General features: G+C 73.1%; 50 protein-coding genes and 1 pseudogene (1 of these 51 only partly in view). 11 read left to right on the plus strand and 40 right to left on the minus strand.

What is annotated here, in order from left to right; all coding sequences use genetic code 11:
- The 12 genes and pseudogenes from ACFSJS_RS25810 to ACFSJS_RS25865 form a co-directional block, all read right to left on the minus strand.
- A partial coding sequence (locus ACFSJS_RS25810; RefSeq protein ID WP_380904527.1) for an ATP-binding cassette domain-containing protein occupies positions 1 to 223 on the minus strand: 223 nt, incomplete at its 3' end.
- Positions 224 to 237: 14 nt separating this feature from the next.
- Positions 238 to 1,215, minus strand: a complete 978-nt coding sequence (locus ACFSJS_RS25815) for an ABC transporter permease (protein WP_380904529.1) — start codon at positions 1,213 to 1,215, stop codon at positions 238 to 240.
- On the minus strand, positions 1,208 to 2,137 hold the full coding sequence (locus ACFSJS_RS25820; RefSeq protein WP_380904531.1) for an ABC transporter permease: 930 nt from the start codon (positions 2,135 to 2,137) through the stop codon (positions 1,208 to 1,210). Before ACFSJS_RS25820 ends, ACFSJS_RS25815 begins: the two co-directional genes overlap by 8 nt.
- A 135-nt stretch (positions 2,138 to 2,272) precedes the next feature.
- On the minus strand, positions 2,273 to 3,880 hold the full coding sequence (locus ACFSJS_RS25825; RefSeq protein ID WP_380904533.1) for a peptide ABC transporter substrate-binding protein: 1,608 nt from the start codon (positions 3,878 to 3,880) through the stop codon (positions 2,273 to 2,275).
- A 516-nt stretch (positions 3,881 to 4,396) separates the two neighbouring features.
- Complete coding sequence (gene typA / locus ACFSJS_RS25830) at positions 4,397 to 6,298, minus strand: translational GTPase TypA (RefSeq protein WP_380904535.1); 1,902 nt, start codon at positions 6,296 to 6,298, stop codon at positions 4,397 to 4,399.
- A 358-nt stretch (positions 6,299 to 6,656) separates the two neighbouring features.
- A pseudogene (locus ACFSJS_RS25835) lies at positions 6,657 to 8,405 on the minus strand (ATP-binding SpoIIE family protein phosphatase); the annotation flags it as partial.
- Positions 8,406 to 8,853: 448 nt separating this feature from the next.
- Positions 8,854 to 11,346: a SpoIIE family protein phosphatase gene (locus ACFSJS_RS25840; protein WP_380904537.1), complete on the minus strand. Its 2,493-nt coding sequence runs from the start codon at positions 11,344 to 11,346 to the stop codon at positions 8,854 to 8,856.
- Between the two features lie 90 nt (positions 11,347 to 11,436).
- On the minus strand, positions 11,437 to 11,667 hold the full coding sequence (locus tag ACFSJS_RS25845; protein ID WP_380904539.1) for an SPOR domain-containing protein: 231 nt from the start codon (positions 11,665 to 11,667) through the stop codon (positions 11,437 to 11,439).
- Between the two features lie 177 nt (positions 11,668 to 11,844).
- Positions 11,845 to 12,597 (minus strand): GntR family transcriptional regulator, encoded by a 753-nt coding sequence (locus tag ACFSJS_RS25850; protein WP_380904541.1) that lies wholly within the window; start codon positions 12,595 to 12,597, stop codon positions 11,845 to 11,847.
- Between the two features lie 272 nt (positions 12,598 to 12,869).
- Positions 12,870 to 14,456, minus strand: coding sequence for a S8 family peptidase (locus ACFSJS_RS25855; protein WP_380904543.1), 1,587 nt, complete (start codon positions 14,454 to 14,456; stop codon positions 12,870 to 12,872).
- Positions 14,457 to 14,943: 487 nt separating this feature from the next.
- Positions 14,944 to 16,335, minus strand: coding sequence for an amidohydrolase family protein (locus tag ACFSJS_RS25860; RefSeq protein WP_380904545.1), 1,392 nt, complete (start codon positions 16,333 to 16,335; stop codon positions 14,944 to 14,946).
- 155 nt (positions 16,336 to 16,490) lie between these two features.
- The gene (locus ACFSJS_RS25865) at positions 16,491 to 17,252 is read right to left on the minus strand and encodes an Atu4866 domain-containing protein (RefSeq protein ID WP_380904547.1); all 762 of its coding nucleotides are present in this window, start codon (positions 17,250 to 17,252) and stop codon (positions 16,491 to 16,493) included.
- 312 nt (positions 17,253 to 17,564) lie between these two features.
- Between ACFSJS_RS25865 and ACFSJS_RS25870 the strand changes: the two genes are divergently transcribed.
- Positions 17,565 to 17,864 (plus strand): Atu4866 domain-containing protein, encoded by a 300-nt coding sequence (locus ACFSJS_RS25870; protein WP_380904549.1) that lies wholly within the window; start codon positions 17,565 to 17,567, stop codon positions 17,862 to 17,864.
- 399 nt (positions 17,865 to 18,263) lie between these two features.
- Here the strand turns inward: ACFSJS_RS25870 and ychF are convergent, their stop codons facing one another.
- On the minus strand, positions 18,264 to 19,352 hold the full coding sequence (ychF, locus tag ACFSJS_RS25875) for a redox-regulated ATPase YchF (RefSeq protein WP_380904551.1): 1,089 nt from the start codon (positions 19,350 to 19,352) through the stop codon (positions 18,264 to 18,266).
- Positions 19,353 to 19,677: 325 nt separating this feature from the next.
- On the opposite strand from ychF, the gene ACFSJS_RS25880 reads away from it, so the two are divergent.
- A complete protein-coding gene (locus ACFSJS_RS25880) occupies positions 19,678 to 20,199 on the plus strand; it encodes a DUF6542 domain-containing protein (RefSeq protein ID WP_380904553.1) in 522 nt (173 codons plus the stop codon).
- A gap of 40 nt (positions 20,200 to 20,239) precedes the next feature.
- Here ACFSJS_RS25880 and ACFSJS_RS25885 read toward each other — a convergent pair whose 3' ends face one another.
- Entirely contained in the window at positions 20,240 to 21,223 is a 984-nt protein-coding gene (locus ACFSJS_RS25885; RefSeq protein WP_380904555.1) for a 4-hydroxy-3-methylbut-2-enyl diphosphate reductase, read from the minus strand.
- A 114-nt stretch (positions 21,224 to 21,337) separates the two neighbouring features.
- Between ACFSJS_RS25885 and xseA the strand changes: the two genes are divergently transcribed.
- The 3 genes from xseA (at position 21,338) to ACFSJS_RS25900 (ending at position 23,554) form a co-directional block, all read left to right on the plus strand.
- On the plus strand, positions 21,338 to 22,558 hold the full coding sequence (gene xseA / locus ACFSJS_RS25890; protein WP_380904557.1) for an exodeoxyribonuclease VII large subunit: 1,221 nt from the start codon (positions 21,338 to 21,340) through the stop codon (positions 22,556 to 22,558).
- A gap of 38 nt (positions 22,559 to 22,596) precedes the next feature.
- Positions 22,597 to 22,860, plus strand: coding sequence for an exodeoxyribonuclease VII small subunit (locus ACFSJS_RS25895; protein WP_380904559.1), 264 nt, complete (start codon positions 22,597 to 22,599; stop codon positions 22,858 to 22,860).
- Between the two features lie 100 nt (positions 22,861 to 22,960).
- Complete coding sequence (locus ACFSJS_RS25900) at positions 22,961 to 23,554, plus strand: malonic semialdehyde reductase (RefSeq protein ID WP_380904561.1); 594 nt, start codon at positions 22,961 to 22,963, stop codon at positions 23,552 to 23,554.
- Between the two features lie 28 nt (positions 23,555 to 23,582).
- Here ACFSJS_RS25900 and ACFSJS_RS25905 read toward each other — a convergent pair whose 3' ends face one another.
- A complete protein-coding gene (locus ACFSJS_RS25905; protein WP_380904563.1) occupies positions 23,583 to 24,149 on the minus strand; it encodes a DUF4245 domain-containing protein in 567 nt (188 codons plus the stop codon).
- Between the two features lie 148 nt (positions 24,150 to 24,297).
- On the opposite strand from ACFSJS_RS25905, the gene glpX reads away from it, so the two are divergent.
- Complete coding sequence (gene glpX / locus ACFSJS_RS25910) at positions 24,298 to 25,332, plus strand: class II fructose-bisphosphatase (protein ID WP_380904565.1); 1,035 nt, start codon at positions 24,298 to 24,300, stop codon at positions 25,330 to 25,332.
- A 120-nt stretch (positions 25,333 to 25,452) separates the two neighbouring features.
- Here glpX and ACFSJS_RS25915 read toward each other — a convergent pair whose 3' ends face one another.
- Together ACFSJS_RS25915 and ACFSJS_RS25920 are read right to left on the minus strand one after the other, a co-directional pair.
- Positions 25,453 to 25,812, minus strand: a complete 360-nt coding sequence (locus tag ACFSJS_RS25915) for a WhiB family transcriptional regulator (protein WP_380904567.1) — start codon at positions 25,810 to 25,812, stop codon at positions 25,453 to 25,455.
- A gap of 230 nt (positions 25,813 to 26,042) precedes the next feature.
- Complete coding sequence (locus ACFSJS_RS25920) at positions 26,043 to 26,996, minus strand: hydrogen peroxide-inducible genes activator (RefSeq protein WP_380904632.1); 954 nt, start codon at positions 26,994 to 26,996, stop codon at positions 26,043 to 26,045.
- A 198-nt stretch (positions 26,997 to 27,194) separates the two neighbouring features.
- Between ACFSJS_RS25920 and ACFSJS_RS25925 the strand changes: the two genes are divergently transcribed.
- Positions 27,195 to 27,749 (plus strand): peroxiredoxin, encoded by a 555-nt coding sequence (locus tag ACFSJS_RS25925; RefSeq protein WP_380904569.1) that lies wholly within the window; start codon positions 27,195 to 27,197, stop codon positions 27,747 to 27,749.
- A 13-nt stretch (positions 27,750 to 27,762) separates the two neighbouring features.
- Entirely contained in the window at positions 27,763 to 28,314 is a 552-nt protein-coding gene (locus tag ACFSJS_RS25930) for an alkyl hydroperoxide reductase (protein WP_380904571.1), read from the plus strand.
- Positions 28,315 to 28,425: 111 nt separating this feature from the next.
- Here ACFSJS_RS25930 and ACFSJS_RS25935 read toward each other — a convergent pair whose 3' ends face one another.
- The 5 genes from ACFSJS_RS25935 to ACFSJS_RS25955 form a co-directional block, all read right to left on the minus strand.
- Positions 28,426 to 30,492 (minus strand): SpoIIE family protein phosphatase, encoded by a 2,067-nt coding sequence (locus tag ACFSJS_RS25935; RefSeq protein ID WP_380904573.1) that lies wholly within the window; start codon positions 30,490 to 30,492, stop codon positions 28,426 to 28,428.
- Positions 30,493 to 30,620: 128 nt separating this feature from the next.
- Positions 30,621 to 31,301 (minus strand): class I SAM-dependent methyltransferase, encoded by a 681-nt coding sequence (locus ACFSJS_RS25940; protein ID WP_380904575.1) that lies wholly within the window; start codon positions 31,299 to 31,301, stop codon positions 30,621 to 30,623.
- 267 nt (positions 31,302 to 31,568) lie between these two features.
- A complete protein-coding gene (gene fomD, locus ACFSJS_RS25945; protein WP_380904577.1) occupies positions 31,569 to 32,264 on the minus strand; it encodes a cytidylyl-2-hydroxypropylphosphonate hydrolase in 696 nt (231 codons plus the stop codon).
- 85 nt (positions 32,265 to 32,349) lie between these two features.
- Positions 32,350 to 33,756 (minus strand): class II fumarate hydratase, encoded by a 1,407-nt coding sequence (locus ACFSJS_RS25950; RefSeq protein WP_380904579.1) that lies wholly within the window; start codon positions 33,754 to 33,756, stop codon positions 32,350 to 32,352.
- Positions 33,757 to 33,783: 27 nt separating this feature from the next.
- A complete protein-coding gene (locus ACFSJS_RS25955) occupies positions 33,784 to 35,466 on the minus strand; it encodes a fumarate hydratase (protein ID WP_380904581.1) in 1,683 nt (560 codons plus the stop codon).
- Between the two features lie 147 nt (positions 35,467 to 35,613).
- Between ACFSJS_RS25955 and ACFSJS_RS25960 the strand changes: the two genes are divergently transcribed.
- Positions 35,614 to 36,303 (plus strand): DUF1707 SHOCT-like domain-containing protein, encoded by a 690-nt coding sequence (locus tag ACFSJS_RS25960; RefSeq protein WP_380904583.1) that lies wholly within the window; start codon positions 35,614 to 35,616, stop codon positions 36,301 to 36,303.
- Between the two features lie 134 nt (positions 36,304 to 36,437).
- On the opposite strand, the gene ACFSJS_RS25965 is transcribed toward ACFSJS_RS25960, so the two are convergent.
- The 9 genes from ACFSJS_RS25965 to ACFSJS_RS26005 all read right to left on the minus strand — a co-directional run bounded on the left by ACFSJS_RS25965 (position 36,438) and on the right by ACFSJS_RS26005 (position 46,770).
- Positions 36,438 to 38,864, minus strand: coding sequence for an FtsX-like permease family protein (locus ACFSJS_RS25965; RefSeq protein WP_380904585.1), 2,427 nt, complete (start codon positions 38,862 to 38,864; stop codon positions 36,438 to 36,440).
- A complete protein-coding gene (locus ACFSJS_RS25970) occupies positions 38,861 to 39,547 on the minus strand; it encodes an ABC transporter ATP-binding protein (RefSeq protein ID WP_380904587.1) in 687 nt (228 codons plus the stop codon). Before ACFSJS_RS25970 ends, ACFSJS_RS25965 begins: the two co-directional genes overlap by 4 nt.
- On the minus strand, positions 39,544 to 40,068 hold the full coding sequence (locus tag ACFSJS_RS25975; RefSeq protein ID WP_380904589.1) for a PadR family transcriptional regulator: 525 nt from the start codon (positions 40,066 to 40,068) through the stop codon (positions 39,544 to 39,546). Before ACFSJS_RS25975 ends, ACFSJS_RS25970 begins: the two co-directional genes overlap by 4 nt.
- Before the next feature lie 151 nt (positions 40,069 to 40,219).
- Entirely contained in the window at positions 40,220 to 40,519 is a 300-nt protein-coding gene (locus ACFSJS_RS25980; RefSeq protein WP_380904591.1) for a type II toxin-antitoxin system antitoxin, read from the minus strand.
- Positions 40,516 to 41,460 (minus strand): SPFH domain-containing protein, encoded by a 945-nt coding sequence (locus ACFSJS_RS25985; RefSeq protein WP_380904593.1) that lies wholly within the window; start codon positions 41,458 to 41,460, stop codon positions 40,516 to 40,518. The genes ACFSJS_RS25980 and ACFSJS_RS25985 overlap by 4 nt, the downstream gene beginning before the upstream one ends.
- 169 nt (positions 41,461 to 41,629) lie before the next feature.
- Complete coding sequence (locus tag ACFSJS_RS25990) at positions 41,630 to 43,021, minus strand: AI-2E family transporter (RefSeq protein ID WP_380904595.1); 1,392 nt, start codon at positions 43,019 to 43,021, stop codon at positions 41,630 to 41,632.
- A 189-nt stretch (positions 43,022 to 43,210) separates the two neighbouring features.
- Positions 43,211 to 43,903 carry an aggregation-promoting factor C-terminal-like domain-containing protein gene (locus tag ACFSJS_RS25995; RefSeq protein ID WP_380904597.1) on the minus strand — a complete coding sequence of 231 codons (693 nt, stop codon included), beginning with the start codon at positions 43,901 to 43,903 and terminating at the stop codon, positions 43,211 to 43,213.
- Positions 43,904 to 44,288: 385 nt separating this feature from the next.
- Entirely contained in the window at positions 44,289 to 45,623 is a 1,335-nt protein-coding gene (locus tag ACFSJS_RS26000) for a PhoH family protein (protein WP_380904599.1), read from the minus strand.
- A 349-nt stretch (positions 45,624 to 45,972) separates the two neighbouring features.
- Positions 45,973 to 46,770: an isoprenyl transferase gene (locus ACFSJS_RS26005; protein ID WP_380904601.1), complete on the minus strand. Its 798-nt coding sequence runs from the start codon at positions 46,768 to 46,770 to the stop codon at positions 45,973 to 45,975.
- A 307-nt stretch (positions 46,771 to 47,077) separates the two neighbouring features.
- On the opposite strand from ACFSJS_RS26005, the gene mgrA reads away from it, so the two are divergent.
- Entirely contained in the window at positions 47,078 to 48,124 is a 1,047-nt protein-coding gene (gene mgrA / locus ACFSJS_RS26010; RefSeq protein ID WP_380904603.1) for an L-glyceraldehyde 3-phosphate reductase, read from the plus strand.
- Between the two features lie 143 nt (positions 48,125 to 48,267).
- Here the strand turns inward: mgrA and ACFSJS_RS26015 are convergent, their stop codons facing one another.
- Positions 48,268 to 49,098, minus strand: coding sequence for a prepilin peptidase (locus tag ACFSJS_RS26015; RefSeq protein WP_380904605.1), 831 nt, complete (start codon positions 49,096 to 49,098; stop codon positions 48,268 to 48,270).
- A 170-nt stretch (positions 49,099 to 49,268) separates the two neighbouring features.
- Here ACFSJS_RS26015 and ACFSJS_RS26020 point away from each other — a divergent pair, with 170 nt between their 5' ends.
- Positions 49,269 to 49,622 carry a DUF192 domain-containing protein gene (locus ACFSJS_RS26020; protein WP_380904607.1) on the plus strand — a complete coding sequence of 118 codons (354 nt, stop codon included), beginning with the start codon at positions 49,269 to 49,271 and terminating at the stop codon, positions 49,620 to 49,622.
- 20 nt (positions 49,623 to 49,642) lie between these two features.
- On the opposite strand, the gene ACFSJS_RS26025 is transcribed toward ACFSJS_RS26020, so the two are convergent.
- The 8 genes from ACFSJS_RS26025 to ACFSJS_RS26060 all read right to left on the minus strand — a co-directional run.
- Positions 49,643 to 50,287 carry an OmpA family protein gene (locus ACFSJS_RS26025; RefSeq protein WP_380904608.1) on the minus strand — a complete coding sequence of 215 codons (645 nt, stop codon included), beginning with the start codon at positions 50,285 to 50,287 and terminating at the stop codon, positions 49,643 to 49,645.
- Between the two features lie 13 nt (positions 50,288 to 50,300).
- A complete protein-coding gene (locus tag ACFSJS_RS26030) occupies positions 50,301 to 50,897 on the minus strand; it encodes a hypothetical protein (RefSeq protein WP_380904610.1) in 597 nt (198 codons plus the stop codon).
- A gap of 29 nt (positions 50,898 to 50,926) precedes the next feature.
- On the minus strand, positions 50,927 to 51,598 hold the full coding sequence (locus tag ACFSJS_RS26035; protein WP_380904612.1) for a pilus assembly protein TadG-related protein: 672 nt from the start codon (positions 51,596 to 51,598) through the stop codon (positions 50,927 to 50,929).
- Positions 51,595 to 51,828 (minus strand): hypothetical protein, encoded by a 234-nt coding sequence (locus ACFSJS_RS26040; RefSeq protein WP_380904614.1) that lies wholly within the window; start codon positions 51,826 to 51,828, stop codon positions 51,595 to 51,597. Before ACFSJS_RS26040 ends, ACFSJS_RS26035 begins: the two co-directional genes overlap by 4 nt.
- A 783-nt stretch (positions 51,829 to 52,611) precedes the next feature.
- The gene (locus ACFSJS_RS26045; protein WP_380904616.1) at positions 52,612 to 53,499 is read right to left on the minus strand and encodes a DUF5936 domain-containing protein; all 888 of its coding nucleotides are present in this window, start codon (positions 53,497 to 53,499) and stop codon (positions 52,612 to 52,614) included.
- A 30-nt stretch (positions 53,500 to 53,529) separates the two neighbouring features.
- On the minus strand, positions 53,530 to 54,468 hold the full coding sequence (locus tag ACFSJS_RS26050) for a type II secretion system F family protein (protein WP_380904618.1): 939 nt from the start codon (positions 54,466 to 54,468) through the stop codon (positions 53,530 to 53,532).
- A gap of 13 nt (positions 54,469 to 54,481) precedes the next feature.
- A complete protein-coding gene (locus ACFSJS_RS26055; protein ID WP_380904620.1) occupies positions 54,482 to 55,819 on the minus strand; it encodes a CpaF family protein in 1,338 nt (445 codons plus the stop codon).
- Positions 55,820 to 55,868: 49 nt separating this feature from the next.
- A protein-coding gene (locus tag ACFSJS_RS26060; RefSeq protein WP_380904622.1) for a TadE/TadG family type IV pilus assembly protein crosses the window boundary here: on the minus strand, positions 55,869 to 56,163 show its 3' portion. It continues 83 nt past the right edge of the window; 295 of the gene's 378 nt are visible here — the last part of the coding sequence; its start codon lies off the right edge, out of view; the stop codon is at positions 55,869 to 55,871.

The raw sequence follows: 56,163 nt of genomic DNA on the forward strand, positions 1-56,163 counted from the left end.
GGATCCCCATGACCGCCTGCGCGGTCACGGACTTCCCCGACCCCGACTCCCCCAGCACCGCCAACGTCTCACCGGCGGAGACCGAGTAGTTGACGCCGTTGACCGCCTTGGCGACGCCGTCGCGGGTGTGGAACTCCACGTGGAGGTCGCGGACCTCCAGCAGCGGCGCGTCGCCGTCGGCGCCCCGGTCCGGGGTGGGCGCGGTCTTGTCGATGGTGATCATGTGGTACGCCTCCCTCAGCGCAGCTTGGGGTCGAGGGCGTTGCGCACCGCATCGCCGAGCATGATGAAGGCCAGCACGGTGATGGAGACCATCACGGCCGGCGAGAGCAGGACGAACGGCGCGTTCCTCAGCTGGTCCTTGCCCCGGGAGACGTCACCGCCCCAGGAGACCGTCGGCTCGGACAGGCCGATGCCGAGGAAGGACAGGGTCGCCTCGGCCGCGATGTAGCCGCCCAGCGCGATGGTGGCGACCACGATCACCGGGGCGACGGCGTTCGGCAGCACGTGGCGCATCAGGATGCGGCGGGTGCCGGCGCCCAGCGCCCGGGCGGCCTGGACGTAGTCGGCCCCCTTGACCGAGATCACCGAGCCGCGCGCGACACGGGCGATCTGGGTCCAGCCGAGGAAGGCCAGGGCCAGCGTGACGATCCAGATGCTGCGCACGTCGAAGACGTTGAGGACCACCATGGCGCCGACCAGGAAGGGGATGCCGGCGAAGGTGTCGATGATGCGCGACAGGACGCTGTCGAGGATGCCGCCGAAGTAGCCGGCCAGCATGCCGATCGTGCCGCCGAGGAGAGTGACCAGCAGCGTCACCGCGACGCCGACGATCACCGACGCGCGGGCGCCGTAGACCACCCGGGCGTAGATGCTGCGGCCCTGCGCGTCGTAGCCCAGCCACTCCGGCGAGAAGAACTTGGTGAGCTGGGGCTCCTGGAGGTAGTGGTTCGCCAGGTCGCCGTGGCGCGGCGAGGCGCTGGTGAACAGGCCCGGCCAGGCGACCATCACCAGCAGGAACGCGATGATGACGGCGGATATCACGAACAGCGGGTTGCGCCGCAGGTCGTGCCAGGCGTCGGACCACAGGCTCCGGGGCTTGCCGACCGTGCCGCCCAGACTGCCGACCCCCTTGTCGGGCTCCACCGCGAGCGAGGAGGGTGCGGGGACGCCGGGTCCCGTCACCGGTCCGGTCTTCTGTGTCACATCAGGCATAGCGAATCCTCGGGTCCAGGACCGCGTAGAGCAGGTCGACGATCAGGCTGGCGCAGAGGTAGATGATGATGATCAGGGTCGCGATGCCGACCACGGTCGAGCCCTCGCGGTGGATCAGCGCCTCGTAGACGGCGTCGCCGATGCCCTGGACGTTGAAGATCCCCTCGGTGACGACCGCGCCGCTCAGCAGCGCTCCGAGGTCGGTGCCCAGGAAGGTCACCACGGGGATGAGGGAGTTGCGCAGCAGGTGGACCCCGACCACCCGGCGCCGCGGCAGCCCCTTGGCGACGGCGGTGCGGATGTAGTCGGAGCGCATGTTCTCCACGATGGAGGTACGGGTGAGCCGCACCACGTAGGCCAGCGAGAGCGAGGCCAGCACGACGGCCGGCATCAGCAGCTCGCCGAGGTTCTCGGAATCGCGCACCGTCGGGGTGGCGATGCCCATCTTGAACGCGAGGAAGAACTGGGCGGCGTAGCCGAGCACGAACGACGGCACCGAGATCAGCAGCAGCGTGAAGATCAGCATGCCGCGGTCGAGCAGCGTGTCGGCCTTCAGACCGGCGATCACCCCGAGGGAGATGCCGATCAGCACGACGAAGGTGAACGCGAACAGGGCCAGCCGGATCGTCACGGGCAGGGCGTCGCTGATGACGTCGGCGACCGGTCTGCCGCTGGCGATCTGGGTGCCGAAGTCTCCCTGGAAGAGTCCTGTCAGGTAGTTCCAGTACTGCTGCCAGAGCGGCAGGTCCAGTCCCAGGTCCTTCTTGATCGCTGCGATCTGGGCTTCGTCGATCGCCTGCTCGCCGTACAGCGCGCGCACGGGGTCGCCGGGCAGGCTGTACATCATCAGGAAGATCAGCAGTGTCGATCCGATGAACACCGGGATCATCTGGAGCAGTCGCCGCGCGACGTAGCGCCCCATTTTTCCTCCATTGGTTACGACAGGCCCAGGGGCCGTCCCGCTGTGGCAGGAACGGCCCCCGGATGCCTTGCCCCGTCGCCCGCCCGGCAGGCGGACGACGGGGGATGGCCGGATGCGGACGGACCGCGGGCGGACTTACTTGACGGTGACCTCGTTCACGACCAGGTCGCCGTGCCAGTCCACCTTCACGTTGTCCACGCGCTCGCTGTAGCCGGCGTTCAGCTTGTAGTTGAACATCGGGATGGCGGGCATCTGCTCGACCAGCTTCTTCTCGGCCTCCTGGTAGAGCTTGATCGACTCTTCCAGGGAGGAGGCGCTGTCGCCCTTCTCGAAGAGGGCGTCGATCTCCTTGTTGGAGAAGCGGCCGCTGTTGGCCTCGGCCTTGCTGTGGTACAGCTCCCGCATGAAGTTGACGTTCAGCGGGTAGTCGGCCACCCAGCCGCCGCGGTACAGGCCCTTGACCTTGTTGGCGTCGCGCAGGTCCAGGTCGGTCTGGAAGTCCGGCTTGGAGTCCGGGATGCACTCCACACCGGTGTTCTGGCGGATGTTCTCGCAGACCGCGGTGATCCACTCGGCGTGGCCGCCGTCGGCGTTGAACTGGATCCAGATCTTGTTGCCCGGGACGCCACCGCCCTCCTCGACCAGCTGCTTCGCCTTCTTCGGGTTGAAGGTGAAGACGTCGGTGTCGAGGTCCTGGTTGCCCTTGACCTGCGGCGGGGTGAAGCTGGTGGCCGCCTCGCGGGTGCCGTTGAGGACGGTCTTGGCGATGGTCTCGCGGTCGATCGCCATCGACAGGCCCTGGATGACCTTGGGGTCGACGTCCTTGAAGGGCTTGCTGTAGAAGGCCGGGACGATGCTCTGGACCGCCGCGTAGGGCTGCTCGATCGCGCGCTCGCCCAGGTCCTCCTTGTACTTCGGCAGGTCCTTGGCACCGATGGTGCGGACCATGTCGACGTTGCCGGAGAGGAGGTCCTGGTAGGCGGCCTCGACGGTCGAGTAGTTCTTGAACTTGATGCCCTTGTTGTGGGCCTTGTCCTCGCCCTTGTACTTGTCGTAGGCGGCGACCTGGAAGAGCTTGTTGTGGTCCCACTTCTCGAACTTGTAGGGACCGTTGCCGATCGGCTTCTCGCCGAACGCCTTCGGGTCCTCGAAGGCGACGCTGGGCAGCGGGGCCCAGGTGGTGTAGCCGAGCTTGTACTGGAAGTACGGGACCGGCTTGCTCAGCTCGATGGTGAAGGTGAGGTCGTCGACGACCTTGAGACCGGACATGGTCTCGGCCTTCGGCTCGCCCTTCTCCGGGTGGACGTCCTCGTAACCCTTGATGTCGGAGAACCAGAGGCTGTTCTTCTGGTTGTTCTTGATGTTGGCGGCCCAGTTCCAGGTGTCCACGTAGGACTTGGCGGTGACCTTCTCGCCGTTGTGGAAGGTCCAGCCGTCCTTCAGCTTGACCGTCCAGACCTTGGCGTCGTCGCTCTCCACCGACTCGGCGTTGAGGTAGACGATCTCACCGTTGTTGTCGAACTCGAGCAGCTGGGTGAAGAGCGCCTTGACCAGGTAGGACCCGTTGTGTTCGTTGGTGTCCGAGGGGATCGGCGGGTTCTGCGGCTCACCGACCTCGATCGACACGTAGCCGTCGCCCGAGCCGGACTTCGACTCGCCGCTGTCGCCGCCACCGCAAGCGGTCGCAGCCAGGACCACGGCTATCGCGCTTGCGACCCACTTGGCGCTCTTGGCACCGCGCATGGGTTTGCCTCCTCAGGAGTCCACTGTCTGTACGGACGGTCCGCCGCTTCCCCTGCCAGCTGTGCGCCGACCTCAGCGGGTCCCGTTGTCACGAGTCAGCGCGGTCAGTGCGCACGCTCCTCGATCCGGATTCAATGACCCAACTATTGGGTAATCGGCGCGCGTAAACCACTGCTGAGGGATCTCGGTTTGGTCACATCACAGCCGGTCGCTTGCTCGAAATCCGGACAAAATAATCCGTTACAGACGCCCGCGAAACGGACTGTTAACGCTTCTTCCGGTGCACCTGGTCCGCATTGCGGACGGACTGCGCAACAAACTCGGTTGACGATTCCTCGCTCGGTACCACGGCCGGAACCGGAAGGCGCGCGACCGGGGCGGCCGCCGGCACGGCCCGGGCGCGGACCCCTGCGGAGCACACCGGAACGCCCGCCCCCGGACGGAGGGGGCGGGCGTCCTTGCCGCTTCCGCCCCGCGGGCGGCGGCCGTGGCCGCCGCCCGCGGGGCGGGACGGGGTCAGGCGTGCTTGGCCCGGGAGGCGGCCCGGGCGCGCTCCTTCTGGTCCAGCACGACCTTGCGGATGCGCACGGCCTCCGGGGTCACCTCCACGCACTCGTCGTCGCGGCAGAACTCCAGGGACTGCTCCAGCGACAGCTTGCGCGGCGGGACGATGGACTCGGCCACGTCGGCGGTCGAGGACCGCATGTTGGTGAGCTTCTTCTCCTTGGTGATGTTCACGTCCATGTCGTCGGAGCGCGAGTTCTCGCCGACGATCATGCCCTCGTACACCTCGGTGCCCGGCTCCACGAAGAGCACCCCGCGCTCCTGGAGGTTGGTCATCGCGAACGCCGTGACCGTCCCGGACCGGTCCGCGACGAGCGAGCCGTTGTTGCGGGTCTTCAGCTCGCCGAACCAGGGCTCGTGGCCCTCGTGGATGGAGTGGGCGATGCCGGTGCCGCGGGTCTGGGTCAGGAACTCCGTGCGGAAGCCGATCAGACCGCGGGAGGGCACCACGAACTCCAGGCGCACCCAGCCCGAGCCGTGGTTGGACATGTTGTCCATGCGGCCCTTGCGGGTGCCCATGAGCTGCGTGACGGCACCCATGTGCTCCTCGGGCACGTCGATGGTGAGGCGCTCGACCGGCTCGTGGACCTTGCCGTCGACCTCCTTGGTCACCACCTGCGGCTTGCCGACGGTCAGCTCGTAGCCCTCGCGGCGCATCGTCTCGACCAGGATGGCCAGCGCCAGCTCGCCGCGGCCCTGCACCTCCCAGGCGTCGGGGCGGTCGGTCTCCAGCACCCGCAGCGAGACGTTGCCGATCAGCTCGCGGTCCAGGCGGTCCTTGACCTGGCGGGCGGTGACCTTGCGGTCCTTCACGGCCGCCTTGGCGTCCGCGCCCTTGCCGGTGCCGCCCCGGCCGACCAGCGGCGAGGTGTTGGTGCCGATGGTCATGGAGATCGCCGGCTCGTCGACGGTGATCAGCGGCAGCGCGACCGGGTTCTCCGGGTCGGCCAGGGTCTCGCCGATGGTGATGTCGGGGATGCCGGCCACGGCGCAGATGTCGCCCGGGCCGGCCTTCTCGGCCGGCTTGCGGGTCAGCGCCTCGGTCATCAGCAGCTCGGTGATGCGCACGTTCTGGACGGAGCCGTCACGCTTCATCCAGGCCACCGTCTGGCCCTTGCGCAACTCGCCCTGGGCGACGCGCAGCAGCGCGATGCGGCCGAGGAAGTTGTCGGCGTCCAGGTTGGTGACGTGCGCCTGGAGCGGGGCGCCCTCCTCGTAGGAGGGGGCCGGGACGTACTCCAGGAGCGTGGAGAAGAACGGCTCCAGGTTGTCGCTGTCGGCCGGGACGGTGCCGTCCTCGGGCTTGGTCAGCGAGGCGACGCCGTCGCGGGCGCAGGCGTAGACGATGGGGAACTCGATCTGCTCCTCGTCCGCGTCCAGGTCCAGGAAGAGGTCGTAGGTCTCGTTGACGACCTCGTCGATGCGGGCGTCGGGCCGGTCGGTCTTGTTGATGCACAGGATGACCGGCAGCCGGGCCTGGAGCGCCTTGCGCAGGACGAAGCGGGTCTGCGGCAGCGGGCCCTCGGAGGCGTCCACCAGCAGCACGACCGCGTCGACCATCGACAGGCCGCGCTCGACCTCACCGCCGAAGTCGGCGTGGCCGGGGGTGTCGATGATGTTGATCGTGACGGGGTCGCCGCCGCCCTTGGGGTGGTACTTGACCGCGGTGTTCTTGGCGAGAATGGTGATGCCCTTCTCGCGTTCCAGGTCGTTGGAGTCCATCACCCGGTCGTCCACCTGCTGGTGGGCGGCGAAGGCGCCGGCCTGCTTGAGCATGGCGTCGACCAGGGTGGTCTTGCCGTGGTCGACGTGGGCGACGATGGCGACGTTACGGATGTCGTGGCGCGTGGGCATGCTGGGGGCGCTTCTCCCGGGGTCGTGGATGGCGGCGCGACCGGTGCGTCGCGCGCCCGCCGGGCTGATCATCGCCACGGCCTGTCGTCCTTCCATGGTACGGGCCCGGCGCCGGTGGGCGGGGAACGGCGGCTCGCTCCCGTGCGGCGCCGCGGCGGGGCGGCCGCCGCCGCCCGCCCCGCCGCGGCGCCGCACGGCCCCCCGGCCGGGGGTTTCGTCCTCTTGCGCCCGGGCGGACGCGGGCCCGTGCGGACGTCCCGGCCGCGCGGATGTGACGCACGGCACTCCTCGCGTCCGGCCGTGTCCCGGGGCGCCCGGGCGGATGCGGGCGCCCCGGGACACGGCCGGGCGCGGCGGATCAGAACAGGCTCAGCAGGGCCTGCGCGGTGTCCGGGGGCTTGGCCTCGCCGCCCCCGGGGAGGCCGAGCTCGAACCAGACCGTCTTGCCGCGGGGGGTGCGGCGGCTGCCCCAGCCGGCCGAGAGCAGGTCGACGAGCTGGAGGCCGCGCCCGCCCTCGTCGGTGTCGCGGGCCCGGCGGCGGCGCGGCTGGACCAGGTCCGAGTCCCAGACCTCGCAGACCAGGGTGCGGTCCAGCAGCAGGCGCAGCCGTATGTCCCCCTTGCCGTGGCGCAGCGCGTTGGTGACCAGCTCGCTGACGAGGAGCTCGGTGGTGTCGCTCAGCTCCTCCAGGTCCCAGGCGGCCAGCTGGCGGCAGGCCAGCTCGCGGGCGCGGGAGACCGAGCGGGGCTCGGCGGGCAGCCTCCAGTCGCCCACCGCGTCGGCCGGCAGTCCCTGGATGCGGGCCAGCAGCAGGGCGATGTCGTCCTCGCCGTGGTGGGTCTCCAGTGCGCCCAGCACCTCGTCGCAGACGTCCTCCAGCGGGCGATCCGGTCCGGCCAGCGTGGTGCGCAGGGCCTGGAGCCCCTCGTCCAGCGGCTGGTAGCGGGACTCGACCAGGCCGTCGGTGTAGAGGGCGAGCAGCGCGCCGTCCGGCAGTTCGACCTCCGTCTCCTCGAAGGGCTCGCCGCCCACGCCCAGCGGCACCCCCCGGGGGACCTCCAGCAGCAGCGCGGGCTGCTCGCCGCCGTCCTCGCGGGGCTCGACCAGCACGGGCGGCAGGTGCCCGGCGTTGGCGAAGGTGCAGCGGCGGGTGACGGGGTCGTAGACGGCGTAGACGCAGGTGGCCAGGTACACCTCGGACAGGTCGGCGCCCCGGCCCGAGTGCTCCCCGCGGCCGTCGCGGGAGGCGCCCAGACCGCGGGCGATCTCGTCCAGCGCGCCCAGCACCTCGGCGGGCTCCAGGTCCAGCAGGGCGAGCGTCCGCACGGCGGTGCGCAGTTCGCCCATGGCGACGGCGGCGCGCAGTCCGCGGCCCATCACGTCGCCGACCACCAGGGCGGTGCGGTGGCCGGGGAGCTCTATGACGTCGAACCAGTCGCCGCCCACCTCGGTCGCCGCGGTGCCGGGCAGGTAGCGGCAGGCGATGTCGAGTCCGGCGGCCTCGGGGTCGTCCGGGGGCAGCAGGCTGCGCTGGAGGATCAGGGCGCGCTCGTGCTCCCTGCGGTACAGGCGGGCGTTGTCGACGCAGACGGCGGCGCGGGCGGCCAGCTCGGCGCCGAGGGCCGCGTCGCGTTCCCCGAAGGGCTCGCTGCCCTTGGTGCGGGAGAACTGCACCAGCCCCAGCACCCGGCCGCGCGCCACCATGGGCACCGCGAGGGTGGACTGCACCAGGGTCCCGGCGGCGCGCTGGACGCGACCGGTGCGCAGGGCGTCGGCGTACGGGGAGCCCGCCGGATAGCTGTGGACGCTGCCGAGTTCGACCGGTTCGGGGTCGGGGTCGCCGCCGGCGCGGCGGCCGAGGGTGATGGGGCCGTCGGAGACGGCGCTGGCGAAGGCGACCCGGCGCAGCGGGCGGGTGCCGTCCAGGCCCTCGCCGGCCCGGGGGTCCTCACCGGAGAACACCTCGGGGTACAGGTCCACGGAGGCCAGGTCGCAGAACTGCGGCACGGCGACGTCGAGCAGTTCCCGGGCGGTGGTGTCCAGATCGAGGGAGTTGCCTATCCGGGCCCCCGCCGCGTTCAGCAGCGCCAGGGCCCGGCGTACGTCGTCCGGCTTTCCCGCCTCGGCTGGGATGTCGCTCAACGCCGCCCCTTCCTGTTCCGGCCCGGCATCCTCCCAGGCGCGTGCCGCCCGGAACACACCGGTCCCGACCACCGCACGGTCCCCGCCACGTCCGGCGGAGACCGAGCCAGTCCCGTTCCTCCTCTCTCCTAACCAGGCAGAGTCGGCCCGAACCACACACCGGGACGGTGCGGCCCGCGGACCGGTACCGGCGGCGGCGCCGCCGGAGGAGGGGGACACGTGGCGTGGCGTGGCGTAATTTTTCCGGTCTCATCGACACAGCGTCAAGGCGCGCGGGCCACCGCCCTGTTGACGGGGGCGATGGGATCGTTCCCCCGGCACAGCCCTGTGGCCTGGGGCGTTGCCGGAGCCCCGGCGCACTCCGGACGGCGCCGCGGGCGCCTCCCGCGCGCCGCGGGCCGCCGTGGCGGTGTCAGGGCAGGGGGAGTTCGAACCACACGGTCTTGCCGATCGGCCCGTGCCGCGTCCCCCAGCGGCGCGACCCGCGGGCGACGAGCTGGATGCCGCGCCCGCCCTCGTCGTCCACGGTGGCCACGTGCTCCCGGGGCGGGACGGGCAGCGGATCGGAGACCTCCACCAGCAGGGACGAGCCGCGCACCATCCGCACCCCGATGGGGCCGTGGGCGTGGCGCAGGGAGTTGGTGACCAGCTCGCTGACGAGCAGCACCGCGTCGTCGGCCAGGGCTCCCAGCCCCCACCCGCGCAGCGTCCGGCGGACGGTGTCGCGGGCCCGGCGCACCGCGTGGCGCTCGGCGGGGAAGGTCCAGGAGGCGGCGCTGCCCTCCGGGAGGCCGCCGAGCCGGGCCATCAGCAGCGCCACGTCGTCGGCGGAGTCGGCCGGTCCGGTGCCGCCGGGGGCCATGCCGTCGAGCACCCGGTCGCAGATGTCCTCCAGGAAGGGCTGCCGCGGCAGGCCGGCCAGCAGGGAGACCAGCCGGTCCAGCCCCTCGGTGATGTCCTCGCCGCGGTGCTCGATCAGCCCGTCGGTGTAGAGGGCGAGGACCGCTCCCTCCTCCACCTCCAGCTCCACCGACTCGAACTCCACCCCGTCGATGCCGAGGGGGACGCCCGAGGGGGCCTCGACGGACGCGACGGCCCAGCCCTCGTCCCGGCGGCCGGCGAGCAGCAGCGGGGGCAGGTGCCCGGCCGAGGCCAGGGTGCAGCGGCGGGTGGAGGGGTCGTAGACGGCGTAGACGCAGGTGGCCATCAGGGGTTCGTCCGGTCCCGGGGCCAGGTCGTCGGCCAGGTCGTTGACGCGGCGCAGCAGTTCGGCGGGCGGCAGGTCCAGTCCGGCCAGGGTGCGCACCGCCGTGCGCAGCCGCCCCATCGTGGCCGCGGCGCGCATCCCGTGGCCCATCACGTCGCCGACGACGAGGGCGACCCGCCCGCCCGCGAGGGAGATCACGTCGAACCAGTCGCCGCCCGCCTCCGCCCTGGCCTCGGCCCGGCTGCCGCTGGGGACGTAGCGGTAGGCGACCTGCACGCCGGGCGGCGAGGGCACGCGCTGGGGCAGCAGGCTGCGCTGGAGCATCAGGGCGCTCTCGCGCTCGCGGGCGTAGAGGCGGGCGTTGTCCAGGCTGATCCCGGCGCGTCCGGTCAGCTCCATGGTGAGCGCGAGGTCGTCGCGGTCGAAGGGGGCGCGGCCCCCGGAGCGGCTGAGCACCAGCAGCCCGAGGACGACGCCGCGGGCCCGCAGCGGGACGACCAGGACGGAGTCGGCGTCCGGGGGAGCGGCCGCGGCGAGCGCGGGGTCGGTGGAGCAGGTCGCGGAGTGCAACTCCTCCTCGGTCAGGGTCATGTGGGGGGCGGCCGAGGAGAGCACCTCGCCGAACACCGACTCCGGCGGGAAGGTGACCTCCCGCCCCACCCGCAGCAGCGCTTCGACGGCCGGGCCGCTGGTCTTGGCGGCGGCGCCCAGCTGGAGCAGCGGGGAGTCGGGCAGGCGGTCGGGGCGGGGCAGTTCGCCGCCGTGCGCCACGGCGGCGTACAGCATCACGCCGGCGTGGTCGGCGAAGCGCGGGACGAGGCAGTCGGCGAGGGCCCGGGCGATCCGGGGGACGTCGAGCAGGTCGCCGAGGGCCACTCCGACGTCGTCGAGGAGCTTGAGCCGCTGGCGGGCCCGCTCGATCTTCTCCATCGCGTCGCGCCGCTCGGTGACGTCCATGATCGTGGAACTCACCCCGAGGACGCGGCCGTCGGGCGAGGTGAGCCTGCCGTAGGACACCGAGCGCCAGCCGTGTCCGTCGGGCGCCGCGATGACCGTGTCCACCACGGGCCGGCCCGTCTGCAGCACCAGGGACTGGATCTGGACGAGGCTGTCGGCCAGGTGCGGGGGCAGGACGTCCCGGATGCTCCTGCCCAGGATCTCGGAGACGGGTACGCCGTTGAGGCGGGCGAGCGCGTCGTTGACCCGGACGTAGCGGTGCTCGGTGTCGAGGAAGGCGATGCCCAGCGGGGAGGTGGCGAAGAGGGCGTCGAGCGCGGCGAGGTCGTGCTCGACCGCGCGCAGCCGGGAGGTCTCGACGAGGTTGGCCAGAATGAACGGTCTGCCCCCCGCGGGGGTGATCAGCGAGGCGCGTCCCTCGACCTCGACGGCGCGGCCGTCGGGGCGGCGCACGCGCAGGATGCCGCGCCAGTACTTCTCGTGCTGGAGGGTCGCGTAGATCTCCCCGGCCCGGGCGGGGGCGCCGGAGGGCGAGGCCACGGGAGGGCCGGTGAGGTAGTCGGCGTAGTAACGCCCGACGACCTCCTCGGCGGGCCAGCCCAGGATCTCCTCGGTGGCCGGGCTCCACAGCCGGACGTACCCCTCCGCGTCGAACATGACGATGCCGATGCGCAGCGTCTCGAGCAGCGACGTGCTCAACCGCTCGCCCGCGCTGTGGAAGGTCTTGGGGGGATCGCTCACGCCGTCCTCGTCCACGCTCGGGTTCCCGTCCGGACACCACCATCCCATAGGAATCGGACTAAATGCCCATATACCCGATTGTGCCCGGAGTCAGGCGTGATCACCGTTTCCGCGGCGCAGCCGCTCGACCAGGTAGCGCCGCTCCTCCGCGCTCCTCCCGGCGCCGTCCGCGCCGGCGGCGCCCCCCGCAACGCCTCCGCTCAGCCGCTCGGCCATGCTCTGCGCCTCGGCTCGGGTGGCGTAGCGGCCGACACGGTAGCGGTTGCCGTTCGCGTCCTGCCGTATGACCAACCAGGGGAGCGCGATGCCGCTTTCGCTCATCGCGCACTCCCCCGGACCCGTGCCCCCTGACGCACTCCGCCCCCTGACGCTCCGCCGGTCTGCATATGCCCGAGCCTACGCCCCGGCTTCACTCAGTGCATTCGAGTTGGCACGATGAGACATGCTTTCGGCCAGGTGTGCGAGTGGCGGTGCCCCTCCAGGGGCGCACGGGAGCCTTCAGCGCACCGGGAGGTGGTACACCATGCGGTGCCGGTCCGCCGGCACGACCACGTCCGCCGTCTCCACCGGACGTCCGCCGGCGCGGTACGTGCGCTCGATGACCAGGACGGTGTGCCCCGGGACCCCGCCCAGCGCGAGCATCTCCTCCGCCAGCCCGGGGCGGGCGCCGACCTCCTCCACCACGTTGTCCACGACCAGGTCGATGGCCGCCATCCGCTCGGCCACCCCGCGCCCGCCCAGCGGGCCCTCCTCCGGCAGCATCACGGGGGTGCGCCCGGTGAGCGACAGCGGCTCCCAGGAGGTCGAGAGCATCGACGGCTCCCCGTCCACGCGGAACAGGTAGTGGGTGCGCATCACCCGCTCCCCCTCCTTGATCCGCAGGCGCTCGGCGATCCTCGCGTCCGCCTCCTCCTGCTCGCTGCGCGACTCCCAGGTGCCGTCCACCCGCTCGTCGGCCTGCTCCTGCCGGAACGGGCTGGAGCCTCCGGCCGACCGGTACCCCGTCCGGATCACCCTGCGCGGCACCGGCCGCTCGCGCACGTACGTCCCCGAGCCCGAGCGGCCCTCGACCAGGCCCTCGGCCATCAGCACCTTGCGCGCCTCCAGGGCGACGGTGTCCGACACGCCGTACTCCGCGCGGATGCGGGCCTGCGATGGAAGCCGGGTGCGCGGCGGAAGCGTTCCGTCGGCGATCTTCCGGCGGAGATCTCCGGCCACACGCAGATATGCGGGCTGCTCACCGAAAGGCACGTGCCCCTCCCAACGGCTCGACGGTGCGCAACAGCTTGACAACGGACTGTTGCACCCCGCAACAAACGGCCAGAGTTTCACCCGATGTGATGAAGCACTGTTCAGAGCCCTGTTCGGAACGGCTCCGGCCCCCACGGCAGGGCCGTGGGGGCCGGATCACTGCGGTGGGCGGGACCGCTCACCGGTCCGCCGGGGCCGCCCGGATCCCTCGGGGGCTCCCGGCGGTCCCCCGCGGACCGGGCCGCCGCGGGCCCGGGTCCGCGGGCCGGGCGTCAGAACTGCAGCGCCCAGGAGTTGATCGTGCCGGTGTCCCACCGGGCGTTGTCGCCGACCCGCAGCCTCCAGGTGCCGTTCGCGGTCTCGGAGGAGGCGTCGACGGTGTAGGTGCCGACCACGTCGTCGGCGCTGCCGCCCGTCCCGTAGTTCTTCAGGCGGTAGGCGGTGCCGTCGGGCGCGACCAGGTCGACCTGGAGGTCACCGCTGTAGGTGTGCCGGATGTCGACCTCGACCCGCAGGTTCGAGGGGGCGTTGCCGCTGATGCCCGAGACGGTGATCGGGGATTCCACCGTGGCGTTGTCGCGGATCGGGTAGTCGGCGGTGTTCTCGAAGCGGTCGCCGGTCGGCGGCTCCTCGCCCGGGTCGCCCTCGCCCACGTTCAGCAGCTTGTTCGGGGATCCGGTGCCGGGGCCGGAGACGACGCCGGTGACGGCGGCCGAGTCCAGGCCGGCCGCGACCTGGGTCGGGGTGGCGTTCGGGTTCTCCCCCAGGTACAGCGCGGCGGCGCCGGCGACGTGCGGCGAGGCCATCGAGGTGCCGGAGATGGTGTTGGTGGCGCTGTCGGAGGTGTGCCAGGTGGAGGTGATGGAGGAGCCCGGCGCGAAGATGTCCAGGATGCTGCCGTAGTTGGAGAAGGAGGAGCGGGCGTCGGTGCTGGTGGTGGAGCCGACGGTGATGGCCTCGGCGACGCGGGCCGGCGACGAGCCCGAGGCGTTGCTGCTCTCGTTGCCCGCGGCCACGGCGTAGGTGACGCCGGAGGCGATGGAGTTGCGCACGGCGGTGTCGAGGGTGGAGTTGGCGCCGCCGCCCAGGCTCATGTTGGCCACGGCGGGCTTGACGGCGTTCCGCGTCACCCAGTCGACGCCCGCGACCACGCCGGAGATGGTGCCGGAGCCGTTGTTGTCCAGCACGCGCACGGCCACGACGTCGGCCTTCTTGGCCACGCCGTGGGCGGTGCCCGCGACCGTGCCGGCCACGTGGGTGCCGTGGCCGTTGCCGTCGCCGGCGCTGGTGTCCCCGTCGATGGCGTCGTAGCCGTAGCGGGCGCGTCCGCCGAAGTCGGCGTGGCTGATCCGCACACCGGTGTCGATGATGTAGGCGGTCACGCCGTCACCGGCGGAGTCGGGGTAGGTGTAGCGGCTGTCGAGCGGCAGGGACCTCTGGTCGATGCGGTCCAGGCCCCACGAGGGCGGGTTGGTCTGGGTCGCGGTGACGGACACCCGCTGGTCCTGGGCGACCGCGGCCACGGCCGGGTCGGCCGCGAGCCGCTTGGCCTCGGCCTCCGTCAACTGGACGGCGTAGCCGTTGAGGGCTTCGTGGTAGGTGCGCTCGATCGTGGCCCCGTACCGCTCCACCAGGGACCGCCCCTTGGAGGTGCCGGAGTCGACGGCGCCCTCGTCGAGGGTCACGATGTAGCTTCCCTTGATCGCTCCCGGTGCCCCGGCGTTCTGGATCACGCCTTCGGCCGGCGGGGCGGGGGCCGCCACGGCGGTCAGCCCGGGGGCGAGGCCGACGGCCAGGGCCGCGGCGGTCACCGCGGCCGTCCGGATGCGTCTGCGCCGGGTGGGACGCGTCGCTGCCATGAGGGTTCCTCCTCCTGTGGGGGTGCGCTGGTGAGGGCATTCATGCGCATGACAAATCGAGGCACCAGGTCCGCGCGATGCGCAAACGATCCGCCGCACGAAAGGTTCACCCATCCATAGGAAAGGCACAAGGGTGCGTGCACCGAAGACACGTACATGTCACATGCGGTCAACACGTTCCGGCCCCGCCCCTCGGACGAGCCCACCGGCGCCTGCGCTCCTGCCGGTGCCTTCCGGGGCGCACTCCGGCGCCCGGTGCCCTTCGGGGTCCCCTGCCCCGGACAGGCCCCCTTGGGGCCCGCACCGCCGAGCGTCCGCGGTCCGGGTGGAGCGCTGCGGGCCGGTCGGCCCGGTGCCGGTGCGGTACGGGCGTGCCCGCACACCACCGCGTGTCCGGGACCGCCGTCGCCCCGGCCTCCCCCGCCGTACCGGCGGTGAGGGCGGTCACCGCCGCGACGCCGGGGCCGGCCGGGGGAGCCGGGGATGCTCAGGCTGCCGGGGTGTTCAGCACGTACTCGCGCGAGGCGTGGACCTCGCGGCGCAGGGCGGGCAGGTCGACGTCGAGGACGTGGCCGTTCCACTTGCGGGGCTCGCCGCCCACAAAAACGGCGGTGATGTTGCGGGCGTCGGACCCCAGCACGATCGTGCCGATCGGGTCGTTGAGCGGCATGTTGTTGAGGTCCTCGGCCCGGGTGACCAGCAGGTCGGCCTTCTTGCCCGGGGTGAGCGAGCCGGTGACGGCCTCCAGGCCGTTGGTACGGGCGCCCTGGAGGGTCGCGAAGTCCAGGACGTCGTGGGTGGTGATGCGGCGGGGCTGCCGGTCGGTGCCGTGGGCGGCGTTGACGGCCCGCATCCGCTGGATGGCGTGCAGGGTGCGCATCTGGGTGAACATGTCGCTGACCAGGGCGACTTCGACGTCGATGCTCAGTCCGGGACGGATGCCGGCGGACAGGGCCTCGTCGACGGCGGGGATCGCGGTTTCCAGACCGATCTGCGCGTCGGAGGTGGGGGCGAGGGCCACGGTGGTGCCGGTCTCCCCCATCGCCTTCCACGCTTCGGGGGTCAGTCCGGTGGCGTGGATGAGGGTGACGTCGGGGCTGAGGATGCCTTCCTCCGCCCAGCGCAGGATCGCCTCGGAGGAGGGCGCGCCGAAGACCGCGTCCACGCTCACCCCGATGCTCAGGTCCCTGGCGACGCGGGCGAGTTCGGGGCCGTAGGCGAGTGCCGGGCCGGCGATCTCGTCGGTGGCGAGCGTGGCCAGGCGCAGGGTCAGCAGCTGGTCGTCGCTGCTGAAGTACTGCTCCCTGATGCGGCTCAGGTCGCCGGGCCACTGCTTGTCCCAGTCGCCGAAGTGCGGGCCCATGGAAGCGTGCACGCCGCGGATTCCGGTGTCGCGGAGGGCCTCGATCGCGGCGTCGGAGTGTTCGGGGGTGCGGGCGTTGTGGGAGAAGTCGAGCATGGTCGTGATGCCGCTGTCGATCGCGGTGAGGGCGGCCAGCCTGGTGCCGGTGTACATGTCCTCGGGCCGGTAGACCGTGGCGTAGCCGGCCAGGGTGGACACGACGTAGGCGCCGAGGTCGTCGACGTCCGGCATGATGCGGCGCAGCTGGGTCTCCCAGGCGTGCCGGTGGGTGTCGACGAAGCCGGGGCTGAGGACGGAGCCGGTGGCGTCGACGACCACGGCATCGCCGGCGTCGAGGTCCGGGCCGACGGCGACGACGGTGTCGCCCTCGACGAGCAGGTCGGCGTCGTGCAGGACACCGAGGGCGGGGTCCATGGTGACGATGGCCGCACCGGTGAACAGGATGCGCCGCTCGTCCGCGGGGCGGCGCCGGAGCCGGTCGAGGACGGCGGCACTGGTGGTGTCGTTGACGTTCATGGGGGTCTGCTTCCCGTGGCTTTCGGGGAGGGGATGGTGGGCTGCCGACGCATCGGCGCTGCTCGGTCTCCGGTCCTGCCGGTCCGGCCGGGGCAACCAGGGCGCCGTTCCCCCGGGTGTCACGCACCCGGGACCAGGACGCGGACAGGTGCGGCCTACGGCCGGCTGCGCTTCATGACGTAACCCGCGTGGTGCAGTTCGTCGCCCTCGAACTTCCCGTAGGCCCAGAAGCCGAGGTCGTCCAGGTAGTCGATGCGGTCGCCGTCGATCCAGAACCGGCCCTGGTAGGCGTGGGGGCGGCCGCCCCGCGTCTCGTCGTAGCGGCCGTCGGCGGTGAGTTCCTGGTGCAGGAAGTCCTCCCGGTCGATCCAGACGCCGAGCCGCGGGCTGCCGGTCAGGTCCGAAGCGGCGGGGATGCCCGTCTCGGGGACGGTGGGCCTGCCGGGGGCGTCGGCACCCGCCCACAGGACGGGCCGGCCGGCTGCGACCAGCGCGCGGACCTGCTCCGGGCGGGACACGAGGGCGGCCACCGCGCCGGGCACGTCGGCGGCGAGTTCGTCGGGCACCACCAGGAAGTCGGCGGTGTTGCCCGGGGTCAGCGTCGCGACGTACTCCGAGCGTCGGCCGCGTCCGCCGACCAGTGCGGCGGTGTCCACGACGGCGGGGACGACGGTCGTGCCCGTGCAGTCGACGACGATGGCGTTGTCGTCCTGTGCCGCGGTGACGATGGCGGGGCCGACGCCCGCGATCAGGGGACCGACGAACAGGATGTCGGCACCGGTCATGGTCCCGATCAGCGGGTCCATCGTCACGATCCGGGCGTTGGTGAACAGGACCGGACGGCCACCGTCGTTCGCGACGATCTCGTCGAGTGCCTTCCGGTTCCAGTCCACGGTGTCGGTGCTGGTGATGGTCATGGTGTTCCTCGGGGGGAGTCGGCTCGTCGGTCGGCCCGGCGAGCGAAGCGAGCGCCCACGCGGGCGGGGCGGCTGCCCGGCGGTTGCCGCAGCCGCACGACCACCAGGTTCGCCGCCGTGCGGAGTCGGAACCAGGCCGCCGTGTCCCCAGGTGTGCGGCACCCAGGGTCGGCCCTCCCGCTCGCGACGGCGGCCCGCGCGCTCGGCGCCGCACCGCCCCGCTCGCGATCGTGGGTGCACGCCTCCCAGGAAGCCCGCACCTGGGGAGACGGCGGCCTGGCCGCTTCGCGCCGGGGGGCCGAGGGTGGAACCATGACCGGCAACGACACGCACCGCGACCCGCACCCGTACGTCGGGATGTGGGTGACCGCGGACGGATTCATCCGCCAGGAACTACTGCCGGACGGCCGCTACGACGAGGCCCGCGGGCAACGTCGGAGCGCCTACACCGGCCGGTACACCGTCACCGGCGACCACATCGACTACGTCGACGACACCGGCTTCACCGCCACCGGCGACATCCGCGACGGTGTTCTCTTCCACGAGCACCTGGTGCTCTACCGCGAGGGCGACCGGCGTGTCCGGCAGGAGGGCGCGGTGCCGCGCGGCTGACAGGTCGTGCGGGCCTCCCGCCGGGACCGCCCGCTCCGGGCACCGGCGCCGGGAGCGGGCGGCCGACGCCGCGGGTACGCGCCCGCCGCGGGTTCGAACCACCACGGGGACGCCATGGGCGGAGGCGGAGGGGGCGCGGAGGCGGGGTCACGGCGCCGGCCGGGGCCGTCTGCCGTCGGGCCCCTCGGCCGGGCCGCTGCCGAACCCCCCGGTGCGCGCCCCGCCGGCCGGCGCACCGAGACCACGACCGCGGCCGCAGCAGGCGCGACGCCGGGGCGAGGGCTCGGGGGATCCGGTGTCCGTCCGGCACGGCGAAGACCGAGGGGCCTGACTCCGGCGAGTCAGACCCCCTTCGACCTGCGCATCCGCCAGGTCGATGGCGTAGTGCCACATCACCCGCTACACGTTGAAGCGGAACTCCACCACGTCGCCGTCCTGCATCACGTACTCCTTGCCCTCCATGCGGGCCTTGCCGCGGGCCCGGGCCTCGGCGACCGAGCCCGCCTCCACCAGGTCCTCGAAGGAGATGACCTCGGCCTTGATGAAGCCCTTCTGGAAGTCGGTGTGGATCACACCGGCGGCCTCCGGGGCCGTGGCGCCCTTCCTGATCGTCCAGGCGCGGGCCTCCTTCGGGCCGGCCGTGAGGTAGGTCTGCAGGCCGAGGGTGTCGAAGCCGACGCGGGCGAGGGTGGCCAGGCCCGGCTCCTCCTGGCCGACCGACTGCAGCAGCTCCAGGGCCTCGTCGTCGTCCAGCTCGGCGAGGTCGGCCTCCAGCTTGGCGTTGAGGAAGATCGCCTCGGCGGGGGCGACCAGGGCGCGCTGCTCGTCCTTGAAGGCCTCGTCGGTCAGCTCCTCCTCGTCCACGTTGAAGACGTAGAGGAAGGGCTTGGTGGTGAGCAGGTGCAGGTCGTGCAGGAGCTCCGCCCGCTCCGAGCCCTGGACGATCCCGGCCGAGAAGAGGGTGCGGCCCTCGTCCAGGATGGCCTTGGCCTCCTCGACGGCCTTCACCTTGGGCTGGACGTCCTTCTTGATCCGGGACTCCTTCTGGAGCCGGGGCAGGACCTTCTCGATCGTCTGGAGGTCGGCGAGGATCAGCTCGGTGTTGATCGTCTCGATGTCGTCCTTCGGCGAGACCTTGCCGTCGACGTGGACGACGTTCTCGTCCCGGAAGGCCCGGATGACCTGGCAGATCGCGTCCGACTCGCGGATGTTCGCCAGGAACTTGTTGCCCAGCCCCTCGCCCTCGCTGGCGCCCCGGACGATGCCGGCGATGTCGACGAAGTCGACGGTCGCCGGGAGGACGCGCTGGGAGTCGAAGATCTCGGCGAGGCGGGCCAGCCGGGAGTCGGGGACGCCCACGACGCCCACGTTGGGCTCGATGGTGGCGAACGGGTAGTTGGCCGCCAGGACGTCGTTCTTGGTCAGGGCGTTGAAGAGGGTCGACTTGCCGACATTGGGCAGGCCGACGATTCCGATCGTGAGCGACACGTGGCGACTTCCCGTGAGCGAGAGGATCTTGGGCGGGTGGGCCCGGGTGGGCCGATCCACCAGTCTACGGGCACTCCAAAGGGCGGCCCTGGCGTGTCCGTCCCCGGCTCGGGACCGGTCGGCGTCCTACGTTGGTGCGGTGGAGCAACACAGTGCGCGCATCCCCCGTCTCCGTCCGCGACGCCGGACGGCGCAGCCCTCGCCGTCCCCTGCCTCCCCGCCCGCCGGGGACGCGGGGGCCCCGGCGGTCCCGCCGGAGCGCCCCGGGCGCGGACCGGCCCGGGGGGCGGGCGGCCCGAAGGGGGCGAGGAGAGCGGGCGGCGCCGTGGCCGCCCGCCGCACCTGGCCGCCCGGCGCCCGCCTCACCGGGCTGGGCTGCGGGCTGCTGGCCGTGGGGGCGATGGTGGCCGCCGGCGGTCTGGACGCGCTGCTGCTGAACGGCCTGTCCCTCCCCTACGGGATCTCGTTCGTCCTGGTCAGCGCCGTGTGCGCGCTGTGGGTGAGGCCCGCAGACCTGGCCGCCGCGCCGATCGCGGCGCCGATCGCGTTCACCGCCGGCCTGCCGTTCCTGGGCAGCGGTCCGGGCGGGGCGGCCGACCGGCTGGTGGATCTGGTGTCCGCGCTGGCCGTCAACGCCGGGTGGGTGTACGGCGGCACGCTGGCCGCCCTGCTGGTCGTCCTGGCCCGCGGCGGCACCGTCCGGCGCGGGCAGGGCGGCCGCCGGGCCGCCGGCCGCCGGCCGGAGTCCGGCGGGGCGGAGCCGAGGAGGGCGCGGCCGGCCGGGGCCCGCCTCAGGACGGCGGAGGCCGGGGAGGCGGTCGCGCCGGCCTCCCCGGAGAGGGGCTGACCGCCGTCCGACCCGCGGCCGGCCGGCGGTCAGACCGCGGTCAGCCCGCGGCCTTCCGCGCGGCCTCGGCGCGCAGGTCCCGGCGCAGCTCCTTGGGGAGCGAGAAGGTGATGGACTCCTCGGCGGCCTTGACGATCTCGACGTCCGCGAAGCCCCGCTGCGCCAGCCACTCCAGGACCTCCTCCACCAGCACCTCGGGGACGGAGGCGCCGGAGGTGACGCCGACGGTGCGCACCTCGTCGGTCAGCCAGGCCTCGTCGATCTCGGAGGCGTAGTCCACCAGGTGGGCGTCCTTGGCCCCGGCGCCCAGGGCGACCTCGACCAGGCGCTTGGAGTTCGAGGAGTTCTGCGAGCCGACGACGATGACCAGGTCGGCCTCGGCGCCCATCTGCTTGACCGCGGTCTGCCGGTTCTGCGTGGCGTAGCAGATGTCGTCGCTGGGCGGGGAGAGGAGCTGGGGGAACTTCTCCTTGAGCCGGTCGACGGTCTCCATGGTCTCGTCGACGGAGAGGGTGGTCTGGGAGAGCCAGACGACCTTGGACTCGTCGCGCACGGTGACGTTCTCCACGTCGTCCGGGCCGTCGACGAGGGTGATGTGGTCGGGGGCCTCGCCGGAGGTGCCGATGACCTCCTCGTGGCCCTCGTGGCCGATCAGGAGGATGTCGTAGTCCTCCCTGGCGAAGCGGACCGCCTCCTTGTGGACCTTGGTGACCAGCGGGCAGGTCGCGTCGATGGTGGCGAGCCGGCGCCGCTCGGCCTCCTCGTGCACGGTCGGTGCCACGCCGTGCGCGGAGAACATGACGATGGACCCCTCGGGGACCTCGTCCGTCTCCTCGACGAAGATCGCCCCCTTCTTCTCCAGCGTCCGCACGACGTACTTGTTGTGGACGATCTCGTGGCGGACGTAGATCGGCGCGCCGTACTGCTCCAGCGCCTTCTCCACGGCGATCACGGCGCGGTCGACCCCCGCGCAGTAGCCGCGGGGCGCGGCGAGCAGGACCCGGCGTGCGGTCGTAGCAGTCATGGGCCCATCGTACGGGCCCGGTGCGCGGCCTCCGTTCCGCGGGACGGGCCCGGCGCGCGATCCCGCCCCGGGGAGCGGGGGACCGCTGTCGGCGACGGCGGCTAGCCTCGTCGCATGGCTCTCAACACGTCGCCCGAGGCGCCGGTCCCCGTCGGCGAGGTGTCGCGGCTGATCGGCGGATGGATCGACCGGCTCGGCGCCGTCTGGGTGGAGGGGCAGATCACCCAGCTCTCCCGGCGGCCGGGCGCGGGGGTGGTGTTCCTGACGCTGCGCGACCCCTCCCACGAGATCTCCCTGACCGTCACCTGCTACCGGGCCGTCTTCGACAAGGTGGCGGACGTGGTCTCCGAGGGCGCGCGGGTGGTGGTGCACGGCAAGCCGGAGTGGTACGCGCCGCGCGGCCAGCTCTCGCTGCGGGTGTCGGAGATCCGCCCGGTGGGCGTGGGCGAGCTGCTGGCCCGCCTGGAGGCGCTGAAGCGGTCGCTGACCGCCGAGGGCCTGTTCGCCGCCGAGCGGAAGAAGCCCCTGCCGTTCCTGCCCGCCCTGGTGGGCCTGGTCACCGGCCGTGCCTCGGCGGCCGAGCGGGACGTGCTGGAGACGGCCCGGCAGCGCTGGCCCGCCGTCCGCTTCGCCGTGCGCAACGTGGCGGTGCAGGGCGTCCACGCGGTGCCGCAGGTGATCGAGGCGGTGCGGGAGCTGGACGCCGACCCGGACGTGGACGTGATCATCGTGGCCCGCGGCGGCGGCAGCGTCGAGGACCTGCTGCCCTTCTCCGACGAGCGGCTGGTGCGGGCGGTGGCCGCCTGCGCCACCCCGGTCGTCTCCGCCATCGGGCACGAGCCGGACACCCCGCTGCTGGACCTGGTGGCCGACCTGCGCTCCAGGACGCCGACGCACGCCGCGAAGGACGTCGTCCCGGACGTGGTCGAGGAGCTGGAGCGGGTGCGGCAGCTGCGGGAGCGGGCGCGCCGGGCGGTGGAGGTGATGCTGGAGCGGCAGGAGCGCGGTCTGGCGGAGACGGTGAGCCGTCCGGTGCTGGCCCGGCCCTACACGATGGTCGAGGAGCGCGAGGAGCAGGTCGGGGCGCTGCTGGAGCGGGGCCGCCGAACCTTCGGGCACCTGCTGGACCGGGCGGGCACGGAGCTGGAGCACACCCTGGCCCGGGTCGTGGCGCTCTCCCCGGCGGCGACGCTGAGGCGCGGCTACGCGGTGCTCCAGCGGGCCGACGGCAGTGCGGTGCGCGCGGCGGAGGAGGTGGCCGACGGCGAGGAGCTGCGCGCCCGCCTCGCCGAGGGCGAGCTGCCGGTGGTCGCCCGGCGGGCGGACGGCGGATGAGGCACCGGGGTGTCGGTGACCGGCCCTAGGCTGGGCGCATGACCGACACGAGCACCCCGCCGGCCGGGGAGATGGGCTACGAGCAGGCGCGTGACGAACTGATCGCCGTGGTCCGCCGTCTGGAGGCGGGCGGCTCCACGCTGGAGGAGTCGCTCGCGCTGTGGGAGCGGGGCGAGGAGCTGGCCGCGGTCTGCCGCCGCTGGCTGGAGGGCGCGCGTGCGCGGCTGGACGCGGCGCTGGCCGAGGACGCCGAGGGCACCGGGGACGCCGAGGAGGACGGGGAGGAAGACGGCGGGGAGTGAGGGGCTCCGCGGGGCGGGGCACTTGCTTGAACGTTTGACATTCCTCCCTAGAGTGGGTGGTGCACATCCGAACCACCTACTCGAAGAGGCGTCCCCTCCCATGACCCTGGCCCTCGACAGCGCCGCACAGGACCTGCTCTTCCGCGAGGCCCACACCGCCCACGCCTTCGCCGACGAACCGGTGACCGACGAGCAGCTCAGGGCGGTCTACGACCTGGTGAAGTACGGACCGACCGCCTTCAACCAGTCCCCGCTGCGCATCACCCTGGTCCGCTCCCCCGAGGCCCGGGAGCGGCTGGTCCGGCAGCTCTCCGAGGGCAACCGGGCCAAGACGGCGGCTGCGCCGCTGACCGCGATCCTCTCGGTGGACCTGGACTTCCACGAGCGGCTGCCGGAGCTGCTCCCGCACGCCCCCGGCCTGAAGGACCGGTTCTTCTCCGAGCTCCCGGTCCGCGAGGCGGCGGGCGGCTTCAACGCCGCGATCCAGATCGGCTACTTCATCGTCGGCATCCGCGCCGCCGGGCTGGCCGCCGGCCCGATGACCGGCTTCGACGCCGAGGGCATCGACAAGGAGTTCTTCGGCGACGGCAGGCAGAAGGTGCTGGCCGTGGTCAACATCGGCAGGCCCTGCGAGGAGTCCTACCGCCCCCGGTCGCCGCGCCTGGCCTACGAGGACGTCGTCACCACCGTCTGACCCGCCCGGCCCCGCCGGCCGCCGCCGCTCAGCCCTTCCCGGTCCCCTCCCCGGTGCTGAGCGCGGCGGCCAGCTGCGCGAGGCTGTCGAGGGGGGCCGTGCCCGTGACCACCGTGGTCACCTCCGCCTCCTTCAGCACCAGGGCGTCGTAGGTGGGGCCCTCGTAGCGCTCCCACTCCCGGCCGCCGACCGTCCGGGTCCGCCCGGTCGGCTCGGCCCCCCGCGTGACCTCCCCGACGAACCGCTCCGGCTCGCCGTCGCTCTGCTCGACGGCCGCGTACTCGTTGTCGGGGTCCATGAAGCCCAGGTGCCACACGGCTCCCTGGTCGCTCTGCCCCCGGTACCGCACCGAGGTCGCGCGCCAGGTCTCCGGCAGCCCCACCGGGGCGGCGATCGGGTACGGCGCCGCGCGCCGCGCCGTCACCAGTTCCATGTCGTAGGTGATCGGCCGGACCGGGTCCAGGGAGTCGTCGTGCGGGATGAACAGGTACACCACGCCGACGCCGAGGAGGATCACCAGCATCGACAGCACCATGTCCCGTGCCGTCTGCCTGCCTTTGCTTGCCGTGCTTGCCACGGTTCCATCGTCCCCCATGCCCGGTTCGCCCGTACCACCACCCCCTTTCCGCTCATCCGTGGGGCACCCTGCTCACTTTGCCGTCGTCCCGGATAGGGTCGAAGCACCCTCAAGCTTCGGCCGTCGCGTTCGGACGCCGTACAGACGTGCAGAAAGGTGCGTCACGATGACCGATCACCACCACCTCCCCTCGCAGCTCGAAGTCAGCCCGGAGGCCCCCGACCGCAACCTCGCCCTCGAACTCGTCCGGGTGACCGAGGCCGGTGCCATGGCGTCGGGCCGCTGGGTCGGCCGCGGTGACAAGAACGGCGCGGACGGCGCGGCCGTCAGGGCGATGCGCACCCTGGTCTCCACCGTCTCGATGAACGGCGTCGTCGTCATCGGGGAGGGGGAGAAGGACGAGGCCCCGATGCTCTTCAACGGAGAGCGCGTGGGCGACGGGACCGGCCCGGAGTGCGACGTGGCCGTGGACCCGGTGGACGGCACGACGCTGACGGCCAAGGGCATGGGCAACGCGGTGTCGGTGCTGGCGGTGGCCGAGCGCGGCTCGATGTTCGACCCGAGCGCGGTGTTCTACATGGACAAGCTGGTCACCGGCCCGGAGGCGGCGGAGTTCGTCGACATCACGGCCCCGCCCGCCGTCAACATCCGCCGGGTGGCCAAGGCCAAGGGCGGCGCCCCGGAGGACGTCACCGTCGTCATCCTTGACCGCCCCCGCCACGAGGGGGTCGTCCGCGAGATCCGCGAGTCGGGCGCACGGATCAAGTTCATCTCCGACGGCGACGTCGCCGGGGCGATCATGGCCGCCCGCGAGGGCACCGGCGTCGACCTGCTGCTGGGCGTCGGCGGGACCCCGGAGGGCATCATCGCCGCCTGCGCCATCAAGTGCCTGGGAGGGGTGATCCAGGGCAGGCTGTGGCCCAAGGACGACGAGGAGCGGCGCAAGGCCGTCGACGCGGGCCACGACCTGGACCGCGTCCTGACCACCGACGACCTGGTCGGCGGCGACAACGTGTTCTTCGTCGCGACGGGCATCACGGACGGCGACCTGCTGCGCGGCGTGCGGTACCGCGCGGAGACCGCCACCACCCAGTCGCTGGTGATGCGGTCGAAGTCCGGCACCATCCGCCAGATCGACTCCACCCACAAGCTGTCGAAGCTGCGCGCCTACAGCTCCGTCGACTTCGACCGGGCCCGCTGAGCGGCGCGGCGGCGGGCCCGGCCCGGGTGGCCGCGGGCCCGCCGCCGCGAAGGCGGTGACGGCCGGCCGGCGCGGGCACCGGAGGACGGCGCCGGGGGTGGCACCCCGGGTCGACCGCCGTCAGGCGATGCGCGGGACCTGGGCGGACTGCCCCAGCTCGGCGTCGCGGCGGCGCCGGCGCGCGAGCAGCACCCGGCGCTCGGCCGCGGTGAGGCCGCCCCACACGCCGTACGGCTCGGGCTGGAGCAGGGCGTGCTCGCGGCACTCGACCAGCACCGGGCAGCGCGCGCAGACCCGCTTGGCCGCCTGCTCGCGGGAGAGGCGGGCCGCCGTCGGCTCCTTGGAGGGGGCGAAGAACAGCCCGGCCTCGTCCCTCCGGCAGACCGCCTCGGAGTGCCACGGCCCGGTTTGCTCGCGCGAGGATGTGCGCTGGGCGGGGACGACGGCGGCCTGCGGAGGCTGATGCGGCGTTTGCAGCACGGTCCACTCCTGACGACGGCTACGGCTGTTCGATCTTCCGATGAAGTCACCTGGCTCCGCCTTGCTGCGCACGGCAGTTCGCGCTGCGGCCGTACGAGAGACGATGCATGCGGCCTACCCACTGTGCGCGTGCTTATGCATACGGTGGCGTACCGCCTGCCGTCCCCGGCCGCACCGGCCCCGGTGCGGCCCGCGCCGCGGCGCCCGCCGCCGGGCCGGCGGGCGCGTCCTCACTCCACGGGCCGCACCGGAAGGGGAAGCATTGCCTCCCGCAAATCCTTGGCCAGCACGGCGAACTCCTGCCGGCGGGCCGCTCCCGCCCGCATCGCCAGACCGATCCGCCGCGAGGGCGCCGGGTCGGCGAAGGAGGCGGTCGCCAGCAGCTCGTTGCGCTCGGTCTCCACGTGCAGCGAGGTGCGCGGCAGCAGCGTCACGCCCAGTCCGCCCGCGACCAGCTGGACCAGGGTGGACAGCCCCGCCGCGCTGGTGGTGGACGGCACCCCGTCGGTGCGCCCGGCCTCCCGGCACACCTCCAGGGCCTGCCGGCGCAGGCAGTGCCCCTCGTCCAGGAGCAGCAGGTCCAGTCCGCGCAGCGTCTCGCGAGGCAGGTCAGTCCGCCCGGCCAGCTCGTGGGAGCGCGGCGTGACCAGCACGAAGTCCTCGTCGAACAGCGGCAGCGTCTCCACCCCGGAGGCGGCCTCCGCCTGCGGCTCGTCCGGCGGCACGGCCAGCAGCAGCAGGTCGAGCCGGCCCGCCAGCAGGCCGTTCAGGAGCGAGTCCGTCTGCTCCTCGTGCACCTGCAACTCCAGCGCCGGATAACGATCGTGAACGAGTCTCAGCACCGTCGGCAGCAGATAGGGCGCACAGGTCGGGATCACTCCCAGCCGCAGCGCGCCCGTGAAGGGGGCCCGCGCCGCCTCCGCCTCCTCCAGCAACTCGCCCACGGCCTCCAGGACTCCGCGGGTGCGGGCGGCCACCCGCTCCCCCGCCGCGGACAGCACCACCCTCCGCGTCGTACGCTCCAGGAGCTTCACTCCGAGTGACTCCTCCAGCGCCGCGACCGCGCCCGAGAGGGCCGGCTGGCTCATGCCTATCTCCGCGGCCGCCTCCCGGAAGTGCAGGTGCTCGGCGACGGCCGCGAACGCCCGCAACTGGGAGAGCGTGGGCTGCCGCTGCTGGGGGATCCGCCGGGTCCGCTGGTGGGGGCCGGGACGGGACTCCTGGCGCAGGCGGTGCGCCGACAGGGTCACTGATAACCACCTCCGATCAATATTCGTGAGTGTAGCTATTTCTTTGATCAATGTGGTGTGTGGCAGTGTGGATCACGTCCAACCCTCAGGAAACCCCTCACAAGGGACGTTTCCACGCAACAAGGAGAGCGCGTGCTCACTGTCGGTGACAAGTTCCCCGAGTTCGACCTGACGGCCTGTGTGGACATCGACGCGGACAAGGCCTTCGCCCAGATCGACCACAAGACCTACGAGGGCAAGTGGAAGGTCGTCTTCTTCTGGCCGAAGGACTTCACCTTCGTCTGCCCGACCGAGATCGCCGCCTTCGGCAAGCTGAACGACGAGTTCGCCGACCGCGACGCCCAGATCCTCGGGGTCTCCGGCGACTCGGAGTTCGTGCACCACGCCTGGCGCAAGGACCACGCCGACCTCCGCGACCTGCCCTTCCCGATGCTGGCCGACCCCAAGCACGAGCTGATGCGGGCCTGCGGCGTCGAGGGCGAGGACGGCTACGCCCAGCGTGCGGTCTTCATCGTGGACCAGAACAACGAGATCCAGTTCACCATGGTGACCGCCGGTTCCGTCGGCCGTAACCCCAAGGAGGTCCTGCGGGTGCTGGACGCCCTGCAGACCGACGAGCTGTGCCCCTGCAACTGGACCAAGGGCGAGGAGACCCTCGACCCGGTCAAGCTGCTCGCGGGCGAGTGAGGACTTCGACCACATGGCACTCGACGACCTGAAGTCGGCCCTGCCCGACTACGCCAAGGACCTCAAGCTCAACCTGGGTTCGGTGATAGGCAACTCCGACCTGCCCCAGCAGCAGCTGTGGGGCACGGTGCTGGCCTGCGCGATCGCCTCGCGCTCGCCGAAGGTGCTCACCGAGCTGGAGCCCGAGGCGAAGGCCAACCTCTCCCCCGAGGCGTACACCGCGGCCAAGGCCGCCGCCGCCATCATGGCGATGAACAACGTCTTCTACCGGACGCGGCACCTGCTGTCGGACCCGGAGTACGGCACCCTGCGCGCGGGCCTGCGGATGAACGTCATCGGCAACCCGGGCGTGGACAAGACCGACTTCGAGCTCTGGTCGCTGGCCGTCTCCGCCGTCAACGGCTGCGGGCAGTGCCTGGACTCCCACGAGCAGGTGCTCCGCAAGGCCGGCGTGGACCGCGAGACGGTCCAGGAGGCGTTCAAGATCGCGGCCGTCATCCAGGCCGTCGGCACGGTCCTGGACGCCGAGGCCTCCCTGGCCGACCCGGCCCCGACCGGCGTCTGACGGCTCCCGGCGCGCCGCGGCGCACCACCGGGCACGCCGTGGACGGCCCCGTACCCCGGCCGGGGTACGGGGCCGCTCCCGTGTCCCCGCCGCTCCCGGCCGCCGCGGGCGTCACGGCATCGGGAACTCGAACCACACCACCTTGCCCGTGCTCAGCCGGGTCGCGCCCCAGCGGCGGGCGAGCCGGTTGACCAGGTACAGGCCGCGGCCGCCCTCGTCGGTGGCCCGGGCCTGGCGGAGCCGGGGCAGCTGCGGCACGTCGTCCCCGACCTCGCAGCGCAGCACGTCGGTGCGCAGCAGCCGCAGCGTGATGGGACGCTCCGCGTAGCGGACGGCGTTGGTGACCACCTCGCTGACCAGCAGCTCCACCGAGTCTGTCAGGTCCTCCAGGCCCCAGCGCTCCAGCGCCCGGCGCGCCAGCCGCCGCGCCTGCCGGGCCGTCTGGGCCCGCGGGTCCAGGTACCAGTAGGCGACGTCGCTGGGCGGGATGCCGTCGAAGCGGGCCGCCAGCAGCGCGATGTCGTCGTCCCGGTCGCCGGGGCCGAGGATGTCCAGCACCTCGTCGCAGAGCGGCTCCAGCGGCGGCGGGGTGTCGGGGCGCGTCAGCCCGGCCGTCTCGGTCAGCTTCTCCCGCAGCTGCTCGATCCCGGTCCACACGTCGCGGTGGCGGGACTCCACCAGGCCGTCGGTGTACAGCAGCAGGGTGGCGCCCGCCGGAGCGGGCAGCTCCACCGCCTCGAAGTCCACTCCCCCCACGCCGATCGGCGCCCCGGCCGGCACGTGCAGCACCTCCGCGCGGCCGTCGCGGTGCAGCATCACCGGCGGCGGGTGCCCGGCGTTGGCCACCACGATCCGGTGCGCCACGGGATCGTAGACGGCGTACATGCACGTCGCCATGCGGTCGCTGCCCAGCCGCTGGGCCTGCTCGTCGAGGTGGTGCAGCACCTCCTGCGGCGGCAGGTCCAGCCCGGCCAGGGTCTGCGCGGTGGTGCGCAGCTGGCCCATGATCGCCGCGGAGGTCATGGAGTGGCCCATCACGTCCCCGACGACGAGGGCCACCCGCCCGCCGGGCAGGGGTATCGCGTCGTACCAGTCGCCGCCCACCCGGGCGGTCTCGGCCGCCGGCAGGTAGCGGCTGGCCAGCGTCACCCCGGTGGGCTGGGGCAGCGCGTCGGGGAGCATGGTGCGCTGGAGCTCGTCGGCGATGTACGCCTCGCGGCCGTAGAGCACCGCCTTGTCCACGCCCAGCGCGGTGTGCGTGGCCAGCTGCGCGGCGACCAGCAGGTCGTCGGGCTCGAAGGCGGAGCGCTCCGGGCGGCGCAGGAACACCGCCGCGCCGATGACCCGGCGGCGCCCGCGCAGCGGGGCGAGGACCGCCCGGCGCCCCACCGGGGCGTCGTGGCCCGGGCCCAGCAGCTCGGGCAGCGCCTCGCGGGCGGTGGGCGCGTCGCCGAACACCGGCCGCACCCCGCGCAGCACCTCGGCCAGCGAGCCGCCGCTGCGCACCTCGATCAGTTCCGCCGCCCCTCCCCCCGACCCCTCCGGGGAGACGGTCAGCAGCGGCAGCGGGAACTCACCGGTGTCCGAGGCGTCCAGGTCCGGGGACGCGGTCGCCTCCAGGGCGTGGTCGGGCAGCCGGTCGGTGCGGCGCAGCCGCAGCACGAACGGCCCGCCGGGCCGCTCGTCCCCGACCGGCAGGGGGTCGCGCAGGTAGACCAGGATCGCGTCGGCGAACGCCGGGACGCTCGCCCGGCACAGCCCGAGGACGGTCTCGTCCAGGTCGACGCCGCGGGCGATCCGCCGGGTGGCCGCTCCCACGAAGCGCAGCCGGTCGCCGCCGCGCCGCTCCCGCTCGGCGATCTCGTCGCCACCGGGGTGCTCGGCCGCGCCGGGCACCGAGCCGGGGGCGGTGTCGGGGCCGGCCGCGGCCCGCTCCCCCGCCGCACCGGGGCGGCTCCGGCCCACCGGCTCGTCACCGCCCGCGGGACGGGCGTGGCCGCCCGCGCCGGAGTGCCCCGCGGGCTCCGGAGCGGACGCGGACGCGGGTGCGTCCGGCAGGGCGGGGGAAGGGGCGCGGCGGGGGGCGCCCTGGGGTGCGGCGGCCGCGTGGCCCGGCGCGCCGGGCCCGTCCCGCGGGTCGGGCAGCGGGGCGTGCGCGGCATCGGCGCGGCCGGCCACGGACGTGGCCGTGCGGGCGCCGCCGCTCGGGGGCCGGGCAGCGGGCTGTCGGGATGTCGGGTACTCCGTCACGCGTTGGTTTTCCGTCCGTCCGGGGCCGCGCATCGGGCGTGCCCAGCGCTTGGGGACTAGGGGAGTCGTCGGCAGTTCAGGAAGACCTGTATCTCGGGGGAGACGTCCGTGCTGGCCGGCGCGTAGGCGAACGTCTCCTCCCCGGTGATCTCGAAGCCCGCGTCGTTCACCACCTGGCGCAGCTCCTCCCGCAGGTAGCCCGATACCCGGATCGTGTGGCCCAGGAACGGGATCGCGAAGTCGTCCACGTCGGCCTCCACCATGCCCAGGGCGAGCAGCCCGCCGGGCCGCAGCTGCCCGTGCAGCGCCCGCAGGGCGACCGGGATCTCCCGGCGCGGCAGCATCAGCAGCGCGAAGAAGGCCGTCACCCCGTCGAAGGGGCCCAGGTCGCGCTCCTCCAGCTCGGCCACGTCCAGGACGTGGAACTCGGCGCCGGGGACGTTCGCCCGGCTGAGCTCGACCATGCCGGAGGAGATGTCGATGCCGGTGACCCGGTGGCCCGCCTCGGCGAGCTGGCGCGCGGTGGGGACGCCGGTGCCGCAGCCGACGTCGAGCACCCGCGACCCGGCGGGCAGCTCCCGCGCCAGCCAGGCGCCGGCGGCGAGCTGGCCCTCCTTGTGCGGGAAGACCTCGTCGTAGCGGTCGCCGATCGCGTCGAACGCCTCGGCCTGGCCGGCGCGGTCGGCGACCGCCCGGCCGTAGTGCTGGTACGCCTGCCGGCCTTCCGTGCTGCTCACGTCTGGGGCTCCTCTCGGGGATGCGCCAAGTCCCTTGTGAGGACCGGGAATTCGATGCGCTGGTGCTTCCTGTCAGGTCCGGAGGTGATCCTACGTTCGACGCCCGGGGGCACAGCAAGGGATCGCCGGAACCCGCACCGTCCCCGGGGCGCCCCGTCGCGTCCCACCGCCATCATGCGAGAAGCACCGCCGCTCCCACCAGTCCCTCAGGCCCTCGGCTCCGCGGGAGCCGCCGGCCCGGCGCCCGGCCGCCGCGGCCGCCGGCCCTCAGACGTCCCGCCCCGGCCCGCGGTCCCAGTCGTCCGGCAGCCGGGGGATCCGCCAGGCCGGGTCGGGGCGCCACTCCTCCCAGCCGTCCCGGAAGGGGCTCCCCCACGCGCGGACCACCTCCACCGCCCGCCGCCCCGCCTCCCGCACGCGCTCGGCCCGGGCGGCGTCCATCAGCCCGGCCCGCTGCGCCTGGGCGAACTCGTCCTCGTCCCGCCACTGCCAGGAGCGGTCGGGGCAGACGGTGATGTCCAGGAAGTGGTCCTCGGAGTCCACCCCTCCCGGCCAGCGGCGCAGCGGCTCCTCCAGGTTCACGTACCAGTTCTTGAACCGCCACCCGTGCTCCCAGAACAGCCACACCGACCAGGGCTCGCCGGGCCGGGCCAGCTTGAGCACCCCGGTGCCGAACCAGCGCGACCGCACGGTCCTGCGGGGCTTGGTGTAGCGGGTGGCGAGCGGCTCGCGGTGCACGGGCGTGCCGTCGGCCAGCTCCGGCTTGATGCAGACGGTGCCCGGGGCCATCCAGGCAGCGAGCAGCGCGGGGGTGTCGCGCACGACGGTCATGGGGCGGCAGATGTGCAGGCCGTCGCCGCCGTTGGCCCGGTAGCGCCACAGGATGTGCTCACCGGGCCGCCAGCGGGGGCCGTCCCCCGCCTGCGCCCCGCCGTCCGCGGTCCGAGTCGTCTCCGCCGTCATGCGCGGATCCTAGTCGGGTACCGGGGACCGGGCCGCGACCCACGCCACGCTCCCGCGGCCCGGTCCCCGCGCCGCCCGCCGCCCCTCAGGGGCGCGTCATGCCCAGCACGTCCAGGGCCCGGTCCAGCTGCTCGACGGTGATCAGGCCGCGCTCGACGTAGCCGGACTCCAGGACCACCTCGCGGATCGTCTTCCGCTCCGCCAGGGAGCGCTTGGCGACCTTCGCGGCCTCCTCGTAGCCGATGTACCTGTTCAGCGGGGTCACCACGGACGGGGAGGACTCGGCGTACTCGCGGGCGCGCTCGACGTCGGCCTCGATGCCGTCGACCGTGCGGTCGGCCAGCAGCCGGGCGGCGTTCGCCAGCAGCCGGATCGACTCCAGCAGGTTCCTCGCGATCACCGGGAGCATCACGTTCAGCTCGAAGTTGCCCGACGCGCCGGCCACCGCGACCGTGGCGTCGTTGCCCATGACCTGCGCGGCGACCATCAGGACCGCCTCGGGGACCACCGGGTTGACCTTGCCGGGCATGATCGAGGAGCCCGGCTGGAGGTCGGGCAGCCGGATCTCGGCCAGGCCGGTGCGCGGGCCGGAGGACATCCAGCGCAGGTCGTTGCAGATCTTGGTCAGGCCGACCGCGATCGTGCGGAGCTGGCCGGAGGTCTCCACCAGGGCGTCGCGGGCGCCCTGGGCCTCGAAGTGGTTGCGCGCCTCGGTCAGGGGCAGTCCGGTGGTGCGGGCGACCTCGGCGATCACCGCCGCCGAGAACCCGGGCGGGGTGTTGATCCCGGTGCCCACCGCGGTGCCGCCCAGCGGCAGCTCCGCCAGGCGCGGCAGCGACGCGCGCAGCCGCTCCACCCCGTACCGCACCTGCGCCGCGTAGCCGCCGAACTCCTGGCCGAGCGTGACGGGCGTGGCGTCCATCAGGTGGGTGCGGCCGGCCTTGACGACCTCGGCGAACTCCTCGGCCTTGCGCTCCAGCGCCCCGGCCAGGTGCTCCAGCGCCGGGACCAGGTCCTCGGTGACGGCCGCGGTGGCCGCGATGTGGATGGAGGAGGGGAAGACGTCGTTGGAGGACTGGCTGGCGTTGACGTGGTCGTTGGGGTGGACGGGCGCGCCCAGCCGCTCGCTCGCGAGCGTGGCGACGACCTCGTTGGCGTTCATGTTGGAGGAGGTGCCGGAGCCGGTCTGGAAGACGTCCACGGGGAAGTGGTCGTCCCAGCGGCCCTCGGCCACCTCGGCGGCGGCCTCGGCGATCGCCCGCGCCAGGTCGGCGTCCAGGACGCCCAGCTCCGCGTTGACCCTGGCCGCCGCCTCCTTGATCCGGGCCAGCGCCTGGATGTGCGCGCGCTCCAGGCGCCGGCCCGAGATCGGGAAGTTCTCCACGGCGCGCTGGGTCTGCGCCCGCCACTTGGCGTGCGCGGGGACCCGCACCTCGCCCATGGAGTCGCGTTCGATCCGGTGGTCGGCGTGTTCCTCGTTCGTCCCGGTCATGGGGACGAATCTACGCCGTGGGGGGCGTCAGCTCCCCGGACGCACCGGGATGGAGGTGACGAACGGCCGGGCCGGGCCGGGGTCGGTGAAGAAGTCGTTGCCCTTGTCGTCGACGACGATGAAGGCCGGGAAGTCCTCCACCTCGATCCGCCAGACCGCCTCCATGCCCAGTTCCTCGTACTCCAGGACCTCCACCTTCTTGATGCAGTCCTGGGCCAGGCGCGCGGCCGGGCCGCCGATGGAGCCCAGGTAGAAGCCGCCGTGCTTGGCGCAGGCCTCGGTGACCTGCCGGGACCGGTTGCCCTTGGCCAGCATCACGAAGGAGCCGCCCGCCGCCTGGAACTGCTCGACGTAGGCGTCCATGCGGCCCGCGGTGGTCGGGCCGAAGGAGCCCGACGCGTACCCCTCGGGGGTCTTGGCCGGGCCCGCGTAGTAGACGGCGTGGTCGCGCAGGTACTGCGGCATCTCCTCGCCCGCGTCCAGCCGCTCCTTGATCTTGGCGTGGGCGATGTCGCGGGCGACGACCAGCGGGCCGGTCAGCGACAGGCGGGTCTTGACCGGGTACTTGGTCAGCTCGGCCCGGATCTCGTCCATCGGCCGGTTGAGGTCGACGCGCACCACCTCGGAGTCGAGGTCGGCGTCGGTGGTGTCGGGCAGGAAGCGCGCCGGGTCCTTCTCCAGCCGCTCCAGGAAGACGCCCTCGGCGGTGATCTTCGCCAGGGCCTGGCGGTCGGCGGAGCAGGAGACGGCGATGGCCACCGGGCAGGAGGCGCCGTGGCGGGGCAGCCGGACGACGCGCACGTCGTGGCAGAAGTACTTGCCGCCGAACTGGGCCCCGATGCCGAGCTTCTGGGTCAGCTCGAAGACCTTCTCCTCCAGCTCCAGGTCGCGGAAACCGTGGCCGGTCGGGGAGCCGGAGGTCGGCAGGGAGTCCAGGTAGTGCGCGGAGGCGTACTTGGCGGTCTTGAGCGCGTACTCGGCCGAGGTGCCGCCGACGACGATCGCCAGGTGGTACGGGGGGCAGGCCGCCGTGCCCAGCGAACGGATCTTCTCCTCCAGGAAGCGCATCATGGACGCCTCGTTCAGGACGGCCTTGGTCTCCTGGTAGAGGAAGGACTTGTTGGCGCTGCCGCCGCCCTTGGCCATGAAGAGGAACTTGTAGGCGTCGCCGTCGGCGGCGTACAGCTCGATCTGCGCCGGGAGGTTGGTGCCGGTGTTCCTCTCCTCCCACATGGTCAGCGGGGCCATCTGGGAGTAGCGGAGGTTGAGCCGGGTGTAGGCGTCGTGGATGCCGTGCGAGAGGGCCTCCTCGTCACCGCCCCGCGTCAGCACGTTCTGGCCGCGCTTGCCCATCACGATCGCGGTGCCGGTGTCCTGGCACATCGGCAGGACGCCGGCGGCGGCGATGTTGGCGTTCTTCAGCAGGTCCAGCGCGACGAAGCGGTCGTTGGGAGAGGCCTCGGGATCGTCCAGGATGCGGCGGAGCTGGGCCAGGTGCGCGGGGCGCAGGTAGTGGGAGATGTCGTGCATCGCCTCGGCCGCGAGCGTGCGCAGCGCCTCCGGCTCGACGGTCAGGAAGGTGCGCCCGCCGGCCTCGACCGTGCCGACGCCCTCGGAGGTGACCAGGCGGTACGGCGTCTCGTCGGCGCCGAGGGGCAGCAGGTCCGTGTAGGCGAACTCGGGGGCGCTCGGGCGGGGGTCGGCAGGCATGGGGCGTCTCTTCCTCTCGTTTGCGGCGCATCACAGGGTATGACCCCCCGTGCCCGGCCCGGGTGTGAGGTACGGCTCAGCCGGCGGTCCGGTCCGCGCCCGCCGCACCCCCTGGTCGCGATGTATCGCGTTCGCTAGGCTGGGTGTGTGAATGACGACACATCCCTGCGCAAGCAGTCCGCCGGCGCACCCGCGGAGCACTCCCCTGCGGGTGCCGTCGCCGGGGCCGACGTGCGCGCCTCGGACGCCGACCGCGACCGGGTCGCGGAGATCCTCCGCGAGGCGCTCGCGGAGGGGCGGCTGGACACCGACGAGCACGCCGAGCGGATCGACGCGGCCTACCGGGCCAGGACGATCGGCGAACTGCGCCCCCTCGTCCGCGACCTGCCGCCGGCGCGGCGGGAGCCGGGGGACGCCTTCACGCGTCCCGCCCCGGCGCCGCGGTCCGCCGCGCCGCACTCCTCGCCGGGTGCGGCCGGGGAGAACCTGGTGGCGATCTTCAGCGGTGCCACGCGCCGGGGCCGCTGGCGGGTGGGCGGCAGGCTCAACGCCTTCGCGCTCTTCGGCGGGGTGGAGATCGACCTGAGCGAGGCCCTGTTCGAGCAGCGGGAGGTCGTCGTCAACGCCACGGCGATCTTCGGCGGGGTGGAGATCAGGGTCCCGGAGAACGTCACCCTGCGCGGCTCGGGCACCGGGATCATGGGCGGTTACGACGTGGTGTCCGCGGAGTCCGACGACCCGGAGGCGCCGGTGGTCGTGGTGCGCGGCGCGGCGGTCTTCGGCGGCGTCGAGGCCAGGCCCCGCAAGGGCAGGCGCCTCAAGAACCTGCGGGGCTGACGGCCCCTCCCGTCCGCCGGGGGCAGGACCGCGCGGCGGCACGCCCCGGGCGCGCACGGCGCCGCCCGTACGGCCCCCGGCTCGGGGCGTACGGGCGGCGTGCGGCGGTTCCCGCCCGGTGCCGGCGCGGGCGGTCACTCCGTGCGCAGGCCGTCCGGGCGCATCATCCGCCACAGCGGCGGCAGGCTGAGGAGGGTCACCAGGGCGATCACGGCCGCGCCGGTGCCCGTCGTGGCGGCCAGTCCCGTCCAGTCGACCGAGAACGGCTCGGAGGTCATCGCCAGCAGGACCGCGCCCAGGCCGACCCCGCCGGCCGCCGCCAGCATCAGTCCCAGCACCACGGGCACCGCCGTCTGCCACAGCACCGACCAGGCCAGGGTCGAGCGGCGGGTGCCGAAGGCGACCAGCACCGACAGCAGCCTCCTGCGCTCGCGCAGCTGCTCCAGGGTGGAGACGACCATGCTGGCCCCGATCAGCAGCAGCACTCCGGCGGCGCCCGCGTACAGGGCGCGCTGGATGAGCACGAACTCCCGGGCGCGGTTGTCGCCCTGCAGCTCCAGCACGCTGACGCCGGGGGAACCGGCCTGCGCGGCGTTGCGGACGTACTCCCGGGCGTCGGGCACCGAGAAGTCGATGCGCACCATCACCTCGACGCGCGCGTCCGTCAGGCGGGAGACGTCGAGCGCCGCGGGGGTGGCCAGGATGCCGTCGACCACCATCCCCGTGGGGCTGGTCCTGCCCTCGACCTCGCGGGCGCCGGCGGGGACCGTCCACGGGTCGGGCTCGCCCCTCTGCACGGGCTCGTCACTCCCCCGCACGTACACCGGGGTGTTCAGGTCCAGCCGCGCGCCCGGACGGGCCCCGGTCTCCCCCTCCTCGTACGAGGAGGGCACCACGAAGGTGTCCCCGTCCTCGCAGTCGCCGACCCGTGCCAGCTCGGCCAGGGTGGCGCAGTCGGCCACGGTGAGGGACGTGTAGCTGTCGTCCTCCGCCCCCTTGCCGTACTCCGGGACGTAGGTGCTCGTCACGCCCAGCACCCCGCGCGCCCCCCGGGACCCGCCGACCCGCCGGGTCAGTTCGCGGGCCCCCTCGCCGTCGCCGGCGTCGGCCGAGACCACCATCTGGGCGCGGGAGGGATCCTGGCCGGTGTCCAGGGTGTAGGACTCGCCGGCCGAGGCGAAGAGCATCTGGACGCCGATGGCCCCGGCGACGGCGATGGTGATGCCGCCGACCGCCCGGGCCGCCGACCCGCTGTCGAGCTGGAGGCGGCGGACGGCGAGCTGGAGGGGGAGCGGTCCGCCCCGCAGCCCTCCGACGGTCCGCTCGATCAGCCAGGGCAGCACGACGGTGGTGCCGATCAGCAGGAGCACGAGCCCCGTGGCGATCCGGTAGGCCTCGATCGAGGTCTGGCCGCTGTCGATCCCGCCGAAGGCCGGGACCAGCAGCAGCAGCCCGACGGCCGGCACCAGCAGCCGCCACCACAGCCGGCGCGGGCGGCCCCCGGAGCCGCGCACCACGCCCAGCGGCTCGATGGCGACCCCGCGCAGCGCGAACAGGGTGACGACCACGGCGGAGGCGGGCACGGCCAGGACGATCAACCCGGCCAGCAGGGCGCTGGGCCGTACGTCGGACGGGAAGACGCTGAGGTCGAAGAGCGTGACCTCGCCGATCAGCTCACGGGCCGGGAAGAACAGCGCGGCGCCCACGACCAGTCCGAGCAGGGCGCCGACGAGGGACTCCCCGGCGGCGATGCGCCGCACCATGCGGCTGTCGGCCCCCACCAGCCGCAGGGCGGCGAGCCGGCGGTCGCGGCGTTCGCCGCCGAGGCGCACCGCGGTGGCGACGAACACCCCGACCGGGAGCAGCAGCACCACGCAGGTGACGACCACCAGCAGCAACAGCACCGCGTCCAGGGGCTCCGGCTCCCCGGCCCCCTTGAAGCCGTCGATGCGGTAGGAGAAGCCGTCGTCCTCCGACATCCGGTCGGAGCCCGCCAGGAAGGTGAGTTCGTCCGGACCGAGCAGCCCCTCGTCCCCGATGGTGCCGACGATCCGCTGGGACAGCCGCTCCCTGAGGAGCTCCCCCTCGGAGGAGGCGAGCAGTTCCTTCAGGGCCGGGGAGACGAGCATCTCGCCGGGGCCGGGCGCCTTCTCCACGCCCGGGGGCAGCGGCGGGCGGTCGCCGTCGGGCCGGAGGTACCGGCCGCGGATGTCCTCGTCGCGGAACTCGGTGTCGGAGTGCCCGTACAGGGCGGTGCGGTCGGAGGGCTCGACCGGCTGGGAGAAGCCGAGGTTCTCCCGGGCGTCGGCGCGGACGTCGCGGGCGGCGATCATGGTGGGCACGGAGGCGGCGATCATCAGCACGGCCACACCGAGGCCGACGCCGATCGCGGTGAGCACGGTGCGGGTCCAGCCCTCGCGTCCGCCGGAGAGCGCGAAGCGGGCGCCCATGGCCAGGTCGGCCGCCCAGCGGGCCGCTCCCGTGGGGCCGGTGGAGGCGGGCGGCGCGGGGGGCCCGGTGGCCGGGGCGGGTGTCCTCGCCCTGGAGTCGAGTGCGCTCATACCGCGCCCGCCAGGTCCCGCACCCGGCCGTCGCGGACGACGATTTCACGGTCGGAGTAGGCCGCGACGCGGGCCTCGTGGGTGACCAGCACCACGGCGGCGCGGGTGTCCCGGGCGGCGTCGGTGAGCAGCTGCATCACCCGCTCGCCGTTGAGGGAGTCCAGCGCGCCGGTGGGCTCGTCGGCGAAGACCACCCGGGGGCCGGCGACCAGGGCGCGGGCGACCGCGACGCGCTGGCCCTGGCCGCCCGACACCTGGCCGGGGCGGTGGTGGCGCACGTCGTCGACCTCCAGCCGCTCCAGCCAGCCGGCGGCCTGCCGCTCGGCCTCCTTCCGCCCCACGCCGGTCAGGCGCAGGGGGAGGGCGACGTTCTCCGCGCAGGTCAGTTCGGGGACGAGCTGGCCGAACTGGAAGATGAAGCCGAACTCCGAGCGCCGCAGGGCGCTGCGCTCGGCGTCGGACATGGCCGACAGCTCGCGGCCGCGGTAGCGGACGGTGCCGGAGTCGGGGCGGACGATGCCGGCCAGGCAGTGCAGCAGGGTGGACTTGCCGGAGCCGGAGGGGCCCATCACGGCGACGACCTCGCCGGGGTGGACGGAGAAGTCCGCGCCGTCCAGGGCGGGGGTGGGGCCGTAGGACTTGCGCAGGTCCCTGGCACCGAGCAGTGGTTCGGCGGCGGTCATCGGCGTACCTCCCGGGCGAGTTGGTCCAGACGCGCGGCCGTCAGCTCCAGCCAGCGCAGGTCGGCTTCGAGGTGGAAGAGGGCGTGGTCGCAGATGAGCTGGTCCGCGAGGTCGCCGCTCCTCTTGCGCTGGGTCAGCTCCCGCATCAGCCGCAGGTGCTCGGTGCGCTGGATATCCAGCAGTTCGGCGGCGTCGCGGCCGGTCAGCAGCGCCAGGACGACCTTGGTGTAGAGGGTGGACTGCAGGTACGGCTCGGGCCTCTCGGGGCGGCCGAGCCAGTCGGCGACGTCGGTGACCCCGGCGTCGGTGATCGCGTAGCGCTTGCGTTCGGGGCCTTCACCGGGTTCGACGCCCTCGACCTCCACCAGGCCGTTCTTCAGGAGCCTGGACATGGTCGAGTAGACCTGCCCGTAGTGCAGGGGGCGGTCGTGGCCGAAGCGCTCATCGAAGGCGCGCTTGAGGTCGTATCCGTGACGGGGTCCGGTCTCCAGGAGCCCGAGCAGGGTGTGGCCGATGGACATGCCGAGGACTGTACACCATGCGTATACACGTGATGTATACGCAGTGCGGATACCGGTGTTCTCGCAGCTCGACGCGGTTTTCCCCGCTGCGGCGGGAAAGGGCGGGGGCGCCGGAGAGGGTCGTACCGCCCCTCTCCGGCGCCCCCGCCCCTCACTCCCGCGGGCCGCCCGGCGGGTCCTCCCGCGAGCGCGGCGGGCGGCCCCGGCGCGGGAGGGGGCGCGCGTCGCGCGGCATGCGTCCGGCCTCGGTCAGGGCCCTGCGCAGCAGGTAGTCGATCTGGGCGTTGGTGCTGCGCAGTTCGTCGGCCGCCCACCCGGCGAGCGCGTCGTGGACCGCCGGGTCCAGGCGCAGCAGCACCTGCTTGCGCTCGCGCCGGCGCGGCCGCTCCGCCCCCGGCTCCGCGCCCGCGCCCTCGGGGGGCCGTCCTCCGCGCTCCGCCCCGCCGGTCACTGGTAGAGCGACCCCGCGTTGAGGACCGGCTGGGGCGACCGGTCACCGCAGAGCACCACCAGCAGGTTGCTGACCATGGCGGCCTTGCGCTCCTCGTCCAGCTCGACGAAGTCCTGCGCGGCGATCCGGGCCACGGCGTCCTCGACCATCCCGCAGGCGCCGTCCACGATCGTCCGGCGCGCCGCGACCACCGCGCCCGCCTGCTGCCGCTGGAGCATCGCGGCGGCGATCTCGGGGGCGTACGCCAGGTGTGTGAAGCGCGACTCGATGATCCGCACGCCCGCCGCCCGCACCCGCGCGGTCAGCTCGACGGCGAGCTTCTCGGTGATCTCCTCGGCGTTGCCGCGCAGCGACAGGCCGCCCTCGTCGTGGGCGTCGTAGGGGTACTCGATGGCGATGTGCCGCACCGCGGCCTCGGTCTGCGTGGAGACGAACTCCAGGAAGTCGTCCACCTCGAAGGTGGCCTGGGCGGTGTCCTCGACCTGCCAGACGACGACCGCGGCCAGCTCGACCGGGTTGCCGTAGGCGTCGTTGACCTTGAGCACGGCCGTCTCGTGGTTGCGGACCCGGGTGGAGATCTTCTTCCGGGTCGTCAGGGGGTTGACCCAGCGCAGGCCGTCCTCGCGCACCGTCCCGGTGTAGCGGCCGAAGAGCTGGACGACCCGGGCCTCGCCCGGCGCCACCATGTTGAGCCCGGCCATCGCGAAGACCGAGCCGATGACCAGGAGCACCCCGACCACCACCAGAGCGGCCCCCGCGGCGCCCGATTCGCCGGAGAGGAGTCCGGCTCCGCCGACGGCGCTCGCGCCGCCGGCCAGCAGGCCGATCAGCCCCAGCAGCAGGGCGAGCACGCCGGAGACGGAGTAGGCGGGCTTCTCCGTGACGTGCGGCACGGGCATCTCGGGGAGGTCCCGGGCGGTGGGTGCGGTGTCGGCGGGCATGTCGGTTCCCCGTCTTTCTCGTTGACTCTCTAGCAAAGTGATATCACTTTAACCCGGAGGGCCCCGCCGCGTAAGCCCCTCGGCGGGGAGACCGGCAGACGACCGGGGCCCCGCCGTGCGGCGGGGCCCCGGAGGGATTCGGTGCGGGGGCGGCGGAGCGCCGGGCGGCCTACCGGTCCGGGGCCTCCGGCCCGTCGCCCGACACCCCGTTGCCCGACTTTCCGTTGCCCTGCTTGCCGTTGCCCGGCGCCGGCCGCTCCGCTCCGGCCGCCGCCTGCCCCGCCGTCACCTGTCCGGACGGTGCCGGCGCGGCGCCCGTGGCGCCGTGGGGCCCGCCCCCGCCGTGCAGCGCCCTCTCCCGCGCGTACGCCTTCAGATAGCAGACGACGGTGTTGAGCACCGCCACCACCGGCACCGCCGTCACCGCGCCGGGGATGCCCGCCAGGAGGCTGCCGCCGGTCACCGCCAGCACCACGCCCAGCGGGTGCACCTGCACCAGCCGGCCGAGGATGAACGGCTGGAGCACATGGCCCTCCAACTGCTGCACGGCCAGGACGACCGCCAGGACGAGCAGCGCGGAGACCACGCCGTTGGCCACGAAGGCGACGATGACCGCCAGCGTCCCGGAGGCGAAGGCGCCGACGATCGGGATGAAGGAGAACAGGAAGATGAACACGGCCAGCGGCACGGCCATCGGCACGTCCAGGAAGTAGATGCCGATGCCGATGAAGAAGGCGTCGATGAACGCCACGATGACCGTGCCGCGCACATAGCCGGTGAGCGTCGTCCACGCCCGCGGCCCCGCGCCCGCGATCGCGTCGCGCGCCGCCGCGGGCACGAAGTTCAGCGACCAGTTCCACACCCGCCGGCCGTCGTAGAGCAGGAAGATCGTCACGAAGAGGGCCAGCACCGCGCCGGAGAGGAACTCCATCACCACCGTCACGCCCTGCAGGCCCGCGCTGGTGATCTCCTGGCTGTTGCTGCCGAGCCAGTCGTTCAGGCTGTCGGCGATGTTGTTGATCTGCTCTTCGGTGACGTGGAAGGGGCTGTTGAGGAGCCAGGTCTTCAGCTCCTCGATGCCGTCCTGGACCTGCTTGGTGAGGTCGTCGAGGTTCTCCATCACCTGCCAGACCACGAACCAGCCCACCAGGCCCAGCATCGCCACGCCGGCGACGAACGTGATCGTGGTGGCCGGGCCGCGCGCTATCCCCAGCCGCCTCAGCCGGGCGACCGTCGGCTGGAGCAGCGCGGTGAGCAGCAGGCCGACGGTGAAGGCCAGGACCAGCAGGCTGACCGCGCTGATCACCTCGATGAGGACGTAGATGACCCCGGCCAGGACCAGCAGGCGCCACCCCACCTCGGCGGCCACGCGCACCCCCCACGGCACCACGGCGGCGGGCGGGGGCGGGCCGGGGCTCCCGGCGAGCGGGGCGGGGGGCGGCGGGGGCGGCAGGGGCGGCCCGAGGCCGTCGGTGGTGTCCTCCGCCGCACGCGCCCGCCGCTCGGTCAGCCGGGCGGTTGCGCGCGACACGCTGTCCTTCAGGTCCCGAAGTCTCGACATGCCGCTTCCTTCGCCCCCCTGTGTCCTGTACCGGCCGCTCCGTCGCGGCTCGGCCCGATCCGCCCGGCACGTGTCACCGCGCCGGGCACCCCATCAGAGGACGACGGTACCGGGATAAAGGTTTGCTCCCCGTGCGGCACGCCAAACCCCCCGCCCGTGGGGCGGGGGGTCGCCGGAATCGGCGGCGGCTCAGTACCAGTGGTTGGCCTGCCAGAACTGCCAGGCACCGCAGGGGCTGCCGTACCTGTCGTTCATGTAGTTCAGGCCCCACTTGATCTGGGTGGCGGGATTGGTCCGCCAGTCGGCCCCGGCCGAGGCCATCTTCGAGCCGGGCAGGGCCTGGACGAGGCCGTACGCGCCCGAGGAGGGGTTCTGCGCCCGGTAGTTCCAGCCGCTCTCGCGCTCGACGATGCTGGAGAAGCACTGGAACTGGCCGGCGCCCACGATCTGCTGGGCCATCGCCTTGACCTCGGCGATGGTGTAGGAGCTCTGCACCGCGAAGTCGGTGCGCTCCGCGGAACGGCTGGCGGCCTGCTGCCGGGCCTTCTCGCGCTTCTCCGCCTCTTCGGCGGCCTTCTTCTCGGCCGCCTCCCTCTTGGCCTTGGCGTCCGCGGCGGCCTGCTTGCGGGCGGCCTCCTCGGCGGCCTTCCTCGCCGCGGCGTCCGCGGCGGCGGCGGCGTTGTCCGCCTGCTGTGTGAGGGAAGCGGTCTGGGCCTGCTGACCTGCGGGGATCTCCGCCAGAAGTGTCGCGTCGGCGGCAGTGACCTCGACCGGCTCGGCCGTGCCCTGCTCACTGCCCGACGCCACACCGACGACGGCGCCCACGGTGGTGACCGCGGTGGCGGACGCCACCGCGAACCCCCGGACCGAAATCCGAGTCACACGGTTTCCTTCCACAATGCCCGTTTAGGTGACCTCACGGGCGCAATCGTGCCCCTGACACGGGCCTCCCCTCGTGGTGGTCACGGGAGGCACTGGCCCGGCCGGTCCCCCATCCGGGGGCCCGCGTGGTTCTTCGGGCGGCATACGGCGCGCTGCTGTTGACTTGTGGGGGCCGCACCGGGTGGTGCGGTCGATGCCTGGATGCCGTATGCGGGGCCTGACAGAACCCACACCCTGCCGGAACCGGTTCGGCCGATGCAATTCCGTGACACGTGGGATACCTCACACCGCGTTTGCGGTTTCGGCCGGAAGGAAAAGGGCGCGCGAACGGCCCCGCACGGCTAGGCTGCTGGGCTTCGCCGGGCGGGGCCGTCCGTCAACCGGTTTAAATCCGGCCCTCCTCCAGCATTTCGGTCACCAGCGCCGCGATCGGCGACCGCTCCGAGCGGGTGAGGGTGATGTGCGCGAACAGCGGATGCCCCTTCAGCCTCTCCACCACCGCGGCCACCCCGTCGTACCGGCCCACCCTCAGGTTGTCGCGCTGGGCGACGTCGTGGGTGAGGACGACCCGGGAGTCCTGGCCGATCCGGGAGAGCACCGTCAGCAGGACGTTCCGCTCCAGGGACTGGGCCTCGTCGACGATCACGAAGGCGTCGTGCAGGGAGCGGCCGCGGATGTGGGTGAGCGGCAGCACCTCCAGCATGCCCCGGGCCACGACCTCCTCGACCACCTCACGCGTCGTCACCGCCGAGAGGGTGTCGAAGACCGCCTGCGCCCAGGGGTTCATCTTCTCGTCGGCGGTGCCGGGCAGGTACCCCAGGTCCTGGCCGCCGACCGCGTACAGCGGCCGGAACACCATCACCTTGCGGTGCTGTCTTCTCTCCAGCACCGCCTCCAGGCCCGCGCACAGCGCCAGGGCCGACTTGCCGGTGCCGGCCCGGCCGCCCAGGGAGACGATGCCGACCTCCGGGTCCAGCAGCAGGTCCAGCGCCACGCGCTGCTCGGCGCTGCGCCCGTGGATGCCGAACGCCTCGCGGTCCCCCCGCACGAGCCTGATCCGCCCCTCGGCCGTCACCCGGCCCAGCGCGCTGCCGCGCTCCGAGTGGATCACCAGTCCGGTGTGCACCGGCAGTTCGGCGGCCTCGGGCACGTACGCGCTCTCGGCGGCGAACAGTTCGTCCACCTCCTCGCCGGCCAGGGTCAGCTCGGTCATCCCCGTCCAGCCGGACTCGGTGACCGCCAGCTCGGCCCGGTACTCCTCGGCCAGCAGCCCGACCGACGAGGCCTTGATGCGCAGCGGCAGGTCCTTGGAGACGACCGTGACGTCGTACCCCTCCGCCTGGAGGTTCCGGGCCACCGCCAGGATGCGCGAGTCGTTGTCGACCGGCCTGCCGTGGTCGCCGCGCATGGTGGAGGGGAGGACGGCCGGGTCGGAGTGGTTGAGCTCGACCCTGAGCGTGCCGCCCAGCTCGCCGATCGGGATCGGTGCGTCCAGCCGCCCGTGCAGTACGCGGTACTCGTCCAGTCGCCGCAGAGCCTGACGGGCGAAGTAGCCCAGCTCCGGATGGTGGCGCTTGGCCTCCAGCTCCGTGACCACGACCACCGGGAGCACGACCTCGTGCTCGTCGAAGCGGGTCAGGGCCGCCGGGTCGGCGAGCAGGACGCTGGTGTCGATGACGTAGGTGCGCCGGTCGTCACGGCGCTTAGTGCTGGTCACCACGGATGGACGTACCCCCTCGGAAGAGTTCGGGGTGCGACGGCGTCGCGGGGATGAGGCCGGGCTCCGGCCCCCTGCACGGGGCCGGGCACCGGCCCTCCGCGTCCTCCGTGCGGGCCGCACGGTCGTCCGTGGTGTGCAAAGGGCCTCCCGGGGCCGCCTCCCTGTCCCGGGAGCCGGCCTGGAGGGGGTATTCCCTGTCCGCGCCGCCACCATGCAACGGCATATGCCGACAGTGCGGCGAACGGCTGGTGACCGGTGCGGAAAGGGGACGCGGACCTGCCGGGACGGCGCCCCGGGACACTCGGGCGCCCGGGGCCCGGGGGCGGTCCCGGACCCCGGCGCCGGGGCGTCAGGTGCCGTAGCGGCGGTGGCGGGCCGCGTAGTCCCGCAGCGCGCGCAGGAAGTCCACCTTCCGGAAGGCGGGCCAGAAGACCTCGCAGAAGTAGTACTCGGAGTGGGCGCTCTGCCAGAGCATGAAGCCGGACAGCCGCTGCTCCCCGCTGGTGCGGATCACCAGGTCCGGGTCGGGCTGCCCCCGGGTGTACAGGTGTTCGGCGATGTCCTCGACCTCGAGTTCCTCCGCCAGCCGCTCCAGCGTCATGCCCCGTGCCGCCCGGTCGGCCAGCAGGGAGCGCACCGCGTCCACGATCTCCTGCCGGCCGCCGTAGCCGACGGCGACGTTGACGAGTATCCCCGTGTTGCCCCGGGTGGTCTCCTCGGCCTCCTTCAGCACCCGCTGGGTGTGGTCCGGCAGCAGGTCCGGGGTGCCCACGTGGTGCACACGCCAGCGCCCGTCCGCGGCCAGGTCCCGCACGGCGTCCTCGATGATGCCCAGCAGCGGCCTGAGCTCCTCGGGGGGCCGGCTGAGGTTGTCGGTGGAGAGCAGCCACAGGGTGACGACCTCGACGTCCGTCTCGGCGCACCAGCCCAGCAGCTCGCGGATCTTCTCCGCCCCGGCCTGGTGGCCCTGCTCGGTGGTGCCGCCGGAGGCCCGTGCCCAGCGGCGGTTGCCGTCGAGGATGACGCCGATGTGCTTGGGCACCTGGTCGTGGTCGAGGCGGCCCTCCACCCGGTGGGCGTAGAGCCTGTAGACCAGCCGGCGCAGCCACCGGGGATACCGGGTCCGTCCCCGGGAAGATTGCAGCATCGGTTTGTCAGCCCTCCATGCCGGCCCGAACGCCAGTTCTGTCCGGTCGGTCCCCGGCCGCTCCTCCTCCCGGCTCCCGGGAACGGCTCGGCAGCCCGCCGACGGGGCGGGACGACGCGTCGCTGTGGGAGGCCCGGTTCCCTTCCGGGCGCCGGATCCCGGAACAGGTCCGGGCTCGGGGCAGGGGAGGCCGCGGCCGGCGGGGACCCGGCCGGACAGGCCATAGGCACCTTACTGCGCATCCGCACGGACGCACGAACCGGGAACGTCACAGAACGGCGATAAAGAACGGTGGTAGGCAGGGCCCATGAACGACGCTTCCCCGCGCCTCCCCGGCGGATCCCGCCACGACGACGCCATGCCCTACCGCCGCACCGGCCGCAGCGGGCTGCGGCTCCCGGCGATCTCGCTGGGCCTGTGGCACAACTTCGGCGACGACCGCACGCCTCGGACCCGGCGGGCGATCCTGCGCCGCGCCTTCGACCTGGGCATCACCCACTTCGACCTGGCCAACAACTACGGCCCGCCGCCCGGGGCCGCCGAGGAGTACTTCGGCCGGATCCTCGCGACCGACTTCCGCGGCCACCGCGACGAGCTGGTCCTGTCCACCAAGGCGGGCTACCTGATGCACCCCGGGCCGTACGGCGAGTGGGGCTCGCGCAAGTACCTGCTCTCCTCGCTGGACGCCTCGCTGAGGCGGATGGGCCTGGAGTACGTCGACGTCTTCTACTCGCACCGCTTCGACCCGGGCACCCCGCTGGAGGAGACCATGGGCGCCCTGGCGTCCGCCGTCCACCAGGGCAAGGCCCTGTACGCGGGCGTCTCCTCCTACAGCGCGCGCCGCACCCGCGAGGCGGCGCGGATCCTGCGCGGCATGGGGGTGCGGCCGCTGATCCACCAGCCGTCCTACTCGATGATCAACCGCTGGATCGAGGACGACGGCCTGCTGGACGCGCTGGAGGAGGAGGGCATGGGCTGCATCGCCTTCGCCCCGCTGGCGCAGGGCCTGCTCACCGGCAAGTACCTGGACGGCGTCCCGGAGGGCTCCCGCGCCGCCCGGGGCTCCTCCCTGGACCCGGGCCTGCTGACGGACGAGGTGGTGGGCCGGCTGCGCGGTCTGTCCGCCATCGCCGAGCGCCGCGGCCAGACCCTGGCGCAGCTCGCGCTGAACTGGGTGCTGCGGGACCCGCGGATGACGTCGGCGCTGATCGGCGCGAGCAGCGTGGCACAGCTGGAGTCCAACGTGGCGGCGCTGCGGGCCCCGGAGCTGACGGCCGGGGAGCTGGCGGAGATCGACACCCACGCGGTCACGGCGCCCGGCGCCAACCTGTGGGCCCTCAGCAGCGAGAGCTGAGGCACCGCCCCGGCCCGCTCTCCGCCGCGGGGCGGGGCGGAACGTGAAGCGGGCCGGTCCGTGGGGGGGATACGGACCGGCCCGAGGGGGGGACCTCCACCATAGCCCCCCGGGGCGGCCCGGGGGCGCAGCAGCGGGCCGGTTCACACGGTCAGCCCTCCCAGCAGCAGCCCCACCAGGGCCCCCGCCGCCATGAACGGCCCGAACGGCAGGGCGTCCTTCCGGCCCGCCCTCCCCGCCGCGACCAGCGACATCCCGTACACCGCGCCCAGCGCGAAGCCCGCGAAGGCACCGGTCAGGAGCGCGCCCCAGCCGTACCACCCAAGGGCTACACCCAGCGGAACCGCCAGCTTGACGTCGCCCAGGCCCAGACCGCGCGGATTGGCCAGGAACAGCAGGCAGTAGAGCCCGCCCAGCGCCGGCCCGCCCAGCAGGGCCCGGGTCCAGCTGCCGGCCGCGCCGGGCAGCAGCGCGGCGATCCCGAGCAGCGCGGCGCCCGCCGCGGCCAGGGGCAGCGTCACGGCGTCCGGCAACCGGTGGACGGCGCGGTCCACGACGGCCAGCAGCACCGCGAACGGCGCCAGCAGCAGCCACACGGCCAGTTCCGGCCGGGCCCCGGCGGCCGCGGCGAGCAGCGCGCACGCCAGGGCCGTGGCCACGGCCGGTGCCGCGGCGCCGGGCCCGTACGCACCACCCCGTCCCCCGCTCCCCCCGCGCTCCGCGCCGGGGGCGCCCCGGGCCTCCCGCCGGTCCTGCGCGGCCCGCCCGTCCGGGGCGTCCCGCGCCGCGCACTCCGCGCACCGGGCGAGCCCCACCCACCCCGGCAGGGGGTGTCCGCCCGGGCACTGGGCACGCCACGGCTCCCCGTACGGCACGGCGAGCCGGTAGGCGGCACGGGGCACCAGCAGTCCCACGGCGGCGCCGTAGGCGGCTGCGGGAACGGCCAGGAGCAGGGAGAGCGAGGTGGGGCGCACGCCGTGAGCGTACGGGCGCCGGACGCGCGGGGCCCAGGCCCCCGGCCCGCCTGTGGAAAACCGCCCCCGGCCCGGGAGGAGGACGCCGTACGGGCGGTCGGCCCCCCGGGCGGCCTCCGGCCGTACGGGGGCGTCTGCTAGAACGGCCCCCGGGGAGCGGAAGGAGCGCCATGGTCCGGTGGCGGGACGGCAGAGGGACCCTGAGCGTCGTGGACGGCGCGTCCGGCGTCCCGCTGGAGATCGCCGCGTCCCCCCGCTCCCGGATGCGGGGCCTGCTGGGACGCGACGGCGTCGACGGGGCCCTGCTGCTGACCCCGGCGAGCAGCGTGCACACCTTCCGGATGCGCTTCGCCGTCGACGTCGCCTACCTGGACCGCAGTCTGCGCGTGCTGGCCGTGCGGACGATGCCGCCCGGCCGTCTGGGCGCCCCCCGGCCGCGCGCCCGCCACGTCCTGGAGGCGGAGGCGGGGGCCATGGCCCGCTGGGGGCTGCGGCCGGGGGCGCGGCTCACGGTCGGGGTCTGAGGGCCGGGCCCGCCCCCCGGTCACCCGCCGCGCGGGAAGGAGACCTCGACGCGGCGGTTCTTCCTGCGTCCCTCCTCCGTGGAGTTGTCGGCGATCGGGTAGTCCTCGCTGTAGCCGCGGATGTTGAAGGTGACGTCGGCGGAGAGCTCCTCCAGCAGCTGCCGGTGGACGGCTTCGGCGCGCTGTTTGGAGAGCTTGGTGCCGTGCTCGTAGGAACCGAGGTTGTCGGTGAAGCCGAAGACGTTGACCTCCGCGGCGCCCTGCTTGTCGATCTCCGCGGCGATGTCCTCGATGCGCGCGTACGCCTCGCCGTTCAGCCGGGCGCTGTCCTTGCCGAAGAGCACCTCGGCCTGGAGCGTGAACTTGGTCTGGCTGTTGGAGTCCTCGCGCCTCTCGGCACCGCCCTGCTCCTCGACGATGGAGCGGATGTCGAGGACCTTGGGCTCCTTGAGGGTCGCCCCGTCCCTCATCATCAGGCCGGGCGCGTTCTGGTCCACCTCCACCGGCGGGGGCGGGGAGGGGACGAAGTCCGAGGGTGCGCTGGGGCCGGGCTCGGCGTGCGCGGTCCCCGCCCCCGTCGCCGTCAGGACCGAGACGGCCAGCAGGGCGCCGGCGCCCAGGGCCACGGTGCGGCGTGCGGCGGGGGTACGCGGTCGGTCGGTCATCGCTGCGCGCCCCTCACTTGTCGGTGATCCGGATGGTCGCGCTGCTCATGGTGGGAACCTGGAGGTCGACCTCGGTGGTGTCCGCGGGGGGCGCGGGGAACTGGGCGAAGAAGTCCGCGGTCTCACCGGCGCCCAGCCCGCCGGGGAACATGGTGCACAGGCAGTTGTTGTCGGTGTCGCGGAGGATGTAGTAGCGCTTCTTCCCCTTCTTGTCGACGAGCGTCATGCCGGCGACCGAGGCGCCCTTCCCCGTGAAGTCCAGGTCGCCTGCGGCCCAGTTGCGGAACACGTAGGTCTTGTCACCCGTGTTCTCGACCTTTCCCTTGACCGTGACGAATCCCGCCTGGTCCCGCACGGCCGAGTTCACGACGACGTTCACGCCGTCGGCACCGTTGATCGTCGCCAGAACCTCGTTCTCCTCGCCGCCGCCCTCGGAGTTGTTCCCGCCGCTCCTCTCTCCACCACCATCACCGGTCGACTGGGAGGAGGACGCGGCCTCCGGCTCCTTCTCGTCTCCCCCGCCGCACGCAGTCAGGGTGAAGGCCAGCGCCGCCGCCGTCGCCACGGCGACGGTGCCCCGCAACAGCTTCCCGATCTCGCGTGTGCCCATGAATCGCGCTTCCTCTGCTCGTCGTTCGCTCACCGGTCCGTCAGATGGACGGAGAACAGGTCTTCCGGATCGGGAAGGATGTCCGCGAGGCGGTCGGGGTCGATTTCGATGGGCTCGTCGATCCCCTCGCAGACCAGCTCGTGCCCCTTCTCGTCCTCCTTCTCCTCGTCGCCCTCCCTGCCCTCTTCCTCGCCTTCACCGCTTCCGGGCTCCTCGGTCTCCCCCTCGGTCTCCCTGATGCCGCACAGGGGCTCGATGACGGCCGTGGCGGCGGCCGTGGCGTGGCGGTTCTCCGTGCCGGGGATCAACGACTCGCCCACCGGCTTGGTGTTCCTGACCTCGACCCTGAAACCCGCCGGAGAGTACACCCGACGGCACTGGTCCCCCGTCAGCTCGGCGCCGTTCTTCCGCGCGAACTCCGCGGCCTCGCCGCAGGGCCCTCCCGCGCCACCCGGCAGGTTCCCGTCGAGCAGGTCCTCCCAGGCGTCCGGGTCGAAGAGCTCCAGCAGGTCGTCCCGCAGCCCGTCCCTGGCGTCCTGGGCCGCGGCCAGCGCGGCCGCGTCCGCCGCGCCCTGGGCGTCGTTGCGGCTCGCCGAGGCCATTCCCACCGCGAAGAAGGCGAACGCGAGGAAGAGCAGGCCCGCCACTGCCGCCACGTAGACGGGAAAGGCCTGCCCGGCGTCACGGTCCGCGCCTGTCACCGGGAGGTGATCTGCTCGATCTGTTCGGTGATCTCTCCCGAGATCGTGTCTCCGAAATTGGTGTTGAGCAGGACGATGATGATCGCCACGACCACCACGATGATGCCCATGTACTCGACCGCGGACTGGCCCTCGTCCCCGCGGCGCCGTACGGCCTCCATCGTGGTGTTCCGCCAGCCGAGCAGGCGGTTTCGGGTGGTGACGGCAGCCTTCAGCAGTTTGTCGCTCACGGTGTTCCCCTCCGGGTCCGGCCGGCCCTCCACCGGCCGACACGTACGATTCTGTGCCTCTGATGCCTTCCCCGTCACCGGTCTTCGTAGATCCGGTCACATCCGCGGCACGAGAAACGTACGCGGGGCCTCCCGGCCCGTTCCGAGGGCGCGTGGCCCGATACCGTTGCAGGCGCCGTCTTCCGCCCGTGGCCCGCGCGTTCACCGCCGGGTCACCCCCCGCCGCACCGTGCCCGGCCGGGCCGCGGCGGACCCGTCGCCACCCGTGGGGCGCACTCCGGCGGGGAACCGGCCGACGCGGCCCTTTGCCGTCTTCTCGCCGATGAGGCACAGGACCGCAGGACGGCGGCCGGCCGCGCCGGAGGCGTTCGCTCCCGTCACCCGCACCTCCCTGCCGCTCGGCCCGAACCGCTGCACCCGGGACACCCCGGACCCCTACCGACTGTGCCACAAGAAGTTGCGGTTGCGAAGGTATGTGCGCGTGGCATGGCACATTCAAGACCGCCCGCGGCTTCCGTGCCCACGCGGCAGTTGGGCCGTGATGGGCGGATTCCTCCTGTCCGCCCTGTGCGGATGCGCTCGTTTCCGGCAGGTCCTCCGGAAGGCCCGGTGCATCCGCATCCGGACGGCCGGGAAGCGTGTCGGCGGCCGTCCGGGGCCGGTGGGATCCGCCGTCCCGGCGCCGCGTGCGGCCGCGGCCGGTTGGCCGGAACCGGACTCCCGCGGCCGGCCGGAGCGGCACCGCGCCCCGCCCAGCCGCGCCACCCCGAAAACGACCCCGCTCTACTCCCCGGCGAAGGACCCGAAGTCGGTCCCGGAGCCGAGCAGCAGGCCGGCGCCCATCAGGATGATCGTGGCGGGCACCATGAAGGTGGTGACGACCATGGTGGCCTTGGGGATCGCCCTGGCGGCCCGGCGCCGCGCGTTCTGGGCGTCGGCGCGCCGCATGTCGTTCGCGATGGAGATCAGGGTCTCCACGATCGGCGCGCCCAGCTCCTCGCCCTGCTGGAGGGTGGTGACGAACATCGCCACCTGCTCGGAGTCGTTGCGCCTGCGCAGCTCGTCGAAGGCCTGCCGGCGGCTGACGCCCATGTCCATCTGGCGCAGGGTGATGCGCAGCTCGTCGGCCCAGGGGCCCTCGTACCGCTCGGCCACCCGCTCCAGGGCCTGGCGGAAGCCGAGTCCGGCGCTGACGACGACCGCGAGGACGTCCAGGAAGTCCGGGAGGGTGCGTTCGATGTCCTCCTTGCGCTGGCGGACGGCGACCCACAGGCCCACCTCCGCCCAGAAGAGCCCGAAAACGACCAGCAGCACGGCGACCACCGGCCGTCCGTCGGCCAGCATCACCAGCGCGCCGAAGAACCCCAGGAGGCCGTAGACGGCGCGGCGGGCGGCGTACCGGTCGATGGTCAGGCCGCCGGGGTTGCCGGCCATGCTGATCCGGCGGCGCTTGCGGTCCACCCGCTCCGGGCCCATCAGCCGCAGTACGACCGGGGCCCAGCGCATGCCGAGCCGGTCCACGGCCGAGCCGACGGCGCCGGTGCGGGTGGAACCGACCTCCAGGGCGACGGCCAGGTCGCCGGGGAGCCTGGTCTCGCTGCGGTACATGCGGGCGCCGGCGAAGATCCCGTACACGCTGAGCCCGAGGACGAGTGCGAGCAGCAGTCCCATGTCCTGTCCCCTCCTGTCTCCCCGGCCGTCTCAGACGTCGATCCGGGAGATGCGCCGGATGGCGACGAACCCCAGCACGTACAGCGCCACCGAGACGACCACCGCGACCTGGCCGGCGAAGCTGCCGGTGACCCGGTCCAGGGCGCCGGGTTCGATGGTGTCGATCAGCAGCATGGCGCCCAGCCCGATGGCCGGGACGGTGTAGGCGGTGACGTTCACTTGGGAGAGCTGGGTGCGCACCTCGCGCCGGGTCTCCTTGCGCTCCTCCAGGGTGCGGGTGAGGTTCTGCAGGGAGCTGACGACCGCGCCGCCCGCCCGGTTGGAGAGCACCAGGGTGGTGACCAGGACGACCAGTTCGCGCGAGGGCAGCCGTTCGGCGAGCTCGTTCAGGGCGTCGTCGATGGAGTGGCCGACGGCGAGCTGGGCGGCGACCCTGCCGATCTCGTCGCCGGCGGGGGCCTCCATCTCCTCGGCCGCCATGCTCAGCGCGGTGCGCAGGGCGAGCCCGGCGCGGGTGGCGTTGGCCAGCACCCGGGAGAGCTCCGGGAGCTGGGCGATGAACGCCTCGATGCGCCTGTTGCGCTGCCAGGTGAGGAAGGCGTTGGCGCTCCAGATCCCGGCGAGTCCGGCGATCGGGCCGAAGAAGGGGGCCAGCACGGAGGAGGCCAGCAGCCACAGGCCGGCCACCGCCGCCGTCATGGAGACGAGGAACTCGCCCGGGGTCAGGTCGAGTCCGGTGGCGGCGAGCTTCAGCTCGATCCTGCGGCCCACCGCCGTCCTCCGCAGCCTCCGGTCGACGCCGGCGAACCGGCGCCTGCGCCCGGCCGGTCCGGGCTGCCCGCTGTGCGAGAGCCGGTCGACCAGCGCCCGGTGCTGCGCCCTTCCGGAGGCGTAGGCGTGGATGCCCGCGACGGCGAGCACCCCGGCGAGCAGGGTGGCGCCGATCGTCGGCAGCGCGAGATTGTCCATGTCGGGCGGCTTCCTAGGTGGCTGCTCGGGTGGTCAGTTGGCTGTCGTCCCGCGCGACGCCGAAGGCGGGCGGCACGGGCTCTCCCTTAAGGTGGAGGCGCTCGGCCGTGCGGCGCGGCAGGGGCAGGTGGCGGAAGGCGCCGCGCACGGCGCCGTCCGCTCCCGCGGGCAGGGCCTCGAAGCGGCAGACGGTCGCGATGCGGTACTCCTCGCGCCCCCGGGAGTCCAGGACGGCGATCTCGCTGACGCGGCGCGATCCGTCGGGGTAGCGGCCGAGTTGGACGATGACGTCCAGGGAGCTGTTGATCTGGTCCCGCAGCGCCTCGAAGGGGACCTTCACCTCGGCCATCGAGGCGAGGGTCTGCAGACGCATCAGGGCGTCCTCGGCGCTGTTGGCGTGGACGGTGGCGAGCGAGCCGTCGTGGCCGGTGGACATGGCTTGGAGCATGTCGAGGGTCTCGCCGCCGCGGACCTCGCCGACGATGATGCGGTCGGGGCGCATGCGCAGGGAGTTGCGCACCAGGTCGCGGATGGTGATCCGGCCCTTGCCCTCGACGTTGGCGGGGCGGCTCTCCAGGCTGATGACGTGGCTCTGCTGGAGCTGGAGTTCGGCGGCGTCCTCGATGGTGATGATGCGCTCGCCGTCGGGGATCAGCCCGGACAGGGCGTTGAGCAGGGTGGTCTTGCCGGAGCCGGTGGAGCCGGAGACGACGACGTTGAACCGGGCGCGGACGAGTCCCGCCAGCAGCAGGAGCATGTGCTCGTCCAGGGAGCCCAGGCCGATCATCTCGTGGAGGGTGTAGGCGCGGGGGAAGCGGCGGATGGTGAGCGTGGGCCCGGTCAGGGAGAGCGGCGGGATGATGACGTTGACGCGCTCGCCGGAGGGGAGGCGGGCGTCGACCATGGGGTTGGACTCGTCGACGCGGCGGTTGACGGTGGAGACGATCCGCTCGATGGTCTGCATCAGCTGCTCGGTGGAGGCGAAGCGCAGCGGGAGGCGCTCGACGCGCCCGGCCCGCTCGACGAAGACCTGGTCGGGGCCGTTGACCATGATCTCGGTGATGGAGGCGTCCTCCAGCAGCGGCTCCAGGATGCCCAGGCCCAGGGCCTCGTCCACGACGCGGCGGATGAGGAGGGAGCGCTCCTGGGTGGAGAGCACCGGGCCCTCGCGGCTGATGATGTGGCCGAGCACCCGCTCCAGGCGGGTGCGCCGCTCGGCCGCCGCGAGGGTCGACATCTCGGCGAGGTCGATCTCCTCCAGCAGTTTGGCGCGGTAGACCGCGACGAGGTGGCTCTCCTCCTGCTGTCCGCCGGCCGTCTCGGGTGCGGTGAGGCGCGCCCTCAGGCTCATGCCAACTCCTCTTGGTCCTGTCGGTTCACGGGTGGTGCGCGGGCGGTGCTCAGTCGCGGGGCATGGTGGACGCCCTCCTCACCGCTCCGAAGTCGATGCCGGGGACGACCGAGGGGATGTCCACGGTGACGGTGGCGGTCACCTCGTCGGAGGAGGCGCTGATCCCGACCCGGGGGTCGAGCCAGTCGCTGACGGCGGCGCGGGCCGCCTCCCCGCCGCCGACGTCCCCGTCCTCGATCGACTCGGCGCGGGCGGCGGCGCGGGCTCCGGTGCCGGCCTGCTGGGCGGCGTAGGCGACCAGGCCGAGCTGGACGGCGGCGAGCCCGACCAGCAGGAGCAGCGGG

It is taken from the genome of Streptomyces desertarenae, assembly GCF_042681365.1.
GTDB classification, from domain to species: Bacteria; Actinomycetota; Actinomycetes; order Streptomycetales; family Streptomycetaceae; genus Streptomyces; species Streptomyces desertarenae.

Coding starts and splice junctions, on each gene's coding strand:
- ACFSJS_RS25900 (WP_380904561.1), top strand. CDS start 22,961: ATGACCCTGGCCCTCGACAGCGCCGCACAGGACCTGCTCTTCCGCGAG.
- ACFSJS_RS26050 (WP_380904618.1), bottom strand. CDS start 54,468: ATGGACAATCTCGCGCTGCCGACGATCGGCGCCACCCTGCTCGCCGGG.
- ACFSJS_RS25855 (WP_380904543.1), bottom strand. CDS start 14,456: ATGGCAGCGACGCGTCCCACCCGGCGCAGACGCATCCGGACGGCCGCG.
- ACFSJS_RS26020 (WP_380904607.1), top strand. CDS start 49,269: ATGGTCCGGTGGCGGGACGGCAGAGGGACCCTGAGCGTCGTGGACGGC.
- ACFSJS_RS25985 (WP_380904593.1), bottom strand. CDS start 41,460: ATGCCCGCCGACACCGCACCCACCGCCCGGGACCTCCCCGAGATGCCC.
- ACFSJS_RS26025 (WP_380904608.1), bottom strand. CDS start 50,287: ATGACCGACCGACCGCGTACCCCCGCCGCACGCCGCACCGTGGCCCTG.
- ACFSJS_RS25845 (WP_380904539.1), bottom strand. CDS start 11,667: ATGAGCGAAAGCGGCATCGCGCTCCCCTGGTTGGTCATACGGCAGGAC.
- ACFSJS_RS25990 (WP_380904595.1), bottom strand. CDS start 43,021: ATGTCGAGACTTCGGGACCTGAAGGACAGCGTGTCGCGCGCAACCGCC.
- ACFSJS_RS25870 (WP_380904549.1), top strand. CDS start 17,565: ATGACCGGCAACGACACGCACCGCGACCCGCACCCGTACGTCGGGATG.
- ACFSJS_RS25820 (WP_380904531.1), bottom strand. CDS start 2,137: ATGGGGCGCTACGTCGCGCGGCGACTGCTCCAGATGATCCCGGTGTTC.
- mgrA (WP_380904603.1), top strand. CDS start 47,078: ATGAACGACGCTTCCCCGCGCCTCCCCGGCGGATCCCGCCACGACGAC.
- glpX (WP_380904565.1), top strand. CDS start 24,298: ATGACCGATCACCACCACCTCCCCTCGCAGCTCGAAGTCAGCCCGGAG.
- ACFSJS_RS26045 (WP_380904616.1), bottom strand. CDS start 53,499: ATGGGACTGCTGCTCGCACTCGTCCTCGGGCTCAGCGTGTACGGGATC.
- ACFSJS_RS25895 (WP_380904559.1), top strand. CDS start 22,597: ATGACCGACACGAGCACCCCGCCGGCCGGGGAGATGGGCTACGAGCAG.
- fomD (WP_380904577.1), bottom strand. CDS start 32,264: ATGACGGCGGAGACGACTCGGACCGCGGACGGCGGGGCGCAGGCGGGG.
- ACFSJS_RS25905 (WP_380904563.1), bottom strand. CDS start 24,149: ATGGGGGACGATGGAACCGTGGCAAGCACGGCAAGCAAAGGCAGGCAG.
- ACFSJS_RS25965 (WP_380904585.1), bottom strand. CDS start 38,864: ATGAGCGCACTCGACTCCAGGGCGAGGACACCCGCCCCGGCCACCGGG.
- ACFSJS_RS25815 (WP_380904529.1), bottom strand. CDS start 1,215: ATGCCTGATGTGACACAGAAGACCGGACCGGTGACGGGACCCGGCGTC.
- ACFSJS_RS25885 (WP_380904555.1), bottom strand. CDS start 21,223: ATGACTGCTACGACCGCACGCCGGGTCCTGCTCGCCGCGCCCCGCGGC.
- ACFSJS_RS25950 (WP_380904579.1), bottom strand. CDS start 33,756: ATGACCGGGACGAACGAGGAACACGCCGACCACCGGATCGAACGCGAC.
- ACFSJS_RS26005 (WP_380904601.1), bottom strand. CDS start 46,770: ATGCTGCAATCTTCCCGGGGACGGACCCGGTATCCCCGGTGGCTGCGC.
- ACFSJS_RS26030 (WP_380904610.1), bottom strand. CDS start 50,897: ATGGGCACACGCGAGATCGGGAAGCTGTTGCGGGGCACCGTCGCCGTG.
- ACFSJS_RS25955 (WP_380904581.1), bottom strand. CDS start 35,466: ATGCCTGCCGACCCCCGCCCGAGCGCCCCCGAGTTCGCCTACACGGAC.
- typA (WP_380904535.1), bottom strand. CDS start 6,298: ATGCCCACGCGCCACGACATCCGTAACGTCGCCATCGTCGCCCACGTC.
- ACFSJS_RS25930 (WP_380904571.1), top strand. CDS start 27,763: ATGGCACTCGACGACCTGAAGTCGGCCCTGCCCGACTACGCCAAGGAC.
- xseA (WP_380904557.1), top strand. CDS start 21,338: ATGGCTCTCAACACGTCGCCCGAGGCGCCGGTCCCCGTCGGCGAGGTG.
- ACFSJS_RS25970 (WP_380904587.1), bottom strand. CDS start 39,547: ATGACCGCCGCCGAACCACTGCTCGGTGCCAGGGACCTGCGCAAGTCC.
- ACFSJS_RS26055 (WP_380904620.1), bottom strand. CDS start 55,819: ATGAGCCTGAGGGCGCGCCTCACCGCACCCGAGACGGCCGGCGGACAG.
- ACFSJS_RS25860 (WP_380904545.1), bottom strand. CDS start 16,335: ATGAACGTCAACGACACCACCAGTGCCGCCGTCCTCGACCGGCTCCGG.
- ACFSJS_RS25865 (WP_380904547.1), bottom strand. CDS start 17,252: ATGACCATCACCAGCACCGACACCGTGGACTGGAACCGGAAGGCACTC.
- ACFSJS_RS25825 (WP_380904533.1), bottom strand. CDS start 3,880: ATGCGCGGTGCCAAGAGCGCCAAGTGGGTCGCAAGCGCGATAGCCGTG.
- ACFSJS_RS25975 (WP_380904589.1), bottom strand. CDS start 40,068: ATGTCCATCGGCCACACCCTGCTCGGGCTCCTGGAGACCGGACCCCGT.